Below are 53,606 nucleotides of genomic sequence, written 5' to 3'. Positions count from 1 at the left end.
GCGAGCCGGGCGAGCGCGGCGTGGCGATCGTCGACATCTTCCGGTTGGAGGACGGCAAGATCGTCGAGCACTGGGACGCCGTGCAGCCGATCCCGGAGAAGCCGGCGAACAACAACGGGATGTTCTGAGCTCCGCGACGTCAGGCGGCGTCGCGCTGCAGCTCGACCAATTCGGCGCGTTGCTTGGGCAAGGCCGCCGGATAGGTTTCCTGCAGGAAGACGATCAGCTTCTCGCGCACCTCGCAACGCAGGTCCCATGCCTGCTCCGACGTACGGGCGCTGACCAGGGCGCGCAGCTGCACGGCCTGCTCACTCGTCTCGACGACCTGGAGGTTGACCACCTCGCCGCTCCATAGCTTGGTCGTGCGCACGATCTCCTCGAGCTTGGACCGGACGTGGGCGACCGGCACCGTGTAGTCGACCCACAGGAATACCGATCCGATCAGGTCGGTGCCCTGGAACGTCCAGTTCTGGAAGGGTTTCTCCAGGAAGTACGACAGCGGCACGACCAGCCTCCGCCAGTCCCACACCTTGATGACGACGTAGGTGCCCGTGATCTCCTCGACCCAACCCCACTCGTTCTCCACGATCACAGCGTCGCCGATGCGGATCGGCTGCGTGATCGCAAGCTGGATGCCGGCGATCAGGTTGGTGAGCAGCGGCCGCGCCGCCAGGCCCACGATGATGCCGGCGGCGCCAGCCGAAGCGATCAGGCTCACACCATACTGCTTCACCGACTCGAAGGTCATGAGCGCAGCAGCGACGGTGACGATGATCACCATCGTTTCGATCACGCGGCGCAGGACGCGTACCTGTGTGACGTGCTTGCGCGCCAGCGGATTGTCGGCGCCAGCGACATCGGCGCGACGAAGATAGAAGTCGGATGCCAGAACGATGGCCGCGGTCGCGCTCCAGCCGATCAACAAGATGAAGGCCACCATCAGCGCATGGCCGATGGCGGACCGGGCGTCCCGGTCCAACGGCGCGACCGGCAGTACGATGCCGACGGCGAAGATGACCAACGCCATGCGGATGGGGCCATCCGTCGCCGAGATCAGCGACTGCAGGAAGGCATTTTTTGGCGAGATCAGCCGGCGCATCAGGCGCACTGCGGCGCGATGCAGCAGCAGCGCCAGGGCGGCCGCCATGACGAGCATCAACGCCGACCACAGCCAGTTCGGTATCCACGGCAAGTATTCGTCGGCCTTGGCCAGGAGGTCGCGAAAAAACATGGCGACGCAACGCGACCTGTCCGCCGAAAGTTGCCGCCGTCATGGCCTTGTAACGATATCTCAGCCTAGCTTTCCCACGGCAGCTTGATGCGCCGGGGCGGATGCGTACCGGGCACGATCAGCTTGCGCCACTTCGCTGACGGCGCATTTTCGTCGAGCGCGATGCGGCTGCCGACCAACGAGATGCCGAGGTCCCTCCACAGCGCGGCGAGGTCGACGGGCTCGGCGTTGTTGAAATGGCGCTCGACCAGGCCGCTCATGACGGTGGTGCCGGTGACACGGTCGCAGGCGGCGGCGTATTCCGCGATGATGGCGCGCCGCGCGCCGTCGAGGCCGCTCCACAGCACGCCGGCCAGGCAATCCTCCAGACCCTTGGCGCCGTTGGTGGCGCGCCGCAGGCCGACGTCGGCCAGCAGCATGAAGGTGGCGCCACCCCAGTAGTTCTCCTGACCACGGGCATTGGCCATGCTGCTCGAGAAGGCCTGCACGCCCTTGGGCATGTTGTCGACCCACTCGCGCCACACCTCCTCCTCTGTCTTCCAGCCGGCGCGGGCACGGATGATCGGCTCGACGTAGGTGGCGGCGCCCTCCATGAACCATGTGCCGCCACGGCGGATGAACGGCATGCCGGTGTGGATCAGTTCATGCGTCAACACCCAGTCGTCGAACAGGCGGCGGCGGTCGACGTCGGTGCCGACCTCGACCATCACCGTGACGCCGCCGCCGGGCACGCTGCGACCGTAGCCGACGCCGCGGCGATGCGTGACCGGCACCAGGCCGAGCAACGCCTGCTTGGCCGTAAAACCCTGCCAGTAGTTGGACTGCGCCTGCGCCGTGCGCTCGACCCAGTCGAACAGGTCGTCGCGAGCGCCCTCGCCGACGCCGTCGAGGATCGCCACGCGCAGCACGCCATCCGTCCTTGGCTGGCCGGGCCGCAGCGATCCGGGAGCGGGAACGGCAAGCTCACGATAGGCCAGTCGTCCCAGCGCCGTGTAGCCTGCGGTGACCACAGGCGCGCCGCTGAGCCGCCAGGCATCGCCTACCTTGGGCAGGCCGGCCGCGAACACCAGGCCCGGGCCCGTCGCCATGCGGATGTCGATCGTCGGGGCACGATCGTAGCCCTGTGGCTCGAGCAGCCAGCTTCCCAGGATCGCGAGCACGCCATTGCCGCGCTGCACGGCGAGCGACGTCGAATCGACGGCACGGGCGAAGCCGGACAGATCGAACCGGTAGCGCGCCTCGGCGATGCCGTCACGCTGCTCGAGCTTGAGGTCCTGGACGTAGGACGAGGTGCGATCCTCGACCGATCGGAAGGACAAAGGCTGGGTCGCGCGACAACGATAGGTGATATCGAGCTTGAGCCCGTTGTTGTCCGCCAGCCGGCCATCGACGGTGCAGTCCGGCACAGCGACCGGCTGGGCCAACGGCTGGGCCAGGGAGGGAGTCGCCGCCAGCAATGCAGCAATGAAAGCCCGCCGGAACATGCCGCAGGCTAGCACGTGTAAGCTCGGCTCCGATGAATCCGGTCGTTCACGTTTTGCGGCGCATGGGCGGTCGCGCCACCACGCTTCTGCCCCTGTCGCTGGCGATCGGACTCGCCTTCCAGAACGTCGCCTCGGCCGCGCGCGTCCTGCTATGGCCACTGGCCGTCCTGCTCCTGATGCTGGCCCTGGCGCGCATGGACTGGATTCGGGTGCGCGCGCTCCTGCGCCGGCCCGGCCCCGCCGTTCTGCTGGCGCTGGCGAACCTGATCGTCGTTCCGCTGATCGTCTGGCCGATCTGGCAGGGGCTCGGCCTGTGGCCCGGCCTGGTCGCAGCGCTTTGCCTCAGCGCCATGGCGCCCGGCATCATCTCGGCCGCCACCACTGCCGCCTTCCTGCGGCTCGACTCCTCGCTCGCCCTCCTGCTGACGCTCTTCACCAACTTCCTGGTGCCCTTCACCTTGCCGCCGCTGGCGTTGTGGCTGCTCGATCTCGACCTGCATGTCAGCGCCGTCGATCTCAGCCTGCGCCTGGCGCTGATCGTGGTGGTGGCGTCGGCCGGCGCGTTCGCCATCCGCCGTTGGCTCGGCACGCGGATCATGGACGAAGCGCCGACGCTCGATGGGCTGTCGGTCATCGTGCTGATGGTCTTCGCCATCCCGCTGATGGACGGCGTGGTCGCCCAGGCCACGGCGCAGCCCCTGAAGCTCGCAGGCTTCGTCGTCGGCGCCTTCGCCGGCATGATCCTGTGCAATCTCGTGGTCGTCGCGTGCGCGCTGCCGTTCGTCGACCGGCGCGTGGCGCTGACGGCGGGCTACTGCTCGGGAGGCCGCCACAATGCGCTGCTGATGGCCGTGCTGCCCGCCTCGGTCGACGCCGACATCTTCCTGTTCATCGCCGCCGTGCAGTTCCCGATCTACCTGATCCCTACCCTGCTACAGCCCGTCTACCGCCACCTGCCGCGCCCGTAAGCTCGTCATGGAAGCCCTTCAACAGGTCGAGCACGTCGAACACAGGCAGGCCTACCGCGTCCTGGACCGCGTTTTTGTACGGCGGCAGGTTGGTGCATTCGAAGACGATCGTGTCGATGCCGGCATGGCGTGCCACCAGATCGCACGCAGCGGTCACCACTTCGCGTTCGACCTGATCGCGATCGAGTATCGTGCCGTTGCCGATGAAGGTTTTGGCGAACGAGCTTTCTTCGGGCAGACCGACGAAGGGCGTGTCGGTCGGTGCGCCGACGGCAGCGAAGTGCGCCGGCGTCAGGTTCCGGGCCGACGCCGTGAGCACACCGACGCGCTTGCCGGCTAGCTGCTTGATATGCAGAAGCGCCGACGTCGCTACTGGCACTGGCGAGACGGCGGAAAGATCGTCCTGATAGAGCGCGAGGAAGCCGCAGCTCGTCGACAGGCCGATCGCGCCTTCGGCGGCGAGCGCCCGGGCGTTGGCCTCGAGCGCCGCCAGCACGCGCGGCCGGTCGGGATGGGCGGTCACGGCGTCAGCCGAGCCGATGCCTTCCATGCGGCGGAAGATCACCGGGAAGTCGAAGGACTGGGCGTTGCCAATGTCGCCCTTGATGCGCGGAAAGCGCGTGTCGAGCATCAGGATGCCGAGAGGACCGTTGCTCATCGGTTTCATCGCGGTTGCGGCCACGCCTTCTGCGGCCCCCTCGCCTGCTCGAACCAGCGCGACAGACGCATCACGCCGAGATCGTCGAAGCGATGGCCGGCGATCTGCAGGCCGATCGGCTTGCCCTCTTTGGTGTAGCCGCAGTTGATCGAGGCAGCCGGCTGCTCGCTCATATTGTAGGGCATGGTGAAGGAGATGTGCTCGAGTGGCCGGTGGACGTCATTGGTCGGCGTCTCCCATTCGGCGCGATAGGTCGGCACCGGCGAGACCGGCGACAGCACGTAGTCGAACGGCTGCGTGGCGCGCGTCGTCGCAGCGCGGATCGCCATGTAGTTGGCGACGCCCTTGATGACCGTGGCGCCCGAGACGTCGGCGCCGCCGCGGCACCAGTCGGCGATGAAGGGCAGCACGCTCGCCTGCTTGGCATGGCTCAGCGCCGAGAAATCGACCCAGCTGCGCACGCGCCAGAACAGGTCCTGAAGATGCAGCATGTCGGGCGACAGGAACGGCGCCACCGGCTCGACCTTGGCGCCGGCATCGGCGAACATCCTGGCGGCGGCTTCGACGGCGGCCTTCACTTCGGCATCGACCGGCAGGCCGGAGCCGGCATCGAGATGCAGGCCGATCTTCAGGCCCTTGGGCTCGAGCGGACCCGCGTTCCAGTCGATCGCGGCCGGCGGCAGGCTCATGTGATCGCGCGCATCGGGCCTGGAGAGCTCCACCATCAGCAGCGCCGAGTCGGCGACCGTGCGCGTCATCGGGCCGATGGCGCGGCCGAAGTACGGCGGGTCGACCGGCACGCGGCCGAGGCTGGGCTTCAGGGTGAAGATGCCGTTCCAGCATGCCGGCAGGCGCACAGAGCCGCCGATGTCGGTGCCGAGATGCAGGGGGCCGTAGCCCGCCGCCGCGGCCGCGCCGGCGCCAGCGCTCGAGCCACCCGGGTTCCAGGCGAGGTTCCAGGGATTGCGCGTAAGTGGGTGGAACGAGCTCCTGCCCGACGACAGCATGCCGTAATCGGGCATGGTGGTCTTGGCGAGGATGACAGCGCCCGCCTCGCGCACCCGCGCCGCAGCCGGCGCATCGTCGGTGGCCGGCACGAGGTCGGTCGCCGCGGTGCCGAGCGGCACCGGCACGCCCTTGGTGGCGATGTTCTCCTTGATGGTGATCGGTACGCCGTCGAGCGAGCCCTGCGGCTTGCCGGCCTGCCAGCGCTGCTCCGACGCCTTGGCCGCCTTGCGCGCACCTTCGAAGTCGGGGGCATAGAGGGCCTTGAGCCTGGGTTCCCACTTCTCGATGTGGGCGATGACGGCGTCGACGGCTTCGACGGGCGACAGTTTCTTGGCTTTGTAGTTGGCGAGCAGTTCGCCGGCGGTCATGTCATGGAGGGCGGTCATTCGGATACCTTAGACGTTCGGCGATGAATTTGGTCAAGACCGGCGCGAGGAACAGCACGGCGATCATGCGCACCGTCTGCATGGCCATGACGAATGACACGTCGACATTGGTCGAGGCGGCGATGATGGCGATCGAATCGGAGCCGCCCGGGCTGGTCGCCAGGTAGGCGGTCAGCGGATCGACGCCGGCGCCCCAGACCATGAGGACGGCGACGCCGCCGCACAGGGCGATCAGGGTCAAGGTTGCGCCGAAGATGACGGGCAACGCCTTCAGGGCGTGGATCAGCAGCGGCCGCGTGAAGCGCAGGCCGACATTCCAGCCGACGAAGGCATAGCTCGCCGCCAGCAGCCAGGTCGGCAGCTCGATCCTGACGAGGCCGAAATGGGTGAGCACGATGCCCAACACCAGCGGCACCAGGAAGGCTCCGGCCGGAATGCGCAGCCAGCGGGCAATGATGGGCCCTGCGATCGCCAGCGCCAGCGTCTCGCCGAGCGGCACCCAGGCGACGATGGGGAACCAGACGATGTCGTGTGCCGCATGGCTGGGCGCCACGCCGAACAGGCGCGCCACCAAGGCGGCGATGGCGGCCACCAGCACGACCCGCAGGTACTGCATGAAGGCGACCAGGCGCGGATCGGCGCCGTAGTGCTCGGCCATGATGGTCATCACCGAGGCCGCACCCGCGCTGGTGCCCCACAACGCCGTCGTGCCGGGCATCATCTGCCAGCGCGTCATCAGCCAGCCGAGCAGGCTCGAGGCCACGACGACCAGCAGGACGCCAGCGCCGAACAGCACCCAGTGGCGCAGCACGTCGTCGACGATCGACAGCGGCACCATGCTGGCGATCAGGCAGCCGACGACGCCCTGGGCCAGCACGAAGGGCGGCAGCGGGAAGCGCACCTTGCCGCCCGACGAGGCAACGATGATCCCGGCGATCAAGGGTCCCAGCATCAGCGCCGCCGGCGCGTGGATCCACAGCAGGAAGGCTGCAATGCCCGCCGACAGGGCGATCAGCACGCCCCACTGAAGGGCCGCTGCCAGCTTGCTTGAAAATCTACTGGGCAAACTCCTCCGCCTCGCCGTTCATGCCGCGGATGGTGGCCAAAAGCTCGACCGCCGCGGCGGCGAGCCGTGCATCATCCGTGCCGCGCAGCACCAGCGAGACGCTGGGCTTGCCGTTGCGGAAGGCGGGGTAGCTGCCGATGTCGAGATCCTCGAAGCGCTTCTGCAGGGCGCCCAGCGGCTCGGCGATGATGCCCTCGGGCAGGTTGGTGCGCACGGTGCGCGACAGAACCGGCGTGCCGCCGACCAGCTTGTGCTTCATCGACTGGAACATCGCCTCGGCGACCTTGGGGATGCCGGCGAAGGTGAAGACGTTCTCCATCTGGAAGCCCGGCGCCACTGACACCGGGTTGTCGACCAGCAGCCCGCCATGCGGCACGCGCGCCATGCGCCGCCGGGCCGGCGTGAACAAGGCCGGATCGCCGTAGTGCCGGGTCATGCGGGCGACCGCCTCGGGATGCTCGGAGATGCCGACGCTGAAGGCCTTGGCGATCGAATCGGCGGTGATGTCGTCGTGCGTCGGGCCGATGCCGCCGGTGGTGAAGACATAGTCGAACTTCCGGCGAACCTCGTTGATGGTGGCGACGATCGTGGCCTCGACGTCGGGGATGACCCGGCATTCGCGCACCTGCACGCCCAGCGCCCCCAGCTCGGTCGCGAGATACTGGATGTTGGAATCGCGAGTCCGGCCGCTCAGGATCTCGTTGCCGATGACAACGATGCAGGCGGTGACGGTTTTTACCGGCTCGGACATGCGCTCATTTTCCTTGTCTTTCAGGACACTAGCGGAGGTATGCCGGGGGGCCAAGCGCCGCACGGCCTTGTTACCGCCGGTATCGCATGCCAAATATAATGCATGAGCAGCCCCCGCGATTTCATCGACGACAGCGACGACTATTGGCGGCGCGATGAGCGCACGATCAAGGTCCATGGCCCCGAGGGTTTCGAGGGCATGCGCCGCGCCGGTCGCCTGGCGGCCGAGACGCTCGACTTCATCACGCCGCACGTCCAGCCCGGCATCAGCACCGCCGAACTCGACAAGCTCTGTCACGACTACATCCTCGACCACAAGGCGATACCTGCCCCGCTCGGCTATCGCGGCTATCCGAAGTCGATCTGCACCTCGATCAACCACGTGGTCTGCCACGGCATTCCGTCTGACAAGCGGCTGCAGTCGGGCGACATCGTCAACCTCGACGTCACGGTGATCCTCGACGGCTGGTACGGCGACACCAGCCGCATGTTCTTCTGTGGCGACGTCGGCGTGAAGGCGCGGCGCCTCTGCGACATCACCTACGAGGCGATGATGCGCGGCATCGCCGCCGCCAAGCCGGGCGGCCGCGTCGGCGACATCGGGCACGCCATCCAGACCTTCGTCGAGGCGCAGCGCTTCTCGGTCGTGCGCGACTTCTCGGGCCACGGCCTCGGCCGCATCTTCCACGACGCGCCCAACATCCTGCACTACGGCAAGGCCGGCACCGGCCCGGTGCTGAAGCCTGGCATGTTCTTCACCGTCGAGCCGATGGTGAATGCCGGCACCTGGCAGGTGAAGATCCTGAGCGACGGCTGGACGGCGGTGACGCGCGACAAGCAGTTGTCGGCCCAGTTCGAGCATTCGGTCGGCATCACCGAAACGGGCGTGGAGTTCTTCACCCTGTCACCGAAGGGCCTGGCCAAGCCGCCCTACGATCTCGCCGCCATCGGCGAAGAGCCGCGCAAGACCGTCTCGGCCTAGCGCGAGGGGTTAGCGCCCTTTCCGCCCTTTCCGCCGGTACCTGCCCAGCGTTTCCTTGGAAGCCGACCCACTAGCGATGGGCTTGCCGCGCATTCGGACAGTTACGCTAGTTGCGCTATTGGCTTTTGGTCGACCGGGGAGAGAGGCCCGGCGGCGGCCGGGCGCGATGGTAGCGGATGAACGATGCAAAGAGCAGAGTCGCCGGGAAGGCGGCACGCGATCAATATAACTTAGGTTCTCCATAGAATCAACTGCGGTTCTATTTTTGCGTACCATAGGGCGCCAAAATCGCAGAAATTCGATCATCGATGCCAGCAGTGCTGGCAATCTCGTCGGAAGGAACGAAGTTTCCTGTAACGCCTTGTCTAGTCGCCTCGTCCTCAGGGTGTGGACCGACGTTCTGAAGCCAAGGACAAGCGAACTGCAAAGGCCGTTGCGGCGAGCGACGACGCGCTGTGCACGCTTCTCTCGGCAGGACTGCGCGTCCAGGCCGGGGAGGATCGCTGGCGTGTCATCGGCAATACCCTTTCGTACCGCCTGCTTCTGCGCGAGGCGGGCGGCAGCTGGAACCGGCTCGACCAGTGCTGGGAATTCTCCGGCGACGATCCGACCAACCGGCTCGCCTCGGCGCTCGAGGCCCAGCCAGCCGGCATCGGACACAATGCCGGCGCAGCCGAGCCGCAGCCCCACTATCACGGCCATCGCCGCCGCGTGCGGGAGCGTGTCATGAGAGCGGGCGCCGAGGTGCTGGAAGACTACGAATTGCTGGAATTGCTGCTCTTCTATTCGATCGAGCGCATCGACACCAAGCCGCTCGCCAAGCGGCTGCTCGACCGCTTCGGTACCTTGGGCGACGTCTTCGCCGCCGAGTCCGTGCAGCTACGCGAATTCGACATCGATCAGCGTACGCTCGTGCTGTTCAAGGCATCCCGCGAGGCCGGCCGGCGGCTGGCCGAGCGCAAGGTCAAGGACATGCCGGTGCTGACCAACTGGCAGCAGCTCATCGACTACTGCCATGCGGCATTGGCACACGAGAAGACCGAGCAGTTCCGCATCCTCTTCCTCGACCGCAAGAACGTCCTCATCGCCGACGAGGTGCAGCAGCGCGGCACGATCGATCACACACCGGTCTATCCGCGCGAAGTGGTGAAGCGCGCGCTGACGCTGAACGCCGCCGCGCTGATCCTGGTGCACAACCATCCCTCGGGCGATCCCAAGCCGTCGCGCGAGGACATCGAGATGACGAAAGAGATCCGCAAGGCCGCCGAAGCGCTGGGCATCTCGATCCACGATCATCTCGTGATCGGCCGCAAAGGCCACGCGAGTTTCAGGAGCCTCGGGCTGCTATCGTAGCGCCCACGATGCAGACTTCCGACGAACGTCCGCTATCGATGTATTGCAGAGCTCCACCGAAGCAGCCGCGAATCACTAGTCAGGGGCGAGATGACAAGTGATGGGTGTGCCTGTCGTGGAAGATTCTCTGGATGGCCTTGCGAAAGACCTGCGTACCACGGTCGTGTCGGAGACTTTGCAGCTCATCGGCTCGGGCCGGCAGAGCGCGCCTGGATAGACTCAGAGCCAGGTCTTCCGCCACAGTCGGACGATCCACAAGCAGTGGGGCGAAAGCGTGCTGGTCAATCTCGTAGACGATCACACGGGTCAGCGCCTGCAGCGTACAAGCTTCACCCATACCCGCAAGCAGCCCGGTCTCTCCGAAAAAGTCGCCGGGTGCGAGTCGGCCGGTCTCCTTGCCGTCGCAGCGCATGACGATGACGCCGGCCCTGATCATCATCAGTGCGGACAGTATGTCTCCCTGTCGGACAATTTCGTCCCCCTTGCGAAATTCGCGAGTAGTGGTCGCTTTCGCGAGCGACAGCTTTTCGTCGCGCGTCAGAGTTGCGAAGATCGGTATGGCTTCGATGAGCTCGATCGGTTCGACGCGTTGCGGCCGAGCTGTTTCTTCGGTGGGTAAATCGGTCATAGCCACAACGGATTCCGCCGGCATCGCCAGAAGCAGGCCGGCAGATTTGCAGTGGCGGTAGACGAGGTCGAGCACTTCGCTTCGCGCGCGTGACCGTTCGGCAGGGCTCGTGACCCTGAATTGCAGTTCGACCGTCAAGGCCACCGCATCCAGGCTCTTGAGCGCCACGGTCGGCGGCGGCTCGGCCACGATGGAGCTGCAGCTCAGCATGACGGATCGCATCACGTCCATTACGACGGAAGGCATGCGTGTGGGTGCAATGCGCACCGTCAGCGTCAGCAGGTGCGTCTCATCGGGGCGGCTGACGTTGGTCAGCCCGAGCCGGGCCAGAAAGCTGTTCGGCAGCACCACCACGTTGTTGGAGCCGGTCAGGACATGGGTCGAGCGCCAAGTGCTCTCGACAACCCGTCCCTCGGTCCCGTCGCTGAGAACGATCCAGTCGCCGAGGACATAGGGCCGGCCCAGCGTCAGCGCGATGCCGGAGAAGACGTCACTTAATGTGTTCTGGAGCGCCAAGCCAAGAATGATAGCGACCAAGCCTGACGTCGCGACCAGCGTCCCGATGGGAATGCCGAAGACAAAGGTTAGGATGGACAAACCCACGCCGAGATAGACCACGCCGACGACGATTTCCTGCAGCAGGCGCGCCTCATGCGGATAGCGCTCGAGCACGAGGTAGATGCGCACGAAACCGATGATCGCCCACGCCAGATGGATCCACCACAGCAACCTGGCCAAGATGACGAGCAGCGAATTGGCGTCCAGGGCTTCAGGCGCTTCTGGCTCGAACGACATCAGGTTGTTGCCGATAAGAACGGCAGTCATGCCCGCAAAGAATGCGATCTGGACCACCAGTCGGGTGTTCGAGCGCCTGCTCGGTATCAGGTGCCAGACGATGATCCCGGCAAGGCCGATCAAGTTCATTTGCCAAAGGGGAGACACAACGAGTGCCTCAAGGGGCATTTGACCCATCATGCTGCATCTCCTGCTCGCGCAAAGATCGGGCCGACCTAGGGCATGAGCTCATCAACGCTATGAGTGCGCGCCCTAGGTCGGCCCTAACCGACAAGCGGTCAGAAGTCCCAGACAGCCGGTACCCAACGAAAGGCGTTGCCGGTGACCGCCACCCGGCCGACGGACGGGAACGGTAGGTGAGTGGCCACCAACGTCTCGCCGGTCGCCGCCACCTCCCGCAAAAGACGGACCCGAACGCGGGCCGCCTCCTCGGGGTCGTGTTCGAAGCCGTTGTGCCAGTCGGGGTGGTCGAACCCGACCGGGAATATGGCGTCGCCGGCGAACGTCAGCCGGTCGCCGCCGGACGCCAGGCGAACCACGCTGTGCCCGGGGGTGTGGCCGCCGGTGCGCCGGACGACCACCCCCGGCGCCACCTCGTACTCCTCCTCGAACGTCCGCAGCTGGCTGCGGTACTCGCTCAAGAACCGCTTCGCGGTCGACCGAAGCACGTCCGGTACCGGCGACGGCATGGTGGTGTGGGAGAAGTCGGGCGACGCCCAGAATTTGACCTCGGCGTCCGCTGCGTGGACCCGCAGGTCAGGACGTAGCCGCTCCTTCATCCCGTCGACGAGCAGCCCGCCAACATGGTCCATGTGCATGTGGGTAAGCACCACATCGGTCACGGATGCGAGATCGATGCCGGCGGCCTCCAGTCGCCTGGGGAAGTGCCCGGCCCGCGGGAAGCCCGGATACTCACCCCCTAGCCCTGAGTCGACGAGTATGGTCCGGTCGCCGCTACGCACCACGAGCACGTTCAGCGGCCAATCGAACTTGTCCGGCGGCAGGAACATGTCCTCCATCCAGGCCGCCCGGACAGCCGGGTCGACATTGGTGGCCAGCGTCGTGGTTGGCAGCAATAGCACCCCGTCGCTGACCACCAGTACGTCAATCTCGCCGACGCGCAGCGCGTAACGCGACGGAACCAACTCTTCGGACCCCGATGTACTGGGGTGTACGGTGTTGTCTAAGCTCATGTTTGTCTCCTGCTAACGGCCGCCTTACACGCGGCATTGACGACGCTACGATGATCGTTGAGGAACATCTGATGGGTGAAACCGGCTGCGCGCTTGCACACAGCGCAGCCCGCGCCACGTGAGGCATCTACAGGGCGGTGACGCGTTCGGGGTCAGCCGACGCCAGTACAGCGGCCCGCTCTGGGCGCGGCGGATAGATCCACTCCGTGTTGATCTCGTGCTTGGTCTTCTTTGCCTTCGCGCCGACCATCTCGACCTTGCGGTCCCAGCCTCGCGTGAAGATCGCGCCGGCCGGCCCGAGGTCGAGACAGGTGACGTACGCCTCCTGATGATATGGCTTGGTCGGCGCTCCCAGCAGTTCGGCCGCCGCATTGTGGCCCGCGAAGGCGCCCATCCGCGTGGCGTGCTGGCACGACATCAGTGCGTAGTTGCCCATATCGTCGCATGCCGCCCGGGCCGCGTCGCCGGTGGCGAAAACCCCAGGCACAGACGGCACGCGCAACTCGCGGTCGACAAGCAGCCGGCCGAAATTGTCGCGCTCGCCCGGAATCTGTGCGGTCAACGGCGCCGCGCGCATGCCTGCCGCCCAGATCACGGTCGCGCTCTCGATTCGCGCGCCGTCGGTCAGCGTGACGCCCGAGCCGTCCAGCGCCGCGACGGCGGCACCGAGCCGGGTCTGCACACCCATTTCACGCAAGGCGTCCTCGATGATCGGCCGGGGTTCGGCCCCCATGTCAGGAGCGATCGCGTCGCCGCGCTCGACTATAACGACGCGCGGCTCGGCATTCTTGCCGAAGATCGCGCACAGACGCGCGGGCATTTCCGTCGCCACCTCGATGCCCGTGAAGCCGCCGCCCGCGACGACGACCGTATCGCGCGTCCGCGACGCCGGCCGATCCGCCAGGCTGTGCAGGTGTCGGTCGAGCGCGATCGCATCGTCGAGCTGGTCGACGCTGAACGCGTACTCGGCGAGTCCGGGAATGAGGGGGCGGAACAACCGGCTGCCCGCGGCCACGACCAGCCGGTCGTAGTTCAGCGTCTTCCACGGGCCGTCGGCGGTGACGATTTCCACCGCGCGGGCCTTGGTGTCGATCGTCTCGGCGCGGCCTTGCACGAAGACGACATCGATAGCCTTGAGGACGTCTTGGAGAGGGGCCGTCAGTGTCTCGGGCTTCGTCTCGTAGAGCCTCGGGCGAACCACAAGGGTGGGCTCCGGGGCAAGCAGCGCGATCTCGAGATCCTTGGGTGAGACGCCCCTGATATCGCGAAGGCGGGCAGAGGAAAGTGCGGCATACATGCCGGCGAAGCCGGCGCCTATGATGATGAGTCGCATGTGAACTACTTGCCTCCGGCGGTCGTTGGTGTGGACAGAGCAATGATCTAGTGAACCGGGTGTGCAGCTGTCCCAGAGCGATTGACGTGCTTGTAGAGCGATTGCTGCTAACGCGCGTGTCGTCGCCAATTGCTCGGGGTTTCCCCGGTCATCCGTCTGAACGCTGCAGCGAAGGCCGTCTGCGAGGCATAGCCGAGCGCCGCCGCGACCGATGCGATCGACTCGCTGGGGTCACGCAGCATTGTCATGGCCTGTTCGAGCCGGTATTGACGCAGCCAGGCATGAGGTGAAAGCCCGGTGCTTTCCTTGAAAGCGCGACAGAAGTGGAAGCGTGACAAGCTGGCGTCCGAAGCCAGGGCAGCGAGCGACAAGTCCGGATCGCCATCGGAGCGCAGGCGTTCGACGGCGCGACGTAGCGCCGTCGGCGAGAGGCCGCCCAAGGCTGCCTGGTGGGTGGCGGGCATGCCGGTGTGCGCAGCCAGGAGGCGTGTGGCGAGGAGATCCGTCAGTTGCTGCCTGAACAAGGCGTCCAGCGCCTTATTGCTGTCCAGCACGTCCGCCGCGCTCGTGAGCAGCCGCGAGGTCGTCGGGTCGGGATGTCCCGTTCGCTCCAGGAGATTGGACGGTCCCGCCATGTCGGCTTCGGCGGCAACGCGCTCCAGTGTTGCGTGCGGAAGATAGAGCTGGAGGACATTGATGGACCCGGCAATGTCCCATCGGGCGCTCGAGCCAGCCGGAATGATCGTGACGGCACCGGAGCGCGCCATTCCAATCGCAACTGACCGTTCCGAGCGCCGCTCCAGGCGCTGCATGGTGCCGATGTAGGTCATGACGACGTGCTCAGTCATGGGCTCGACGAAGTCGTGCAGCGCTCCGTGATTCCAGTGGGCGATAGCGCCACCGGACGGATCCAGAGCAATGCTTAGCGGTACAGTCCTGAGGACGCGTGCCATCTCGACATTCGCAGAACGCCGGTGGGCAACCGGCAGGTCGCTCTGCTCCGCATCGGGCGCGACCGGCAGATCGCGCAGGCTCAGCTTACTCATGGATCTGTACCCAATGAGGCGCTAAGCCAATCATGAAAGCGGATCGTCCCCAGACTGGGCTGAGCGCTCGGGGTCAGCGACTTGTCGTCCAGCCGGGCGCCGAAATACCGGGCGTGGATGTCCGCAATTACCTGACGCTGATCCGCTCTTGCGGCGAGATACTGCCGAGCAAGGGCATCGAGAGGCATCTGATCGGGCCCCGCGATCTCAATGGTACCATTCAACGGCTTGTCGACCGCGAGATCGGCCAGTGCAGCCGCGACGTCATCGGATGCGATCGGTTGCACGAGCGCCGGCGACAGATGGGTCATGTCTCCATCCGTGCCCGCTTGAACTATTGCATCGACGGATTCGAAGAATTGCGTCGATTGCAGAATCGTGAAGGGAATCGCAGAAGCCTTGACGAGGTCTTCCTGCGCTGCCTTGGCGCGAAGATAGCCGCTCTGAGGCAGGCGCTTGGCTCCGACGACCGACAGCACAACATGATGCCTTACGCCGGCGGCAATTTCGGCGGCCAACAGATTCCGGCTGGATCTCTCAAAGAACTCCAGGGCCGCCTGGTCCTCGAACGACGGCGAGTTGGCCACGTCGATGACGAGACGCGCGCCCGAAAGAGCCTCGGCAAGCCCTTGGCGCGTAATGGTGTTCACGCCTGAACTGGGTGACGCAGCCACGACGTCATTGGCTTCTTGACGAAGCCTGGCGACGACCTTTTTGCCGATGAGGCCATTGCCTCCAATGATGACGATCTTCATCGCTGCTCCTTGGTCATCGGCCCAGCCGGCAGATGGCTTAGGAGCAGAGATTGGCTACGGAAAGGGCTCATGGCTTTGTGGCGGGCTTGGACTATTCTTGGGTTTAGCTTGCTTTTTCGTCCAAGGTGCCGACGGCGTGCGATTTCAATTCAAGGATTGTATGCTCGATCTCGAGCGACGGGAGCTGACGCGCGGCTCCGAGGAAGTTCCTATCGCCCCGCGAGTCTTCGACCTATTGGCCTACCTCGTGCAGAATCGTGAGCGTGTTGTCAGCAAAGACGATCTTCTGGACGCCGTGTGGGGCGGACGCATCGTCTCCGAATCGACCCTGACCAGCCACATCAACGCAGTACGCAAGGCGATAGGCGACAGTGGTGAGGCGCAACACCTCATTCGCACGGTTCCTCGCAAAGGCTTCCGGTTCGTTGGCGCCGTCACGGAAGCTCAATCCCAAAGTGATCCTTCGAAGATCGGTTCGCGCATGTTGGACGAATCTCCTCGCCCGGCGCTCTCCCTTCCCAACAAGCCATCCATCGCGGTCTTGCCATTTCAGAACCTGAGTGGAGATCCCGAGCAGGCCTATTTTGCCGAAGGCGTGGTAGAGGACATCATCACCGCGTTGTCGCGCCTTCGCTGGTTATTCGTCATCGCCCGCAACTCGAGCTTCACGTACCAGAGCCGCTCTGTGGATGTGAGGCAGATCGGGAGGGAGCTTGGCGTTGGCTATCTGCTGGAAGGCAGCGTACGCAAGGCCGCAGGCCGCATCCGCATCACGGGACAGCTGATTGATGCGAGGACCGGTGCTCACCTTTGGGCGGACCGCTTCGAAGGCACCCTGGACGACATCTTCGAGCTGCAGGATCAGATCGCCACGAACGTCGTCGGCGCCATTGCGCCGCAGGTGGAGTTGGCCGAGATCGAACGTGCCAAGCGCAAGCCGACGGGAAGCCTCGATGCTTACGACTGCTATTTGCGCGGACTCGCGCATGTGCACCAAGGCAGCAGGGAGTCTCTCGATGAGGCGTTGCCGCTATTCCATAGAAGCATCGACCTCGACCCCGCGTTTGCTGCCGCTCACGCAATGGCCGCGTGGTGCTATTTCTGGCGCAGAGTCAACGGCTGGTCGATCGACCGCCAGCAGGAAACGGCCGATGGCGCACGACTGGCGCGCCTTGCGGTCGAGTTGGGCAGGGACGATGCCGTAGCGCTCACTCGAGCCGGTCACGCTCTTGCCCATCTCGCAGGCGAGCTCGACATCGGCATCGCGCTGCTCGACAGGGCTATTTTTCTCAATCCCAATCTGGCGTCTGCCTGGTTTCTTGGCGGCTTCCTGAGGACCTGGCGCGGCGAGCCCGAAAACGCTATCGAGTATTTCGAACGCGCCATGCGTTTGAGTCCCGTTGATCCGGAATTGTACCGAATGCAGGCTGGTATCGCGATGGCACACCTCTTCGCGGGCCGCTTCGACGCTGCGTCGGCGTGGGCGGAGGAGGCATACACAAAGCTGCCGAGTTTCCTGATGACGATTGCCATAGTGGCCGCGAGTCGGGCATTGACTGGTCGACTGCAAGAAGCACAGCGGGCCGCGGATCAGCTGCAGGCGTTCGACCCTGCTCTTCGCATTTCCAACATCAGAGATTGGCTGCCGATCAGCCGGCCGCAGGACCATTCGGTATTCGCGGAAGGACTTCGCAAAGCGGGGCTACCAGAACGGTAATCAGAGAGGCGCCCTCAGTCGCTGAACTTGATGCCCGGGATGAATGAAGGGATGGAGTGACATGCCGTGGCCCAAAGTGCCTGATCGAGTGCACAGATGAACGAGCGTGATGATCACGATGGTGCACGACAAACATACCCCAATTGCCGGCACCAAATCCGTTTGGACCGAACGTTTTCCTAGCTATTCCAATCGATTGGAATCTCGAAGAGTAAGGTGCACAACCACCCCTCGGGCGATCCCAAGCCGTCGCGCGACGACATCGAGATGACGCGCGAGGTCAGGGCCGCTGCCGAAGCGCTCGGCATTTCGATCCACGATCATCTCGTGATCGGTCGCAAGGGCCACGCGAGCTTCCGGAGTCTTGGGCTGCTCTAGTTGTGGCGTCCCAACAGGGCGTCCGACTTCGCCGGAAGCAGAACGGAGGCTGCGACCACGCCAAGCAATGCCACAAGTGCGGCGAGGGCGAAGGGTTGCGCGAACGTCGCTGAGGCATCCACGGCGCCAAGCGTCAGTCCCAACACCGCGATGCTAAGGGCGAAGCCGACTTGGCGCACGACGAACGTCACGGCCGAGGCCATGCCCGCTTGAGTTGGCGGGGCAAGAGCCAGGGCGACACCCGACAATTGCGGGTTCGCCAGTGCAGCGCCAACGCCGATGATGGCCATGCCGGCGATCGCCGCGGCAAGTCGGAAACCGGGACCGTCAGAAAGGGCCGCAATCACAAGCGAAACGTCGCCAATGGCGACGAGCCCAAAGGCAGTTATGAACAGGCGCCGCCATCCCCAGCGCGTCGCGAGGCGCCCGCCGACCAGCGGTACCAGCAGCATCGGCAGTGTCGCGACAAGCAGGGCGACGCCGGCCATGTCCATGCTGAGGTGCAAGGCCGCACTCAGGAAGAATGGAAGATAGACCAGCACGGCCCAATATCCGAACTGGATGGCGGTCAGCAGCGTGGCGACCCCGGCCATGGCCAACGTCGCGAACACGCGGGGATCAAGCACCGGGCGCGGACTGCGCCATTGTTGCCACAGGAATACGAACGCCAATGCCATGCCGGCAATAAGGCACGAGGCTCGGAGGGCAAAGGACCCGTCACGCCTCAAGAGGGCATCGATCGCCAGGCCCAACGACATCGTCAGCAACGCGATACCAATGGGATCCAGCCGTCGCCCTTCCCGATCGTTCGCCTCGGCGACCAATCGCGGCACCACAAGCGCCAGCGCCAAGCAAAAGGGGACGTTTGCGAAGAAGATCCAGCGCCAACCGAGCCACGAAGCCAGGAAGCCCCCGAGCGTCGGCCCCAACGCCATGGCGACGCCGGCAATCACGCCCAGGACGCCGAACGCACGGCTCCGCTCAGCGACGTTGGGAAAGGCGATAGCGACGAGGGCCGTTCCGCCCGTGGCCATGAAGGCCGCGCCGATACCCTGTACCACGCGCGCGGCCAGGAGCATCTGTTCGCTCAAGGCCATCCCGCACGCAACGGAAGCAACGAGAAACACCGCATTGCCGGCCAACATGCACCGTCGGCGGCCGAAGCGATCGGCGAGCGCGCCGGACGCCAGGAGGGCAGCGGCGAACGCAAGGCTGTAGGCGTCAATGACCCATGCCAGGCCCGCGATATCCAGCCCGACGTCCTTGGCGATGGCGGGCATGGCGACGACGACCGCCGTCACATCGAACAGGATCAGGAAGGTGCTTAAGCCAAGAGCAAGCGTCGTCAGGACTGAACGCCGCTCAGCCAACTTTGGCCATCCTGAGATGTTGTGCGGCATAGGCGTGCCACGGCCGCCAGGCCGGCGGGACATTTGCCTGCGCGATGCTCATCGCCTCGCTCTCCCAGTCGCCGGGCGCGCGCAGGCCGGGCCGCTTCCTGATCAACGGCGCGAGCCTGGGATCGCGAGCGAGATGGCGGTCGATGGTGGCGATGTCGGCGCCGAGATCGAACACGCGGCGGACCCGCGCTACGATGGTCGGCAGCGCCTTTACCGAGGGGAAGCGGGCTGAGGGGAAGCGGCCCGAGGAGAACCGGATCGTGACGAGCACCGAGTTGCGCTCGGGCAAATGAGCCACTGCGACGCTGCTGCGCTTGCCGTCGACGTCGACGCTGCGATGCCAGACGTCCTTGTCGATCCACTCGATGCCAGGCATCGCGCGCAACGAGAGCGCCGATAGCATTCCCGACCAGTCGTAGGGCGGCCGATAGGCCAGTCGCAGCGTTACGCCATCGCGCGCCCCATTGCGCGCCGACGTGCCCGCGCCCTTTCGCCTGAGGGCGCTGGGCGGTCGGCGAAAGAGGTTGTGGAAGGCGTCGTTGAAACGGCGCACGCTGCCGAAGCCCGAGGCCAGCGCCACTTCCGTCATCGGCAGGCGCGTGTCGTGCAGAAGCTGCTTGGCGAACAGTACGCGGCGCGTCTGGGCGACGGCGATCGGCGAGGCGCCGAGATGGCGCTGGAACAGTCGCCGCAACTGCCGGCCGCCGATGCCAAGCCGCCCGGCAAGGGTCTCGACGTCGGAGTGCTCGCCGTCGAGTGCGCCGTCGGCGATAAGCGCCAGTGCCCGGCTCACCGTGTTGGCGGTGCCGCGCCAGAAGGCGAGGTCGGGCGCGATCTCGGGCCGGCAGCGCAAGCAGGGCCGAAAGCCCGCCTCCTGGGCAGCGGCGGCCGAGGCGAAGAAGCGGCAGTTCTTGAACATCGGCGTGCGCGCGGGGCAGATCGGCCGGCAATAGATGCCGGTCGAGGTGCAGGCCACGAAGACATGCCCGTCGAAGCGAGCGTCGCGGCTCTGGAGCGCGCGGTAGCAGGTCCTGTGGTCGAGCAATTCCATAGGGGCACTTTGCTACACACTTGCGCGTAACGCTGGCCGTTTTCGGACCTGAGCAACGGCGCCCACTGCCTAAGCGTTCCCTGAGCATCGTCGCCGTGATCAGACGTTGCCGAGCGTGAGGATCACGTTGGATCATCGAGTGACCGATCCCAATTCCATACCCCAGCGATTCCGATCCGCAACAAAACTCGTTTCAGGTCAACGCGATGCGTTCCGAGCAATGTTGGTCCACAATCACCCCAGTGGCGATCCCAAGCCATCACGCGACGACATCGAGATGACGTGCAGGTGAAGGCCGCCGCCGAGGCGCTGGGCATCGCCATCCACGACCACCTGGTGATCGGCCGCAAGGGGCATGCGAGCTTCAGGAGCTTGGGCTTGCTGTAAGATGCCGATGCCCTCGGCCAAGAACGCCGACGTCTCCGTCAATCTCATCGCCTGGATGTGTCGTCATGATCGAAGCGATTAGTGCAATCACACTCGGTACGCACGACATGCGGCGGGCCGTTCAATTTTACCGCTCACTGGGGTTCGACATCGCGCATGGCGACGAAGCGTCCTCATTTACCAGCTTTCGGGCGGGAACGGGCTATCTCAACCTGATTGCCCAGCCAGCGCAAAATCGCTGGTCCTGGTGGGGGCGCGTCATCTTCTACGTCGTCGACGTGGACGCACTATACGACCGTGCGTTGGCGGCCGGATGGCAGCCCACGACTGTGCCCCGCGATGCCGAGTGGGGGGAACGCTACTTTCATCTGACCGACCTCGATGGCCACGAGCTCAGTTTCGCGCGGCCTTTGCGGTCCTCGGCATAGCTTGGATCTACCGACATAGAGATCATTTTGCGGAAAGGGGGAGAATCAGCGGCTTCAGTCCGCCCCACACGATCTCGACCCCGATTGCCAGCAGGATGAATGCCGTGAGGCGCGTGACCACATTCGTTCCTGCCCCGCCAATGCGTTCCACCGAAGCGAGGCAGCGCTCGATGAAGCGCTACGCCGGCAGCTTGTCCCCATCCGGTGGCGCCGCCACCTCGAATGCGTTGACCACGCCGCACAGCATTGCGTAGTAGTGCACGCCTGCGGTCAGCTCGACGAGCCACTTCGTACCGTGCTTCTTGTGGAGGGCATCGAACGCGGCCTGCTCCGCGCGATTCGTGCGCATGAGCTGACGGACGTACGTCACGATCGCGGCCTCTTCAGCCGGAAACTTCGACTCCTCCGCTTTCGCGCGCAGCAGATCGATCGCCTCTTCACGTAGGCCGTTGCGGCGCGCGGCCGCCACCTGCGCCGCCCACACGTACGCGGCTTCACGCTCCCGCACGGCGGCGAGGATGCCAACGGAGCGCAACTTGCTTTCGACGACGCTTTCGTCGCGGAAGAAGGGCACGAGCGGCAACATGCGCTTCGTCATCTCCGGGCTGTGCAGCATCATGCTGAACGGGCCACGGACGGCGCCGAACACTTTCAGCACGTCGTCGACGACGGCCTGATGTTCGGGAGCGACGTCGGCTTTGCTGGCAACGGGCGTCACGCGTGGCATGAGTCACCTCCTTTCCTCGACGGGCTCCTACTCCGCTGCCAGCGCGCCCTTCTCATCGGCCAGCAGGCGCTCGATGAAGCGGCGCATGACCACGCGGTTGGCGTCGGACACGATATTGACCAGGCCCTGCTCGCCGAGCTCGTCGAGCCTCGCCTGCTGAGCCTCGACCATATCCTTGTCCTCGACGAAGGTGGGCGCAATCTCGCGATAGAGTTGCTCGGTCGCCTCGGGCTCGTTCTGGCGATAGCCGTTGGCGCAGGACCAGAAGTAGAAGCACGAGGTCTCGGTCTCCGGCGTGAGCCCGTGGAAGAGGCGGAACTGGAAGCCGCCCTCGCGCTTGCCTTCATACGCCCCAGTGCCGACATCGGCCGCGCCGGTCCATTGCAGGACCGAGCTCGGCGCCACCCATTCGAACTCCTGCCAGCGATCGACGCGGCCCTTGAAGCCCGCGGCCTTGACGTAGCTCGGTGGCGGTACCGAATCGCGCATCCAGCGCGTGAACTTGATGCCGGTCGCGGTGCGTGTCGTCTGCATCTCGGCGTTGACGTGCGCCGCCGGATTGCCGCCCACCGTCTTGGCGTGCAGGTAGCCGAGATGCGTCAGGTCCATCAGATTGTCGACCATCAGCATGTAGTTGGCCCTGATCGGATAGCAGTCGTGCTTGTTGGGCCATCGGGCCTTGTCGTCGTGATAGGGGAAATCGACGATCCTGCTGGCGTCGGCCGCGGCCGCATCGCCCATCCAGATCCACACGAACTGGTTCTTTTCCACCAACGGGTAGCTTCGCACGCGCACGCTGTCGGAGATGTGGGCCTGCCCCGGCACCGCAACGCAGCGGCCGCTGCCGTCGAAGACGAGACCGTGATAACCGCACTGGATGCCGGCCGGCACCAGCTCGCCCTTCGAGAGCGGCGCCGAGCGATGGCAGCAGCGATCGACCAGCGCCGCAGCCCGCCCTGCCTGATCGCGGAAGAGAACGACCGGCTCGTCACAAATCCGCCGCGCCAGCGGCTTCTGCCCGAGCTCATCCGCCCAGGCCGCGATGTACCAAGCGTTGCGAATGAACATCGTGAACTCCCTTGGCCAACCAACGGGACGTCGCGATAGGAGACACAATCGGGGCGGGGTTGGCAACTGGCCGGCGGAGCGCCTGGTGGGTACCTGACACAAGGGCTTCGCCGGGCGGCGTTCGGACCAGAGCGACAATACTGTCCAGCGCAAAGCGTGAGGATCACGCGCTAGGCATCGCCATCCACGACAGCGCAAGTCATATGCAGTTTTTGACTCGGAACATTGTTGCCAAGGCAGGAATGCACGATCACATTCTCGGCGGGGCCATCCGGAATAGTCGCGCCGCACGCACATGCCCAAATTCCTTCGCATTGGAGTCCATCAATCGAACGTGTCCGGATACACCTCAAAGGCATGGTGGATTCGCCGGGTTGGCTCGACGGTTTTCCTGAAGTGGGGCGCTGTCGAGGTCCATGGCGTGGGAGATGGACGAAAGATTTACTGGACGGTTCCACCGCGTGAGAAAGCAATTCGTTGCGGCGCGGTGCAGCCTGCCAAAGACTATGTGAGAAACGCAGTCGCACGGCGACGCAGCCATAGCTATGAACCGCTGGCTGAAAATATCGCGATCCGGCGTCGACCCGCCAATCGTGGCGCCGAACTCGAACAAGTGCTCGCCACGATCCTGATCGTCGATATCGTCCGGTCCACGGAAAAGGTCGCGCGGCTCGGCGATTCGCGTTGGACACAAGTGATGAATCACTATTACGCCGCCGTCCGTAAAGAGCTGAAGACGTTGCGCGGAAAGGAAGTCGTGACGACGGGGGACGGACTGCTCGCGACATTCGACGCGCCGGCGGCGGCGGTCGGCTGCGCAACCGCAATCCGCGAGGCAGTGCGCACGCTGGGGCTGGAGATCAGGGTAGGGCTACACGTGGGCGAATACAAGGTGAGCGGGCCTGACGTGTTCGGTCTCGCGCTTCACATCGGCGCCCGAGTCGCCGCGAAAGCGCGGGCAGGCGAAATCCTGGTCTCGAGCGCAGTCAAGGATCTGATGTCGCAGTCTGAAATCCGCTTCAAGGATCGCGGTGTTCACCAACTCAAAGGTGTGCCGAAGCGGTGGCGCCTTTACCGAGTCGATCGATAAGCGACTTCCGCGGCCGAGTTCTTCACCCTCGCGGCCAAATCCGGCCGAGGTCTGATAAGATCGGCACAGTGCCCCCACTGACGTGAAACAGCCAACAGGTCGTCGGAGGACTAAAATGCACTCGTTGACCCGCTTGTTCCTCGGCGTGGCCGCGTCGGCCACGATGTTCACCAGCGCGATCGCTGCCGATCTCAATCCCGCGGCCGTCGCCTTCACGCTGCCGGACAAGATCGAGTGGAAGCAGGGATCCGGTCGCAACCAACAGGCAATCCTGGCAGGCGATCCGTCGAAGCCCGGCCTCTACGTCGTGATGGTCAAGTGGCTGCCCGGCGGAATGAGCCGTCCGCATTTCCATCCCAATGACCGTTTCATCACGGTGCTCAAAGGGACGTGGTGGGTGGGCACGGGCACCAAGTTCGATCCCGACAGCACGGTCCCGATGCCGGCCGGCACCTTCGTCACCCATTTCGGCAAGCAGGTGCACTACGACGGCGCCAAGGATGAAGAGGCGGTGCTGTTGATCACCGGCGAAGGGCCCGCCACCTCCACACCAGCGGAACAGAAATAGCGTCGCCTCTGGACAGGAGCGGGCCGCGATACTCAAACTCGCCCGCCCGACAGGAGCTTGCGCCATGCCGATCATCGATTCCCAGGTCCATGCCTACGAGGCAAACACCCCGAAGCGGCCGTGGGCCACCGTGCCGAACTGGCCGCCGCACGTCACGGGCGACGAGATGGTGGCGGCGATGGACAAGGTCGGTGTCGACGGAGCGATCTTCATCTCGTCTTTTTCCATGTACCGCTACGACGCCAGCTACGCCGTCGAGGTGGCGCGGGCCCATCCGGACCGGATGGCCATCGTCAAGCCGGTCGATCCGGACGATCCGGCGGTGGCCGACGTCATCGCCGAGTGGAAGAAGATTCCGGGCACCGTCGGAATCCGCATCATGCTACGCGAGGAAGAGAAGCGCTCACCGACCGATCCCGGCTTCGAGCGCATCCTGCGCGCCGCCGTGCAGCATGATTTCCCGGTCAACTTGCTGTGCTGGGGCAATCTGGACGCCGGCATGGCCCTGATCGACCGACATCCGCAGACGCGCTTCATCATCGATCATCTCGGCATCCTGCAGCCGCGCGTTCCGCCCGCGCCGCCGCAACCGTGGGCCGACCTGCCGAAGGTGCTGGACCTCGCCAAGCGCCCGAACGCCGTCATCAAGGTCAGCGGCGCCTGCACCCTGTCGCGCGAGCCCTACCCCTTCCCCGACATCTGGGACCCGCTGGCGCGCGTGTTCGATGCCTGGGGCTTCGAGCGCTGCCTGTGGGGCACCGATTGGACGCGCGCGTTCGCCGTCGTCAATTACCAGCAGGCCGTCGACCCCTTCCTGCAGACCGACCGCCTGAGCGCCTCCGAACGCGCCATGTTGATGGGCGGCGCCTGCGCCAAGGCGTATGGCTGGTCGCCGAAGAAGAAGAAGTAGCGGTTCTGTCTTCAGCTCGCCGGCAGCATGAAGCGATCGAAGAACGCGGCGAGCTGCCCATGGGCATCGAGCGGCAGGACCTGCGCGACGAATTGATCCGGCCGCACGATGACCAGGCATCCCATTGCCCGATCGATGCCGCGCATCGTGAAGATGTCGTGACCAGCCTTGAGATCTGGGCAGAACATCTTCTCGTAGTCGCGCAGTCCATACCGCCCCTTCCGCGGCATCAGTAGCAACGGCATGGCCTCGAGAGCCAGGTCGCGGTGCGCTTGCTGGAATACGGCGCGGACATCGATCACCGAATCGATATCTGCGTCCTTTGCGGTGTACTTCCTGATTGGGGAATCGCCCGCCTCGGCGAGAAAGTCGCACAGGGCGCGGAGGCGCGAGTTGGCGGCCGCGGGATCCTCGGCGCCGGCGAAGGCAAAGAGCCGAAAGCGGCCATCCGCCTTGACGACGTGGCCGAGGTGAACGGGCTTGGCATCTCCCAGGCGGATCACCGGCGCCGACGGGAAGCGCTTGCCGATCACGAACCCTTCGGCGAGATGCTGGTGGCTCGGCTCCGCCGTCAGGATTGACGGCGGATAATGCGTGGCCGTGCCCGCGGTATAGCGCCCGTGCCGGACGAAATAGTCCTGCGTCTTGGCCGGATCGAGGGCCTCGCCATGCCGGTTGCCCGACGCAATGATTGCCGCCCATTCGCGATCGAACTCGATCAGCTCCTTCGCGACCGCGTGGCGCTCCGCCGAATAGGTATGCAGGAGATGCGGCGCCGCGCGTTTGCGCAAAACGGCGGCGAGCTTCCAGCCGAGATTGAAGGTGTCCTGCATGGAGACATTCATGCCCTGGCCCGCCTTCGGGCTGTGCGTGTGACACGCATCGCCGGCGATGAACACGCGCGGCAGGCGCGTCTCGGTCCCCGCTACCGGCGCGTCGTCGAACTTGTCGGCAAGCCGCTGGCCGATCTCGTAGACCGACCACCAGGCGATCTCCTTCACGTCGAGCGTATAGGGCTTGAGGATACGCTGGGCCTTGGCGACGACGTCGTCCGCCGTGATCTTGCGGCTTGCGACCCGCTCGCCAGCCTCGAGCGCGGTGAGCTCGACATAGATCCGGACCAGATAGCCGCCCTCGCGAGGGATGATGAGGCCACTGCCGTCGGAGGCGGACTGGATCAATGACTTGAAACGAATATCGGGGAAGTCGGTGACGGCCAGCACATCCATGACGCCCCACGCGTGATTGGCCGAATCGCCGTGCAGTTCCTGGCCGATCGCCTTGCGTACCGTGCTGCGCGCCCCATCGCAGCCCACCACGTAGCGCGCCTTGACGGTTTCGAACCTCCCCTCGTGCGACGGATCGAGCCGCTCGAGGCGGACGCTCACGGCATGGTCTTCAAAGCGCGCCGCGGGGTCGATGCGCAGATCGAGCACACGCCGCGCATAGTACGGCTCGAGCTTGGCCGCCGATCGTCGCATGACATCGAGGAAATGATCATGCACGCGCGCCTGATTGAGGACGACATGCGGAAATTCCGACAGCCCGTCTTCGACATCCTGGACCCTGCCGCTGCGCACGATGGTCTTGGGCTTGTGCGGGTCCGGCTTCCAGAACGTGGTCTCGTTGATCCAGCAGGCTTCCTTCATCACGCGTTCGGCGAAGTCGTAGGCGTGAAACATCTCCATCGTACGGCAGGCGATGCCGTCGGCCTGCCCGAGCAGCAGCCGGCCGGGCTTCTGCTCGACGATGCAGGTCTTGATGTCGGGAAACGCCGAAAGCTGGGCGGCGAGATTGAGGCCGGCCGGGCCACAACCGATGATCAAGACATCGACTTCAGCCGGAACAGGCCCGAACGCCCCAGAGGCTCGAACGCGCTCCGCGGGATCGGCGACTTCCGGATCGCCCGCCTCAAATCCGTTCAAATGGAATTGCATCGACGCCTGTCCCTGAGATGACCGAAGAGTATCGCGTTCCTGTCGCCCGTTGTTGTGGCATCAGGTCAACGGCAGGCGCAATGCCCTCTGAGACATCTGTCGCCGACGAGCAGCAACTTACCCGTCAGGTAATCGACCGCCTGATGTCGCCGCCATAGGTTCGGCGCCATGGAAAGACGAGACCTGATCCGAGCAATCGTCGCGGTCGGCGTCGCAGCGTCGCCGGCGCTGCCCAGCCCCGCTGGAGCCCAATCCCCATCTCAAAGGAGCAAGGCGATGAGCAACGCCAACGAAGTCGTGGTGCGATACCTCGCGGCATGGAACGAACCCGAGCCCAAGCGGCGGCGCGAGCTGGTGGCCAAGGCCTGGACCGACGACGGCACGTACGTCGACGCCGCGCGCGACGGCAAAGGCCATGACAGCCTGGAGGCCATGATCGCGACGGCGCAAGGCCACTTCCCCGGCTACCGGCTGCGCCTGGCCAGCGGCATCGAGGCGCATCACGACTACGTGCGGTTCAGCTGGGTGGCCGGCGGCACTGCGGATGCGCCGCTCTACATCAAGGGCACCGACTTCGTCGTCGTGGCCGGCGACGGCCGTATCAAGTCGGTCGTCGGCTTCGTCGACGCCGCACCCGCGCGCAGCTGATCGGGAGGTCGCGATGGACCGGAGAAGTGCGACAACCTCGATCGCTGCTGGCGCCGTCGCGACCCTCGTCGCCGCCGGCAGCCGGCCGGCCGCGGCCAGGGTGCCGGTCGCAGCGCGGCCTTCCTTCATCGAGACCGACGATGGCGCGAGCCTGTTCCACCTCGATTGGGGAACCGGCAAGCCCGTGGTGTTCACCCATGCCTGGAGCCTCAATGCCGACATCTGGGAGTACCAGCTCGTCGAGCTGGCCGACCAGGGCTTGCGCTGCGTCGCCTATGACCGGCGCGGCCACGGACGGTCGAGCGATCCGGGGCGCGGCTACGACTACGATCGCCTGGCCGACGACCTGGCCGCGGTCATCGACCAGCTCGACCTCAGCGACGTCACGCTGGTCGCCCACTCGATGGGCAACGGCGAAGCGGTGCGATACCTGCGCCGACACGGCAGCGCACGCATCGCCCGCCTGGTGATGCTGAGCACGGTCCCGCCTCAGTCGACCAGCGACTTCAGCCCGCTCATCGCCGGCCTGAAGCAGGACCGGCCGGCCTTCCTTGCCAAGGGCGTCACCGCTTTCACCGGCGGCCATCCCGCCGTTTCACCCACCTTGACCGAGTGGATCGTCGCCCAGTTCATGCGGGCCTCGCCGAAAGCCACCATCGACTGCATGCGCGCCATCGCCGGCGGCGACTTCCGCGCGGACATGCAGGCCGTCACCGTGCCGACCTTGATCGCCCATGGCGACAAGGACGTGGTCAACCCGCTGGACACGACCGCCAGGAAGGTCGCTGAGCTCATACCGGGCTCGACGCTCAAGGTATATGAGGGCGCGCCGCACGGGCTCGTCATCACTCATCGGGATCGTCTGGCGCGGGATATCCTGTCCTTTGCCCACGGATGACCTGACGCCGCTTCTTCTTGGCAGGCCGCTCCCATACAACGCCGGGATAGCCCTTTAACGGAACGAGCGGCTCGCCGAGATACGTCCAGTCCTGCAGCTCGGCGATGGCGATGTGATAGCGCGGCTCGCGCCCTGTGCGGCTGCTGAACAGCGCACGCGGTATGTTGATCATCTGCGGCGAGTGCGCCCGTTCGTAGAGGATGGGCGTTCCGCAGTGGGAGCAGAAGCCTCTCGTCGTCCTGGTCGCCTTGTCCTCAAAGCGTGTGATCTTCGCCTGGCCCTTGGTCACGCGAAAGCGACTGCGCCAACTGCCGACATAGGTCGCGTAGGCGGCACCGTGCGCCCGCCTCGTCGCGCCGGAATGATCGTGCCAGGCCCACCGCGCCGGAACGCCGATCTCGAACTGAACCGCGCCACAAAGGCACTGGCCTGTCGCCGCTGCTGTGTTCTCTGTCGTCGCTTTGGCCACGTTCGCCTCTCCCGCGGCAACCCGGAGCCGCGTGCGGAGTTGATCCTTGAGCTGAAATTCGCGCGGGGGCATTCCATGATCAAGAAGTTCGCAGCTGTCCTGCTGGTCGTGGCGCTGACCGCGTTCGCCGCGGCGGGCCAGACCGAAGGCGGCGCGCAAGGACAGGCACCTGCCCCGGTACCGGCACCTGCCCCGACACCGGCACCTGCCCCGGCACAGCCACCGCCACCTGTCCCGGCACAGGCGCCCGGCCAGCCCTCGGTCACCGTGCTCGACACACTGGAAGTGCAGGGCATCCTCGGTCGCGAGGTCCGCAGCCTCGCCGACGAGAACATGGGCCGCATCGTCGACGTCCTTGTCGACGGACAAGGTGCGACTCGCGCCGCCATCATCGACTTCGGCGGCTTCCTGGGCGTCGGCAGCCGCAAGATCGCCGTCGCCTGGCAGGCGCTGCACTTCGTGCCGGCGGCGGAAAAACGCTATGGCATCGTCCTCGAACTGACGCGCGACCAGGTAAAGCCGGCACCGGAGTACAAGGAAGGCCGCCCGATCATCGTGATCGTGGCTTCGGGCAAGCTCGAGCCCCTGCCGTAGCGCCATGCCGGTGACGGAGCTTCCCTCTCCTTCGCCGCCGCATCCATCCAGTCGCAGCCTCAAACGGCTCGACTGGTTCATCTTTCTTGTCGCCGACGTGCAGACCGGTTTCGGGCCGTTCGTCGCCGTCTATCTCACATCGCAGCAATGGACGCAGATCGAGATCGGCCTGGTGCTGACCGTGGCCGGCCTGGTCTCGCTGCTGGGCCAGATCCCAGGCGGTGCGCTGGTCGATGCCGTGCGCTCCGAGCGCGTGGTCGCGGCGGTGGCCGTGACCCTGATCGCCATCAGCGCGATGGTCTATGCGACCTTCCCGATCTTTCCGGCAGTGTTGCTCGCCGCGACCCTGCACGCCGCTGCAAGCTGCGTCCTGGGGCCGGCTATCGCCGCGATCAGCCTGGGTCTCGTCGGCCACGCCGCGATCGGCGAGCGCTTTGGCCGCAACGCGCGCTTCGCCTCGATCGGCGCGGGGCTGTCGGCGGCGGTGATGGGCGGCTTCGGCTACTTCTTCTCGCCCCAGGCCGTGTTCTTCGTGACCGCGGCGCTGCTCGTGCCGACACTGCTGGTGCTGCGCGGCGTCGCGGCAGCGGAAATCGACCCGGAGCGCGCGCACGGCAACCTGCCGGAGATGCGTACCGGCAAGCCGCCGGTCGATCTGCGCAGCCTGCTCAGCAAGCGCGCCCTGCTGGTGTTCGGCTGCTGCATCCTGCTGTTCCATCTCGCCAATGCCGCCATGCTGCCGCTGATGGGCAGCGTGCTCACCACGCGCTCGGGCCAGTGGGCCACCGTGCTGATCGGCGCCTGCATCGTCGGCCCGCAGATCGTGGTCGCCCTGTTCTCGCCCTGGGTCGGCCGGCAGGCGCAGCGCATCGGCCGCAAGCCACTGCTGATCGCGGGCTTCGCGGCACTGCCGATTCGCGGCCTGCTGCTCGCCACGGTGAGCGACCCCTACCTGCTGGTCGCCGTGCAGCTTCTCGATGGCCTGACCGCCGCTGTGATGAGCGTCATGGTGCCGCTCACCATCGCCGATCTGACGCGCGGCTCGGGTCGCTTCAACCTCACCCAAGGCGTGGTCGGCACCATGATGGGCGTGGGCGCCTCGATCAGCCCCACCTTCGCCGGCTACATGAGTGACACGTTCAGCAGCTCGGTAGCCTTCATGGGCCTGGCGGCCGTCGCGCTATGCGCCCTGGCCACCGTGTGGTTCCTGATGCCCGAGACGCGCCCTGCCGCTGACGACCTTCGAACGCACCCTTCAGGCGATGGCTGCCGATCTTCCTCGTCGTCGCCCTAAGGTTTGAGCGTGAACGAGACCTTCCCGCTCGCCATGTCGAACGGCAGGGAGCTGTGCTCGTGGACGATCTGCCACTTGTCGCCGACCAGGCGCAGTCCCTGCGTGGCGCGCCACCACATGTCGACCTGCTGGCCCGTCTTGAGTCGACCAGCGACATGGTGCAGGCCGTGGCAGAACGCCACGCCGTGGCCCGGGACGACGACGAGCTCGCGGATTTCATACGCCATCGGTCCGTCATAGCCATCGAACCATTGCTGGGCACGACGCCGCAGGTCGGCCGCTCCCTTGTATTGCAGAGGCTCGAGCAGATCGTAGGCCACGACGTCCGCCGCATGATGAGACACCAGGCGTGCCGCGTCCTTTGCCTGCACGGCCTCGATCCGGTCGTTCATGATGGCGTGGATTTCGGCCTCGACCGCCGCTGGTGTTGCCATGGTCATTGCGTGACAACGCCCGCACTGCAGTCCTGTTCCCGGGGGTGTCAAAGCTGTGTCCGGCCGCCACGGCCGTTGTCCTGCCCGGGTTCGGGATGAGACATCGGTGCATGCAAATCAGTTCTTCGATCGATGCGCCGGCGGCGCCCCCCGCTTATCGCCGACGCACGATCGCCACGAACTTCATCGCCATGACCGCCGTCAGCGGCATCGTCCTGCTGGTCGGCATCTTCGCCACCGCCTACAGCCGCCGCGTCCTCGGTCCGGCCGCGATCGGCCAGGTGAACTGGAACGCGGCCCTGCTCGCCTTCCTCGCCCTTCTCGCCAGCCCGGGCCTGGCGATGGTGGGACAGCGTGACATCGCCGCCAACCCCAAGCAGACCGCGTCGATCACCTCGCTGGTGATCGGCCTCCAGATGCTGTTCGGCCTCGCGGCCTATGCCGTCGTCGCGGCGATCGCGCTCCTCGATCCGCGTGGCGGGCAAGCCAGCACCCTGCTGCTGATCCAGGGCGTCATCATCCTGATCAATGCCGGCAGCACCATCTGGGTCCTGCAGGCGCATCAACGCATGGCCGGGCCCGCCATCGCCTCGCTGGTCATCAACCTGCTGCAGATCCCCGCGCTGCTCCTGCTGATCCGCGAGCCGGGCGACATCTACCTGTTCGCCGCCTACACGTTGCCCTTCTCGCTCGCCCTGGTGGGCTATTACTTCTGGTACCTGCAGCACCACGGCATCCTGCGCCTGGCCGACGTGCGCCCGCGCCTCGCTGCCGGCGGCAAGCTCCTGTCCGAAGCGTGGCCGCTCGCGCTGTCGTTGCTGGCGGTGCTGGTGGTCTACAACGGCGGCGCGATCCTGCTGGGCTTCAGCCACAGCGATACCGAGGTCGGCCTCTACACCACGGCCTACAAGCTGATGTTCATCTCGACCGTGGTGAGCGGCGCCATGATGAACGCCTACTTCCCGGTGCTGTCCCAAGTCGCGGGCGACACCCAGCAGGCCAAGCGCGTGGCACACGACTTCGCCACCCTGATGGTCTGGATGGGCCTGCCGATCGCCGCTCTCGGCTGGGCCTGCGGCCGGCATGTCAACGATCTGCTGTTCGGCGCCCAGTTCGCCGCGGCGGGACCGTATTTCGAATGGCTGTGCCTGGTCGTGGCGCTCACCTTCACCAACATCGGCCTGGGCACGCCGTTGCTGGCCTGGGGGCATCAGAAGCTGCATCTGAAGATCATCGCCATGTCGGCCGTGGCCAGCCTGGCGCTGAACATCGTGTTGATCCCGCGCTACGGCAGCTGGGGCGCGATCGCGGCCCTGCTGGCGGCCGAGACGATGAGCGTCACGATGCTCGCGATCGCCCGCCGGCGCCTGGAGCTCGGGCGCTTTGCGCTATTGCCGCTGCTGATCCCGCCGCTTCTGTGCTCGCTCGCGGTCGCCCTCGGCATCGCCTTCCTGCCCGCCCCGGCTCACCAATTCTGGTGGCTCGAGGTCGCGATTGGCGCGGCGCTGCTGGGCGGTTGTCTGCTGCTCTTCGAGCGACGCATCGCCAAGGCGGCCTGGTCTCTGGCGAGACGAGCACGCTAGACCCGATGGTGGGCGGCCTGCCATTCTACCGCCAAAGCCCATCGCGGAGCATCCAATGGCAGGCAAGATCTATGTCGGTATCGGCGGCTGGACCTTCGAGCCGTGGCGCGGCGTCTTCTATCCCGACGACCTCAGCCAGAAGCGCGAGCTGGAATATGCCAGCCGCAAGCTGAGCTCGATCGAGATCAACGGTACCTACTATTCCAGCTTCAAGCCGACGAGCTGGGCGAAGTGGCACGACGAGACGCCGGACGGCTTCGTCTTCGCCGTGAAGGCCTCGCGCTTCTGCACCAACCGCCGGGTGCTCGCCGAAGCCGGCGAATCGGTGCAGCGCTTCTTCGCCCAGGGCATCGTCGAGCTCAAGGACCGGCTGGGCCCGGTGAACTGGCAGTTCATGGGCACCAAGAAGTTCGACCCGGAGGACTTCGAGGCGTTCCTGAAGCTGTTGCCCAAGGAGGTCGGCAAGCTGCCGGTCCGCCACGCGCTGGAGGTCCGGCACGACAGCTTCAAGGACAAGCGTTTCTACGACCTCGCCCGCAAGTACAACGCCGCCATCGTCTTCGCCCACGACGAGGACTTCCCGGAGATCGACGAGCCGACCGCCGACTTCACCTACGCCCGCCTGATGGGCTCGCAGGAGAAGGTCAAGACGGGCTACAAGCCCGCCGAGCTCGACCAGTGGGCCAAGCGCGCCAAGGGCTGGGCCAAGAAGGGCGACGCCTTCGTCTACTTCATCTCGGGCGCCAAGGTGCGCAATCCGGCGGCCGCGCAGGCGCTGATGGAGAAGGTCTGATCGTTCTTCGCACAGCTTTTGACGGGCTGAACGGCAACGGGATCGCGTTCCTCGGCGCGGCGAGATGATTTTCCGGCATTATCGGCATTTCCGACGGAGGTCGTAGCGGCGCGTCGGACGCCGACCCACTACCCATGGGGCGTGCCGGCGAACTCGGACATTTTACGCAAATATCGCAACGGGGTTTTTCACTCGACCGGAGGGGACCGGGTCCGGCGGCGGCGTCCGGACGCGATGGTATCGGATGAACGATGCATAGAGCAGAGCCGCCGGGAGGCAGGCACAAGGATAATATAACTGAAGTGATTTAACGGGTCAACTACGGTTTTAGTTTTTGCGCTCCATAGGCGGTCGATCGACGCAATTACTCCGGGGTCGGGGACCGGTGCCAGCAGTGCTGGCAATCTCATCGGCCCCGCGCCCGTCATGATCACTGTGCAGAGCTACTAGCTGCCCGGCGGTCGGCGCAGGCTGATTGCCAGGCGATTGAACAGGTTGATCAGGCCGATCGCGATCGTCAGGTCGGACACTTCCTTGGGTTGGAACTCGGCCGACACGGCGGCGAAGGCCTCGTCGGAAGCGTGGGTCTCGGAGACCCGAGTCACTTCCTCGGCCCATTGCAGGGCAGCCTTCTCCTTTGTCGAAAAAAAATCGCCTGCCTCGCGCCACGCCTGAAGCAGCATGATCTTTTCGACCGGCACGCCCTCCTCCTGGAGATCGCGCGAGTGCGAGTCGATGCAGTAGGCGCAGCCGTTGATCTGCGAAGCCCGCAGGAAGACCAGATCGAGCAGGATTTTGGGCAGGCCTGAATTCAAGACGTATGTGTAGACGCCGCCGACGGCGCGCACGCCCGGGGTTCGAGAGCTTCTGGTAGTCGAGACGCTGGGTCATAGTCAGCTCCTGGAAGGCGGGCAGCCTCCCACGGGACCGCCTCTTTCCACCAGATAGACCGATGGTCATCTTGACTCGGGGCGGCCGACCTCCTTACACTTAACTTTATGGTTAACTATCAAACCGCCGTGCTCGACCGCACCTTCGCCGCCCTGGCCGATCCGACCCGGCGCGCCCTGCTGGCACGGCTCGACGAGGAGGAAGGGCTCACCGTCAGCGAGCTGGCGCGGCCTTTCCCGGTCTCCCTGCCCGCCATCATGAAGCATCTCGACGTGCTGTCGGACGCCGGCCTGATCGAGCGCACCAAGACGGGCCGCACGGTGACCTGCCAGCTCAAGGCCGCGCCCATGGAGCAAGCGATGAACTGGCTGGCCCGCTACGAGCGCTACTGGACCGAGCAGCTCGACCGTCTCGCTGCATTCCTGGAGGAAGATTCATGGCAAGCAAACCCAGCCTCGCCCTCAAGCGGCGCTTCAAAGCGTCGCCGGCGCAGCTCTTCGAGGCCTGGACGCAGCCGCAAAAAATGATCCGCTGGTGGGGCGTCACCGGCCATCCCAAGACGCCCATCGCCGAGGCCGACGTCAAGGTCGGCGGCCGCTTTCGCGTTCAGTTCCACACGCCGGACGGCGAGCACCAAAGCGTGAGCGGCGTCTATCGCGAGATCGTGCCGGAGCGAAAGCTGGTCTTCTCCTGGGCCTGGCAGAGCACGCCCGAACGCGAATCGCAGGTCACGGTCGATTTCAAGCCCGACGGCGAGTCCACCATCCTCACCCTGACGCACGAGCAGTTCTTCGATGAGAAGGCGCGCGACGATCATCGCCGCGGCTGGACGCTGGCCCTCGACAATCTGGAGAAGGTCTTTCCATGAACACTGACGCCTTTCGCGCCCCGATCTCGATGAGCGACGCCGGAGCCAAGGCTGCCTTGCTGGACGGACTGCCGCGGGACGTCGGCAGGCTGGCCGAGGTCGTACAGGGCGTGCTGATCCACGAGCATATCGCGCCCGCCTACGGCGTTACCCTGTCAGCCGAGCAGCATAAGCAGGCTCACGTGCGCGGCGTCGAGAAGATGCTCGACTGCATCACCCGCCAGGACAGTCGGCCGTTGCCGCAGGCACGTCCGCCGGCTGCTCGCGTGGTCGGCGTCTGCCGGCACTTCACGCTCCTGCATGTCGCCATGTTGCGGCGGCAGGGAATGGCGGCGCGGGCGCGTTGCGGCTTCGGCGCCTACTTCGAGAAGGGCAAGTTCGTCGACCATTGGGTCACGGAATACTGGAACGAACGCGCGCAGCGCTGGCTGCTGGTCGATGCCCAGCTCGACCAGCGCCAGCGTGAGCTGTTCGGCATCGCCTTCGATCCGCTCGACGTGCCGCGCGATCAGTTCGTGGTGGCAGGCGACGCCTGGCGGCTGTGCCGGAGCGGCAAGGCCGATCCCGGCGCATTCGGCATCCTCGACATGCACGGATTGTGGTTCATCGCGGGCAACGTCGTGCGCGACGTCGCCGCGCTCAACAATCGCGAGATGCTGCCGTGGGATGTGTGGGGCGCCATGGCTCAAACCGACTCCGAGCTCGACCTGCCCTTCATCGACCGCCTGGCCGAATTCTCGCACGCGCCCGATCGCCACTTCGGCGACCTGCGTGCGATCTACAAGGACAAGCGCGTCGCCGTGCCCAGCACGGTGTTCAACGCCGTCCTCAACCGTCCCGATCCCGTCCACTGAAGGAGGCCATCATGCAGGCGCACAAGACCGTCTCTCGCGACGAATGGCTGGAAGCGCGGCGCGCGCTGCTCGCCAAGGAGAAGGCGCATCTGCGCGCGCACGACGAGCTCGCGCGACAGCGCCGCGAGCTGCCCTGGGTCAAGGTCGACAAGAGCTACGTGTTCGACGGCCCCGACGGCCGCGAGACGCTCTCCGACCTGTTCGCCGGTCGCAGCCAGCTCATCGTCAAGCATTTCATGTTCGGGCCGGACTGGCAGGAAGGCTGTGTCGGCTGCTCATTCGGCGCCGACCAGATGGAAGGCTCGCTCATCCATCTCGCCCATCATGACGTGATGGTGGTCGCCGTCTCGCGCGCGCCGTACGCCAAGATCGCGGCCTTCCATAAGCGCATGGGCTGGCCCTTCAAATGGGTGTCGTCGGCCGGCTGCGATTTCAATTTCGACTACAATGTGTCGTTCACGGAGGAGCAGAAGACCAAGGGCAAGGTCTTCTACAATTTCGAGGAACGGGATTGGATGAGCGACGAGCTACCCGGCTTCAGCGTCTTCACAAAGGATGAGACGGGCCAGATTTTCCATACCTATTCGGTATTTGCCCGCGGCACCGAGGATGTCGGCACGGTCTACGGCTTCCTCGACATCACGCCCAAGGGGCGCAACGAGCCGCCTGGCGGGAACCTCTCCCACTGGGTCCGCCACCACGACAAATATGAGGAAAAGGCCGGAAATTCCTGCTGCCACGGCTGAGCCGGACTGGGTAGACTGCCGGCCAACGTAGGAGGGATGGATGCCCGCACTTTCGTTGGACCACTGGAATATCTACTGCAAGGACCTCGACGCCACGGTGCGCTTCTATGAGCGCTACGTGGGTCTCAAGAACGGCGACCGCCCGCCGTTCATGTTCCCCGGCGCGTGGATGTATGCCGGCGACAAGGCGATCCTGCACATCGTCTCGGAGACCGACCGCAAGGATCATGGCAGCGGCGCCATCGACCATGTCGCCATCAACTGCTCCGACATCCGCGGCACGATCGACCAGATCAAGAAGGACGGCCTGCCGTACGAGGTCCGCAAGGTGCCGGCGCGGCCCCTGCAGCAGGTCTTCGTGCACGATCCCGATGGCGTCATGATCGAGCTGAACTTCTGGCACGAAGCCGACGTGCCCGAGCTCCAGGAGACCGGCAAGGCGCCGGTCGCCCGCGACGAGCTCGCCAAGAAGGCGAAGGCCAAGGGCAAGAAGCAGCTCGCCGGCGCGAAGTAATCTTGCCGGACCGCGGGCCTCCAGGCCCGCGGTCCGACAAGAGGCTCAATCCACTGTCGGCGTCTCGCCCAGCTGGCGGAAATAGTCCTCCGGCAGCAGGTCGCGGCCGGCCAGGAGATGGCTGAGATACTCGCGGGTCGGACACAGGTTCTCGCCCGTCAACAGCGCCACATAGGTGATCGCTTCGACCGCGACTCCGGTGTCGCCGCGCCAAACCGGCACGGTCCGCCGCTCATAATGACCGCCGACCACGCCCTCGTAGCGGTCGAGCACCTCGAACCCCTTCGCCGGCAGCAGGTTCAACGTACCGTGCACCACCTCGCCCGGCGCCAGCATGATGTTGCCCGCGCCGGTGCCCGGCACGCGCCCCTGCTTGTTGAAGGCGAGCCGCCAGCCATCGAGCCGACCTGCAATCCGCTCGCCCAGGCCGATGCCTTCCGGCTTCAGCCGTTCCTCGAACAGCCTGAGCGCGCTCATGTTGGAGCCGTAGGCGAAGTACCAGCTCAGACCACTTTCCATACCCGCACTTCCTCGTCGTAGCCGCGGATGGGCAAGGGCCCGAGATCGGTCGCGCCGTCGGCGCCAGTCGTCGCGAGATGGACGGCGCTCGAGACCAGGAGCTGCGAGCCCGTCTCCTTGGTGAGCTGCTCCAGGCGCGCCGCCAGGTTCACGGTATCGCCGATCACCGTGTACTCCTTGCGTTGCGGCGAGCCGACCGTGCCGGTTACCGCCTTGCCGAGATGGATTCCGATGCCCACCCGCAACGTCTTGTCAGGCCGCGTCTTGTTCCAGCGCTCGACCGCCTCCAGCATGCCGTGCGCCGCAGCCAGGGCGTTGACCGCCGCCTTGGGATCGTCGAGCGGCGCGCCGAAGATCGCCAGGAAGCCGTCGCCCAGGAACTTGTTGATGATGCCGTTGCTGCGATCGACGATCTCGATCATCTCGGCGAAGAAGTCGTTCAGCAGCGCCACGGTCTCATCGGCCGGCCGCTTGCGGGTCATGGCGGTGAAGCCCCTGATGTCGAGAAACAGCACGCAGACCTCGCGCAGCTCGCTCGGCGGGTCGCTGTGGGAAGCAAGCAGCCGATCGACCACGGCGGGCGACACGTGCTGGCCGAACATGTTGGTGACGCGGTCGCGCGCAACCGCGGCAGCCACCGACTTCTCGAACTGCCGGCGCAAGCTGCCAGCCACGATGCCGGCGATCACGCCGCAGCCCAGCAGTACGATGCTGCGGCTGAGATTGTAGAGCAGCGAGTGCTCAGGCACATCGGAGAAGAGTTCCAGCGGCACGAACAGCAAGACCAGCAGGAACTGCTGCACAGCCGCAACGGCGCCCGTCCATAGCGACAGCCAGAAGTCGAGCCGGAGCGTCGAAAGCAGCACGAACACGAAATAGAGCAGCGGCGGCCAATAACCGAACACCGCCTCTGGCGCCATGTGATGCGCCAACGCGAAGATCAAGACGCTCGGCATGCTGGTCTCGATGAAGGCGTTGCCAAAGCGGGCGTAGCGCGGAAAGTCCCTGTCGTGGGACGCCCGCCAGCGCAGCGCGAACAACACGACGACTTCATAGAGGGCGAAGGGACCGATGCCCGCGAGCGGCAGCCACCAGGCCAATCCCTGGTGGAACATGCTGTGGATCAGGCCGGGGAGAAAGTTCACGGCGCACAGCGTCACCCCGAGCAGCGCCACCAGGATGACGGCGAGCACCCGCACTCGCTGGATCTCGCTGCGCAGGATCTCGCGGCGCAGCTCGTTGGCATAGCCGTCTGGGGTCGCTTCAGCCATCGGACGCACCAACCTAACCGGCAGCCCGAGGCTCCACAACGGCGGGGCGGGATGGTAGGAACAGGTCATGCCGCTCAAGGAGATCGCGCGCGAACTGCAGGGCAAGGCCGCCAACCTCGCCGTGCGCATGCCGATTGCCTGGGTGAATATCCTGGCCGGCCCGTCGGTGGCGGTCGACGGCCGCACACTCGACGGCCGCACCCAGTGGCTGCTGCAGCTGCTGGCGCGCAGCGGCCAGCCGCCGATCGAGCAGACCACCGTCCTCGAGGCGCGCGCCGGATACGACGCCTTCATGCTCGAGATGGGCGGCCGCGCCGCGCCGATCGGCGAGATGGTCGATCGGACCATCGCCGGGCCGGCGGGCCGCCTGCGCATTCGCCTCTACCGCCCCGCCGGCGCGGTGGCGCGCCTGCTGCCGGCGATCCTCTATTTCCATGGCGGCGGCTGGGTGATGGGCAGCCTCGAAGGCTACGATCTGGTGTCCCGCTACTTCTGCGCCCGTGCCGGGTGCGCGCTGGTCGCGGTCGACTACCGGCTCGCCCCCGAGCACAAGTTTCCCGCCGCCATCGACGATGCCGTCGCCGCCCACCGGTGGCTGCAGGCCGAGGCCATGGGCCTAGGCATCGATCCGGCGCGTATCGTCGTCGCAGGCGATTCGGCGGGGGGCAATATCGCCGCCGTGGCCGCGCAGCTTCTGCGCGGCGAGGAACGTCCGCCCTGCCTGCAATGGCTGATCTTTCCGGCCACGGACTTCAGCTTCGACACCCCCTCCTTCAGGAGCTGTGGCGAGGGCTTCATGGTGACCCGCGCGGCCATGGAATGGTTCCGCGGTCACTATCTCAACGGCCAGGCCGACATCGGCGACCCGCGCGCCTCGCCGCTCAAGGCCAACGATCTTTCGGGCCTGCCGCCGGCGCTGGTCTATACGGCGGGCTTCGATCCGGTGCGCGATGAGGGACAGGCCTATGCCGATCGCCTGACGGCGGCCGGCGTGAAGACCATCCACCACGAATTCGATTCGCTGATCCATGGTTTCGTCGGCCTGCGCGGCACAGTATCCGCCGCGGCGCGGGCAATGGACGACATGGTGGCGGGCCTGCGGCACGAACTGGCGCAACTCGGAAGATGAGCATGGGCGACGACGGCCAAATCACGGTAGAACAGCGCGAGCGCTCGGGGCGGCGCGAGCAGAACAAGGCGGAGAACCGCACGGCGCTGCTCAAGGCAGCGCGCGCGGTGTTCGCCGAAATGGGGTATGGCGCGGCGAGCGTGCGCGACATCGTGCGCCGCACCGACCTCGCCTCCGGCACCTTCTACAACTACTTCAAGGACAAGGACGAGATCTTCGAGGCGGTGGTCGGCGAGCTGACCGGCGAGATCCTGAAGCGCCATCACAACGGCCGAGCCAAGGCCACGACCGCCGAGGCGTTCTTCCGCGCCCACTACGCGGTCTATTTCGAGTTCATCGTCGAGGACGCCGAGCTGCTGGCGCTGGCCCGCAAGAACTTCACCGCCATCCGCACCCTGCTCGACAAGCCCGACGTGCGCGCCCTGGCGCTTGCCCTGAACGACGACATCCGCGCCGCCATCGCCTCGGGCGTGCTGCCGAATGTCGACGTCAGCTACCTCGCCGCCGCCATGGCCGGCGTCGCCTTCGAGATCTCGATCGTCATGGTAGCGCGCGACCCGGTCGATCCCGCCGGCGCCGCCGAATTCGCCACGCGCCTGATGATGGGCGGCCTCGACCACGTGCCGCGGCGGTAGTTCTCTCGCCGGAGCGCGGACCTCCAGGTCCGCTCATGGTCTTCCGGACCGCGAGCCTCCGGCTCGCTCATGACTCATGAGCGGACCTGGAGGTCCGCGCTCCGGCAAAAACTACGCCCCCTGCACGATCGGATTGCGCAGCACGCCGATCTTCTCGATCTCGACCTCGCAGACGTCGCCCGGCTTCAGCCAGTTCGGCGGCGTGCGCCCCGAAGCGACACCCGAGGGCGTACCAGTGATGATGATGTCGCCGGGATCGAGCGTCATGACCTTGGAGATTTCGTGCACCAGGGTCGGCACATCGAAGATCAGGTCGTCGGTATTGCTGTCCTGCATGACCTCGCCGTTGACGCGGGTCATGATGCGCAGGGGCGCCCCGCCCGGCGGCAATTCGTCGGAGGTCACGATGTCGGGGCCGAAGCCGCCGGTGCCGTCGAAGTTCTTGCCCAGCGTCCACTGGCTGCCCTTGAACTGCCAGTCGCGCACCGAACCATCGTTGAAGCAGGCATAGCCCGCAATCACGCCGAGCGCCTTCTCCTTCGGCACGTTGCGGCACTTCTTGCCGATCACGATGGTGAGTTCGGCCTCCCAGTCGAGCTGGGTGCTGTGGCTCGGCATCGGCATCTTGCCGTTGTGCGGCGCCAGCGTGTTGTTGAAGCGGCAGAACACGATGGGATACGGCGGGATGGGGTTTCCGGTCTCCTCGGCGTGCTTGCGGTAGTTGAGCCCGATGCACAGGATCTTGCCCGGGTTCGGGATCGGGCAGAGGTATTTGGCCGACTTCGCCGACACCGTGGCGCCTGCCTTGAGCTTGGTGCAGGCCTTGGCGACCTCCGCCTGGACCTTCTTGCCGCCGGCCAGGATCTCGACGACCGACTTCGGCCCGCGCGGCATCTGCTTGCTGAGGTCGATGATCTTGCCATCATCCGTCTTGACGCCGACAACGGCCTTGCCGCCGTTCATGATGGTGCAAAGTCGCATTGATTCCCCCCTAAAAATTCCGCGTACTCGGTCGCGGCGTAAACTCCTCCGTCCCGCATCGACGGTCAAGCGCGACGCGTTTTTCCAGGTTCACATCATGCGATTTCTGCTCATCCTGGCGGCCCTCTTCCTCTCCTTCCCCGCTGCCGCCCAGCTCGTCGTGCCGCTCACCACACCTGACGGCCGGGTCGCCTGCACGCAGGGCATGACCGGCGTCGGCCGTCCGCCGGACTGGCAGCCGGTCCCCGATCCCGACGCGCCCGACGGCTGGGCGCTTACGGAAGCGGCGAAAGATCCCGCCGACCTTCGCTTCCCGCTGTGTATCTCGGCGCAGGCCGTGACCCGCGACCTCGACGCCACCCTGCGCTTCAAGCCAATCAGTGGCACCCGCGCCCAGGTCGCCGGCCTGATGTTCCGCGCCCAGAGCGCCAGCGATTATTATGTCGTGCGGGCCAATTCCCTGGACAATTCGGTGCGCCTCTATCGCGTCGAGAAGGGCAAGCGCAGCCAGCTCGCGGCCAAGGATGCCCCGCTCGAGGCCGGGAAATGGCATTCATTGCGCGTAATCGCCGCCAACGACCGCTTCGAGGTGGCGCTCGACAGCAAGCCCCTGTTCGACGTCACCGATCGCAGCCTGCCGCAACCGGGGGCCATGGGTGTATGGAGCCAGGCCGACAGCGTGACCCGATATGGCTCGCTGCTGGTCTCGCCGGTGCGCTGAGCTGCTACGAACGCTCCGACCTGAACAGGCGACGGACATCGTGCAGGTTGCCCACAATGTGCAGGCAGAGCGTCTGCATCTCGTCGGTCACCGGCAGGAGATCGGGAACCATCACCGTCATCATGCCCGCCGCCGATGCCGCGCGGACGCCGTTGTGCGAATCCTCAAGGGCCAGGCAATGCTGGGGCTGCACCCCCAACCGGGCGGCAGCCCTCAGGAAAGGATCGGGGTCGGGCTTGTGACGCTCGCAGTCGTCATGGGCGACGATGTGATGAAACCGGTGGGCGAGGCCATGCGCCCCCAGATGATGGTCGACGGTCGCGCGCGACGACGTGGTGGCGATGGCCCTCGGCAAGTCGAGCTCGTCGAGAAGGCCGAGCAGCTCGGCGACACCGGGCTTCAGCGGCAGATCCCTGTCGACCATCTCCTGAAAGATGCGTCGCGCGACGGTCCTCAACTCGTCGACCGCAAAGGTCGGCCCGTAGAGCTCGATCAACCGGTTGCGCGTGACCAGCCAGGGGAAGCCGACCGTGCTGCGAAAGAACCCTGAGTCCATCTCATGGCCGAGCTCGGCCGCCGCAGCCAGCGCGGCTTCTTCATAGAGCCGCTCAGTGTCGAACAGCAGGCCGTCCATGTCGAACACGACGGCAGCAGGGGGCTGCGGAAGCTTCATCGCCGTTGCTCCACGAGGCGGCAGACGGCGTGCAGGTCGTCCACCACCAGAGTGCACAGGCCGTGGATTTCCTCGGTTGGCGCAATCAGGTCGGGAATCATGACCGCCATCATGCCCGCCGCCGAGGCCGATCGGATGCCATTATGCGAGTCCTCCAACGCCAGGCAGAGCGCCGGTGCAACGCCCAGCCGTTCGGCCGCCTTCAGGAAGGGATCGGGTGAGGGCTTGCCGCTGGTGTAGTCGCCGTGCCCGACGATCGCATGGAAACGATCGGCCAGTCCGAGCGCCGTCAGGTTGCGGTGGACCGAAGCATGCGTGTTCGACGTCGCGATCGCCCGCGGCAGCCCGAGCTCATCCAGCAGATCGAGCAGTTCGACGACGCCGGGCTTCAGCGGCAAACCCGCCGCGGCCAGCGCGTGGAAGTGCCGCCCCCACGTCGCGATCAGGGCCTGGAGCGGATAATCGGCGCCATAGTGGTCGAGCAGGAAGCGATGGTTCACCTCCCGCGATCTGCCGACCAGCTGGAGGAAGACGTCGTGGCTCATCGCGCATCCGACCTCGCGCGCGGCCGTCAGGATCGACTGGGCGTAGAGCCGTTCGCTGTCGAACAGCAGGCCGTCCATGTCGAAGACGACGGCGGCGGGCTGTCTGGGAAGCGTCATCGACGGGCCGCCAGCAGCGCTTCGGCCAGCTCGACGAACCCGGCGCCCGACCGGCCCGTCGTGATCCAGCGCGGCAGGTGATCCATGTCGGCGGCGAAGTCGTTCACGTTGGCCACGCCCACGGCATTGGGAAAGAAGCCGAACATCGGCGCATCGTTGGGCGAATCGCCGGAGAAGACGTAGCGGTCGCGCCTGCTGTCGACATCGACGCCGAACAGCTCGGCCATCATCTGTCGGCTGGTGGTGAGCTTGTCGTAGTCGCCGAACCACCCGTTGACGTGGATCGAGCTCACCTTGGCGTGCGCGCCGTGTTTCTCGAAGATCCGCACGATGCGCAGGATATCGTCGTGCGGCAGCGGCGGCACGTCCTCGCAGAAATCGACGGCGAGATCGGCGACGCGGTAGGGCTGGTCGGAGGCGATGCCCGCTCCCGGCACCTCGCGCAGCACCTCGGCGCGCACCGTCTCCAGCCGGTGGCGGCCATCGGCGCGCTCGGCCTCGCTCTGCACGAAGCGTGTCCGAAGCTTTTTCGCCTTGTCGTCGTGCCACATCCAGAAGGCGCCGTTCTCGCCCACCACGGCGTCGACCGGCCAGAAGCGGGCGATGAGGTCGCACCACCCGGCTGGCCGCCCGGTCACCGGGATCACGCGGAAACCGGCCTTTTTCAGCGCCTCCATGGCGCCATAGGCCTCGGCGGTGAGCTGGGAATGGGTCGAGACGGTCTCGTCGATGTCGGTCAGCACGCCCTCGATGGCGGCCAGGGTTTCGCGTGGGCATGCCGCCAGAGGGGTCATCGTCTTCTCGGTATTTCTGCTCATGGGCGACACTTCTTAACATGGCGCCGCCGACCCTTCGGGGCTAAAAGCCCGGCCATGCTTCCCCGCTACACCCGGCCGCAGATGGCCGCCATCTGGGCGCCCGAGAACCGCTTCCGCATCTGGTTCGAGATCGAGGCGCATGCCTGCGACGCCATGGCCGAGCTCGGGATCATCCCCAAGGACGCCGCCAAGGCGATCTGGGAAGGCGGCAAGAAGGCGATGGCAGCCTTGAAGGACGACCCCAAGGGCAACGTCGAGAAGGTCGACACCATCGAACGGGTGACCAAGCACGACGTGATCGCCTTCCTGACCTGGCTGGGCGAGTTCATCGGGCCGTCCTCGCGCTTCGTGCACCAGGGCATGACCTCGTCGGACGTGCTCGACACCAGCTTCTCCGTGCAGCTCACCGAGGCCGCCGACATCCTGATCGGCGACGTCGACCGCCTGCTCGCCGCACTCAAGAAGCGGGCGCTACAGCACAAGGACACGCTGACCATCGGCCGCAGCCACGGCATCCATGCCGAGCCCACGACTTTCGGCGTCAAGCTGGCCGGCCACTATGCGGCCTTCACCCGCAATCGAGCCCGGCTGGTCGCCGCGCGCGTCGAGATCGCGACCTGCGCTATTTCGGGGCCGGTCGGTACCTTCGCCAACGTCGATCCGCGGGTCGAGGAGCACGTCGCCAAGAAGCTAGGCCTCAGCGTCGAGCCGGTCTCCACGCAGGTGATCCCGCGCGATCGCCATGCCGCGTTCTTCGCGGCGCTGGCGGTCATCGCATCCTCCGTCGAGAATCTCGCCACCGAGATCCGCCACTTGCAGCGCACCGAGGTGCGGGAAGCCGAGGAGTTCTTCTCCGAGGGGCAGAAGGGTAGCTCCTCCATGCCGCACAAGCGCAATCCGGTGCTGACCGAGAACTTGACGGGGCTGGCCCGCGTGGTGCGCAGCGCCGTGATCCCGGCGCTGGAGAACGTGACGCTGTGGCACGAGCGCGACATCTCGCACTCCTCGGCCGAGCGCTATATCGCGCCCGACGCCACGGTGACGTTGGACTTCGCGCTCAATCGGCTGACCTCGGTGGTCGACCAGCTCGTGGTCTATGGCGACCGCATGAAGGGCAACCTCGATTCGCTGGGCGGGCTGGTGTTCTCCCAGCGCGTGATGCTGGCGCTGACCCAGAAGGGCATGAGCCGCGACGACTCCTATGCGGCCGTGCAGCGCAATGCGATGGAAGCCTGGCGCGGCAACGCCTCGTTCCTGGCGCTGTGCCGCGCCGACACGGACATCCGGCAATTCCTGTCGGATGACGAGTTGGTTGCGCTGTTCGACATGGGCTACCACACCAAGCACGTCGACACGATCTTCAAACGCGTGTTCGGATAGATCTTCGTCTTCCGGACCGCCGGCCTCCGGCCGGCTCATGATCATGATGCCGGCTGGAGCCGGCGGTCCGAAAGAGCATGAAGCGCCGCGTTGACCTCCGCTAGCCCGCCTTGGCCTTTTCGTAGCGCTCGATCTCGGTCATCACGGCCTGTGCCGACTCCGCTCCTGCGGTCTCGTGCTTGGCCTTGGCGTCGTCGTAGCTGGCCACGCGAAGCGTGTTCGACTGGCGCTGGAAGTGCGGATGGACATAGCGTGCCATCAGCTCGTAGCTCCGTTTCGTCGCTTCCCAATCGGCCCAGTTGTGTGCGAGCAGCAGGACCGCGCCGAAACCGCCATTGGAACCGAGCCAAAGCCGCTCGAAATGACGGATGCAGTCGTCCGGCGTGCCGATGCAGGCAAGCCCGCTGCTGGTCAGGAACTCGACGGGATCGCTGACGTCGGGTGGAATGATCGGGAAAGTGGCGACGTCGGTGAAGTACCGCGCGAAGTCCTTCAGCCCGTAGGCCATGTCGGCCCGTGCCTTCTCGCGAGTCTCCGCGACATGAGCAAAGGTGACGATGCGCCACTTCGCCCGATCGGACTTCTTGCCGGCCTTCGCCGCCGCCTCTTCGTGGATGGACCAGTTCTTGGCGTGACCCTGCAGCGCCTCGTCCGACGTGCCGCCGATCGACAGCATGCCGATGCCGTGCTTGCCTGAGGCCACGGCGCCGACGGGCGAGCGCGAGCAGGCGACAGCCATTTCCATCGCTGGCTGCGAATAGGGCATCAACTGCAGGCGAGCTTTGTTGAGGGTGAACCAGTCGCTCTGGCGGGTGATGGTTCCGCCCTGCATCAGCTCCATGATGCAATCGAGCGATTCGTTCATGCGCCGGCGCTGGTCTGCCGCCTTCAGGCCGATCTTGTCGGCATCGTAGATCAGCGCCCCCGGGCCGACGCCGAACATGGCGCGGCCGCGGGCCATGTGGTCGAGCTGCATCATGCGCGACGCCAGCGTGAAGGGGTGATGGTAAGGCAGCGACACCACGCCGGTGCCCAGCCGGATGTTGCGCGTGCGCTGGGCGGCGGCGGCCAGGAACATCTCCGGACAGGCGATGATCTCGAAGCCGCCCGAGTGATGCTCGCCGATCCAGGCCTCGTGGTAGTTGAGACGGTCGAGATGCTCGACCAGCTCCATGTCGCGTTCGATGGCGAGCGTCGGGTTCTCGCCCAGCGCGTGGAACGGCGCGAGAAAGATGCCGGTTCGGAGATAACGGTCCTGCATGTCGGTGCCTCGGGGTTAAGGGAGGGAGTTTAGACCGTCCGGAAGCCGCCGTCGGCCATGATGATGCTGCCGGTCACGTAGGCCGACATGTCCGACGCCAGGAAGACCGCGGGTCCTGCGATGTCCTCGGGCTTGCCGGCGCGGTTCAGCGGCGTGTGCCGCATGACCATGGCGACCATGTCGGGATTCTTGGCCCGCGCCTCGGCATTGATCCTGGTTTCGATCAGGCCGGGTCCGATGGCATTGACGCGCACGCCGTCCTTGCCGAGCTCCGCCGCGAGTGCCCGCGTGAAGCCCAGCACGCCGTGCTTGGAGGTCGTGTAGGCGGCCGAGTTCGGCCAGCTCACATGCACGAACGACTGGATCGAGCCGATATTGACGATCCGCCCCTTGGTCGCGCGCAGCTGGTCGAGGAAGGCACGCGTCACATTGAACACGCCGTCGAGATTGATCGACAGGATGTCGTCCCAGTCCTTGGCCACCGCAGCGGGATCGCCGGTCATCGGATTGCGGCGGTTGATGCCGGCGTTGTTGACCAGGATGGAGATGTTGCCGCCCTTGGCGACCTCGGCAGCGGCGGCCACGCAAGCCTGGCGGTCCGTGACATCGACCTTCAGCGCCGACGCCTTGCCGCCCGCGCCCGTGACGAGGTCGACGGTCTCGTTGGCGCCCTCGAGATTGGCATCGAGCACGACGACACGCGCACCTTCGCGCGCATAGGCCTGGCAGATCCCCTGCCCGATGCCCGATCCGCCGCCTGTGACGGCAGCGATGTGTCCTTGAAGAAGGCCGGCCACCAATTTCCTCCCGATCTGTCCAGAGAGGAAGAATGGCCTCTTGGCACCCGGAAGCGAAAGCCCGTCCGCTCGCCAAGCGATCTTGCCGGAGCGCTCATATTCTGTCGTCCTGAGCGCAGCGAAGGACCTCATCGCCGCTCGCAATTGGCATGAGATCCTTCGCTTCGCTCGGGATGACATGAAGCGGACCTGGACCTGCCTGCGCGAAGCCGAAGCGGCTTCGCTTCGGCGAAGGCAGGGGTCCGCGCTCCGGCGAGACGGCTAGCGCGTCTCGTTCATGATCTGCGCCTTGGCATCGACCAACAGGCGCTCGCTTTGCTTGCGGATGGTGTGGTCTTCGGTTGGCTTGCCGGCGGCGGCGAGATCCTTCACCAGCTTTTCCACGACATCATGATGGCCGGGCTTCTCCATGTCGGCCACGACCAGTTCCTTGGCATAGGCCTCGGCATCTGCGCCGGTCTTGCCCATCAGGCCTGCGGCCCACAGGCCCAGCATCTTGTTCCGGCGCGCGTTCGCCTTGAACTGCAGTTCCTGGTCGTGCTCGAACTTCTTCTCGAAGGCTCTTTCGCGCTCGTCGAACGTGGTCATGGCCGCTCCGGTTTGGCTCTTGCGCGGTATATAGCGACGTGGGCGACGTCTTTCCACCACTGGCTGGCGGTGGCAAAGTCGCAGGCGCCCGGAGGAAACGCCCCGATGTCATTGGAAAAGCTGCGCGAATGGGTCGGCCGCACGCAGGCCGTCGAGGATTTTGCCGCGCCCTTTCCGGTGCGTGCGCTGATCGCCACTTTCGACGAAAAGGACCCCGATCCAAGGCCCGGCGACGCCCTGCCGCCGCTTTGGCATTGGCTCTATTTCCTCGAGGCGGCACCCTTGTCGAAGGTCGCCGCTGACGGCCATGCCGAGCGCGGCGACTTCCTGCCGCCGGTGCCCTTGCCGCGCCGCATGTGGGCGGGCAGCCGCTTCGCCTTCACCGGTCCGCCAATCAAGGTCGGCCAGACGATCCGCCGCTCCTCGCGCATCAAGTCGGTCGAGCCCAAGAGCGGCACGACCGGCGACATGGTGTTCGTCACCGTGGAGCACACCGTGTCCGGGCCGGACGGCGTTTCCTTCGTCGAGGACCATGACATCGTCTATCGCGAGGCGGCCAAGCCCGGCGAAAAGCAGCGCGATCCCAAGCCCGCGCCGACCGACGCCACGTGGTCGAAGAAGATCATGGCCGATTCGGTCCTGCTGTTCCGGTTTTCCGCACTCACTTTCAACGGACACCGCATCCACTACGACCAACCTTATGTCACAGGCACCGAAGGTTATCCCGGGCTGATCGTTCACGGCCCGTTGATGGGCATGGTGCAAATCGAGTTGGCCCGTCGCGCCAATCCCGATAAGGTTGCGAAGAGTTTCGAGTTTCGCGCGCTGGCGCCGGTCTATGCTGGTGCCGCGTTTACGGTGCAGGCGCGTCGCGAGGGCGATGGGGGCGTCGCCACATGGATTGCCGACCGCACTGGCGGTTTGGTGCAACAGGGGAGAGTAGCATTCCAATGACCAAACACGTTCATCACGCAGGATGCGGCTGCATGGCGGCCCTGTCGCGCCGCTCGTTGTTCGGCATGGGCGTCGCGGCGGGCGCCGTGGCGCTGACCGCACCGCGTCTCGCCTTCGCCCAGAAGCCGACGCCCAGCCTCGAGTACGAGGCGATGCTGATGAACTGCATCGACCCACGCTTCTCCACCTGGACGTGGGCGTACATGGGCACCCAGGGCTGGCAGAACCTCTACAGCCAGTTCACCATCGCGGGCGGCCCGGTCGCAGCCGTCGTTGACAGTGACCCTTTCAAGACGTGGCAGAAGGCCTGGTGGGACAATCTCGCGATCTCGATCCAGCTGCACCAGGTCAAGCGTGTCGTCGGCCTCTGCCATCGCGACTGCGGCGCTGCCGTCCTGGCCTATGGCGACAAGATCAAGACGGACCCGGCCTTCGAGACCGCCAAGCTCAGCGAGGCGCTGCGGACCTTCCGTGCCGAGGTCAAGAAGCGCCACGGCCTCGACGCCGATCTCGGAATCATGGCCTTGAACGGTGCCGTCCAGGTCGTGACCTGATAGAATGGTGGGGTCCGACCGGTAACCTTCGTTCGTGCCCGAATCTGTCGTTCCCCACCCCCGATTGAGCGGCAACGCGCTGGAGCGGCAACTGGCCGGCCAGCGCGAACGCCGGCCGGCGAGTCCGCTGCTGTCGCTGGTCGTCCCGGTGTTCAACGAGGAGGAGTCGATCGACCTCTTCCTCGACACCGTCGTGCCGCTGATGGAGCGCGACGGCTTTCGCTTCGAGATCGTGTTCGTCAACGACGGCTCGCGCGACAACACGCTGGCACACCTGCTCGATCGCGGGGCGCTCGACCGACGCCTCAGGATCGTCAACCTGTCGCGTAATTTCGGCAAGGAAGCGGCGCTGACCGCCGGCATCGACCATGCGCGCGGCGACGTCATCGTGCCCATGGACATCGACCTGCAGGATCCGCCGGAACTGATCGAGCCCTTCATGGCGCGCTGGCGCGAGGGCTACGACATCGTCTACGGCGTGCGCACCCAGCGTGCCTCGGACACCGCGGCCAAGCGGCTGTCGGCCAACTGGTTCTATCGGGTGTTCAACACCATGTCGCCGGTGCGCATCCCGGAGAATGTCGGCGACTTCCGCCTGGTCGACCGCCGCGCCGTGCAGGTGCTGCGCCAGTTGCCCGAGCGCAATCGCTTCATGAAGGGGCTATTCGCCTGGGTCGGCTTCAACGCCGTCGGCGTGCCCTACGAACGGCCGCCGCGCGCCGCGGGCTCGAGCAAGTTCAACTTGTGGCGCCTGTGGAACTTCGCGCTGGACGGCGTGGTGAGCTTCTCGACCGCGCCCTTGCGTGCCTGGTTCTATGTCGGCGTGGTGATTGCGGCCATCGCCGTGCTCTATGCCCTGTTCATCGTTACCCGCGTACTGATCTTCGGCATCGACACGCCAGGCTATGCCTCGCTCTTGATCGCGGTGCTGTTGATGGGCGCGATCCAGCTTCTGTCGCTCGGCATCATCGGCGAATATCTCGGCCGCCTCTTCCTCGAGGTCAAAGGCCGGCCGATCTACGTGGTCGAAGGTGTGTACGAGAACGGGGACGTCCAGGCGCCGAAGTCCTGATCGCCCCAGACCAAGAAATGGACCTCAAGGAAGAAGACATCCTGGGCGCCGAGATCGGCCGGCACTGGTACTACCGGTCGAAGGCGGCGGCGCTCAGGCGCATGGTCGATGGCCTCAATGCCAGGCGCATTCTCGATATCGGCGCCGGATCGGGCTTCTTCTCCCGTCATCTGCTGGCCGAAGCCGGCGCGCAATCGGCATTGTGCGTCGACATCGGCTATCCCAGCGACCGCGACGACAGCGAAGGCGGCAAGCCCGTCCTCTATCGCCGCGACACCGGCCCGACCGACTGCGACCTGGTGCTGATGATGGACGTGCTGGAGCATGTCGACGACGATCGCGGCCTGGTCCGCCACTACGCCGCCAGGGTGCCCTCCGGCGCGCATTTCCTGGCGACGGTACCGGCCTTCCGCTTCCTGTGGAGCGGCCACGACGTCTTCCTCGAGCACAAGCGGCGCTATCGCCTTGGCGAGATCGAGACGACGATGCGCGATGCCGGCCTGCAGGTCGTCCACGGCGCCTACTATTTCGGCTTCGTCTTTCCCTTGGCAGCCGCAGTACGCCTCGCCACGCGCGGCGCGACGGAACCCAGGAGCAGCCTGAAGAAGCACGGCGCCCTCACCAACGGCATCCTGGCCACCGTGTGCGCTGCGGAACTGCCGCTCCTTACGGTCAACCGCTTGGCCGGATTGTCGGCCTTCGTGCTGGCGCGCAAGCCCTAGACGCTAATACCGTCATCCCGACCGGAGCCGAGCATAGCGAGGTGAAGCGGAGGGACCTTTTTTCCTTCTGCCGACAAGAACAGGCCCCTCGACTACGCTGCCCTTCGGGCAGCTTCGCTCGGGATGACGAAATATAGGAGGAACCCCCATGCCCGTTCTCTATCGCAAACAGGGCCACACAGGCATCCTGACGCTGAGCCGCCCCGAAGCGCGCAACTGTTGGGGGCAGGACTACAATGACGGCCTGCTACGCCATCTCGACGAGGCGACCGACGACGACGAGGTCCGCTCCATCATCCTGACGGGCGACGAGGCGGGCAGCGCCTTCTCTGCCGGCGCCAATCTGCGCGATCCCAACACCCACAACACGCGCTCGGCCGCCGCCTTCGTCAAGCGCGTGGGGCGGGCGCGCAACTTCCCGTCGAATCTGCTGGCCGACTTCCCCAAGCCCGTGATCGCGGCGGTCAACGGCTATGCCATCGGCATCGGCTGCATCATCACCTTCTGCTGCGACCTGGTGGTGGCCTCCGACCGGGCGGAGTGGCGCCTGCCGCAGGTGGCGCTCGGCATCCTGCCCAACTACGGCGGCGCAACGCGGCTCGCGCGCATCGTCGGCAAGGGCCTGGCGATGCGGGTCGCGATGGGCTTCCCGCTCAAGGCCGACGAGGCCCATCGCATCGGGCTGGCCCAATGGCTGGCGCCGCATGCCGAGCTGATGGCTCAGGCGCTGGCCGTCGCCGACCATATCGCCGGCCTGCCGCCGCTTGCCGTGCGCATGGTCAAGGAATCCATGAACCGCGGCCAGGACATTCCCAGCATCGCCGACGCCTCGCTGGTCGACGCCTACCGCTTCATGGTGCTGGAGATGAGCGAGGACAAGGCCGAGGCGCACGAGGCCTGGCGCGAGCGCCGCAAGCCACGGTTTCGCGGGCAGTAAGGATCATGCTCTTCCGGACCGCGAGCCTCCGGCTCGCTCAAGAATCATG

The 53,606-nt window shown here is 65.7% G+C and carries 56 protein-coding genes and 3 pseudogenes (1 of these 59 running past the window's edge); 31 read left to right on the top strand and 28 right to left on the bottom strand.

From position 1 onward, the window contains the following. Positions 1-128, top strand: partial view of a nuclear transport factor 2 family protein gene (locus RSO01_RS00900; RefSeq protein WP_218037204.1) — the 3' portion only. 307 nt of this gene lie to the left of the window's left edge; the window shows 128 of its 435 coding nt (coding positions 308-435); its start codon lies beyond the left edge, outside the window; it ends in the stop codon at positions 126-128. 11 nt (positions 129-139) lie between these two features. On the opposite strand, the gene RSO01_RS00895 is transcribed toward RSO01_RS00900, so the two are convergent. Together RSO01_RS00895 and RSO01_RS00890 are read right to left on the bottom strand one after the other, a co-directional pair. Beyond that, a complete protein-coding gene (locus RSO01_RS00895; protein ID WP_147145219.1) occupies positions 140-1,231 on the bottom strand; it encodes a mechanosensitive ion channel family protein in 1,092 nt (363 codons plus the stop codon). A 65-nt stretch (positions 1,232-1,296) separates the two neighbouring features. Beyond that, positions 1,297-2,715: a M61 metallopeptidase family protein gene (locus RSO01_RS00890; protein ID WP_147145217.1), complete on the bottom strand. Its 1,419-nt coding sequence runs from the start codon at positions 2,713-2,715 to the stop codon at positions 1,297-1,299. A gap of 32 nt (positions 2,716-2,747) precedes the next feature. Here RSO01_RS00890 and RSO01_RS00885 point away from each other — a divergent pair, with 32 nt between their 5' ends. Beyond that, entirely contained in the window at positions 2,748-3,683 is a 936-nt protein-coding gene (locus RSO01_RS00885; RefSeq protein WP_147145215.1) for a hypothetical protein, read from the top strand. Here RSO01_RS00885 and RSO01_RS00880 read toward each other — a convergent pair. The 4 genes from RSO01_RS00880 to RSO01_RS00865 are packed head-to-tail and all read right to left on the bottom strand — an operon-like array spanning position 3,640 to position 7,552. Beyond that, positions 3,640-4,341, bottom strand: coding sequence for an aspartate/glutamate racemase family protein (locus RSO01_RS00880; RefSeq protein WP_170302774.1), 702 nt, complete (start codon positions 4,339-4,341; stop codon positions 3,640-3,642). The genes RSO01_RS00885 and RSO01_RS00880 overlap by 44 nt on opposite strands. A 5-nt stretch (positions 4,342-4,346) precedes the next feature. Beyond that, positions 4,347-5,735 (bottom strand): amidase, encoded by a 1,389-nt coding sequence (locus RSO01_RS00875; RefSeq protein ID WP_147145211.1) that lies wholly within the window; start codon positions 5,733-5,735, stop codon positions 4,347-4,349. Next, on the bottom strand, positions 5,719-6,801 hold the full coding sequence (locus RSO01_RS00870; protein WP_147145209.1) for an AbrB family transcriptional regulator: 1,083 nt from the start codon (positions 6,799-6,801) through the stop codon (positions 5,719-5,721). Before RSO01_RS00870 ends, RSO01_RS00875 begins: the two co-directional genes overlap by 17 nt. Next, the gene (locus RSO01_RS00865) at positions 6,791-7,552 is read right to left on the bottom strand and encodes a competence/damage-inducible protein A (RefSeq protein WP_147145207.1); all 762 of its coding nucleotides are present in this window, start codon (positions 7,550-7,552) and stop codon (positions 6,791-6,793) included. The genes RSO01_RS00870 and RSO01_RS00865 overlap by 11 nt, the downstream gene beginning before the upstream one ends. A 102-nt stretch (positions 7,553-7,654) precedes the next feature. Between RSO01_RS00865 and map the strand changes: the two genes are divergently transcribed. Both map and radC read left to right on the top strand, forming a co-directional pair. Next, a complete protein-coding gene (gene map / locus RSO01_RS00860; protein WP_147145205.1) occupies positions 7,655-8,533 on the top strand; it encodes a type I methionyl aminopeptidase in 879 nt (292 codons plus the stop codon). Positions 8,534-9,184: 651 nt separating this feature from the next. Further along, positions 9,185-9,886, top strand: a complete 702-nt coding sequence (gene radC / locus RSO01_RS48825; protein WP_373867862.1) for a RadC family protein — start codon at positions 9,185-9,187, stop codon at positions 9,884-9,886. Positions 9,887-9,965: 79 nt separating this feature from the next. Here the strand turns inward: radC and RSO01_RS00850 are convergent, their stop codons facing one another. From RSO01_RS00850 to RSO01_RS00830, 5 genes are all read right to left on the bottom strand, one after another. Then, positions 9,966-11,477, bottom strand: a complete 1,512-nt coding sequence (locus RSO01_RS00850; protein ID WP_147145683.1) for a mechanosensitive ion channel family protein — start codon at positions 11,475-11,477, stop codon at positions 9,966-9,968. Positions 11,478-11,587: 110 nt separating this feature from the next. Continuing rightward, entirely contained in the window at positions 11,588-12,502 is a 915-nt protein-coding gene (locus RSO01_RS00845; protein WP_147145203.1) for an MBL fold metallo-hydrolase, read from the bottom strand. A gap of 127 nt (positions 12,503-12,629) precedes the next feature. Beyond that, complete coding sequence (locus RSO01_RS00840) at positions 12,630-13,835, bottom strand: NAD(P)/FAD-dependent oxidoreductase (protein ID WP_147145201.1); 1,206 nt, start codon at positions 13,833-13,835, stop codon at positions 12,630-12,632. 107 nt (positions 13,836-13,942) lie between these two features. Next, positions 13,943-14,881: a helix-turn-helix transcriptional regulator gene (locus RSO01_RS00835; protein WP_147145199.1), complete on the bottom strand. Its 939-nt coding sequence runs from the start codon at positions 14,879-14,881 to the stop codon at positions 13,943-13,945. Beyond that, positions 14,878-15,636: an SDR family oxidoreductase gene (locus RSO01_RS00830; RefSeq protein ID WP_147145197.1), complete on the bottom strand. Its 759-nt coding sequence runs from the start codon at positions 15,634-15,636 to the stop codon at positions 14,878-14,880. Before RSO01_RS00830 ends, RSO01_RS00835 begins: the two co-directional genes overlap by 4 nt. 136 nt (positions 15,637-15,772) lie before the next feature. Between RSO01_RS00830 and RSO01_RS00825 the strand changes: the two genes are divergently transcribed. Both RSO01_RS00825 and RSO01_RS00820 read left to right on the top strand, forming a co-directional pair. Next, the gene (locus RSO01_RS00825; protein ID WP_147145681.1) at positions 15,773-17,353 is read left to right on the top strand and encodes a winged helix-turn-helix domain-containing protein; all 1,581 of its coding nucleotides are present in this window, start codon (positions 15,773-15,775) and stop codon (positions 17,351-17,353) included. Between the two features lie 216 nt (positions 17,354-17,569). Then, positions 17,570-17,731 (top strand): annotated as a pseudogene (locus RSO01_RS00820) (JAB domain-containing protein); the annotation flags it as partial. Here RSO01_RS00820 and RSO01_RS00815 read toward each other — a convergent pair. Beyond that, positions 17,728-19,101: an MFS transporter gene (locus RSO01_RS00815; RefSeq protein ID WP_170302773.1), complete on the bottom strand. Its 1,374-nt coding sequence runs from the start codon at positions 19,099-19,101 to the stop codon at positions 17,728-17,730. The pseudogene RSO01_RS00820 and the gene RSO01_RS00815 overlap by 4 nt on opposite strands. Continuing rightward, the gene (locus RSO01_RS49735; RefSeq protein WP_147145191.1) at positions 19,094-20,182 is read right to left on the bottom strand and encodes a bifunctional transcriptional activator/DNA repair enzyme AdaA; all 1,089 of its coding nucleotides are present in this window, start codon (positions 20,180-20,182) and stop codon (positions 19,094-19,096) included. Before RSO01_RS49735 ends, RSO01_RS00815 begins: the two co-directional genes overlap by 8 nt. A 220-nt stretch (positions 20,183-20,402) precedes the next feature. Between RSO01_RS49735 and RSO01_RS00805 the strand changes: the two are divergent. Further along, positions 20,403-20,569 (top strand): annotated as a pseudogene (locus RSO01_RS00805) (JAB domain-containing protein). A 65-nt stretch (positions 20,570-20,634) separates the two neighbouring features. Further along, a complete protein-coding gene (locus tag RSO01_RS00800; RefSeq protein WP_147145189.1) occupies positions 20,635-20,997 on the top strand; it encodes a VOC family protein in 363 nt (120 codons plus the stop codon). 178 nt (positions 20,998-21,175) lie between these two features. On the opposite strand, the gene RSO01_RS00795 is transcribed toward RSO01_RS00800, so the two are convergent. Then, complete coding sequence (locus RSO01_RS00795) at positions 21,176-21,724, bottom strand: carboxymuconolactone decarboxylase family protein (RefSeq protein ID WP_147145187.1); 549 nt, start codon at positions 21,722-21,724, stop codon at positions 21,176-21,178. A gap of 27 nt (positions 21,725-21,751) precedes the next feature. Beyond that, positions 21,752-22,792 carry an aromatic ring-hydroxylating dioxygenase subunit alpha gene (locus RSO01_RS00790; RefSeq protein ID WP_147145185.1) on the bottom strand — a complete coding sequence of 347 codons (1,041 nt, stop codon included), beginning with the start codon at positions 22,790-22,792 and terminating at the stop codon, positions 21,752-21,754. A gap of 295 nt (positions 22,793-23,087) precedes the next feature. On the opposite strand from RSO01_RS00790, the gene RSO01_RS00785 reads away from it, so the two are divergent. The 3 genes from RSO01_RS00785 (at position 23,088) to RSO01_RS00775 (ending at position 25,360) form a co-directional block, all read left to right on the top strand. After that, entirely contained in the window at positions 23,088-23,882 is a 795-nt protein-coding gene (locus RSO01_RS00785; protein ID WP_147145183.1) for an adenylate/guanylate cyclase domain-containing protein, read from the top strand. Positions 23,883-23,997: 115 nt separating this feature from the next. After that, complete coding sequence (locus RSO01_RS00780) at positions 23,998-24,450, top strand: cupin domain-containing protein (protein WP_147145181.1); 453 nt, start codon at positions 23,998-24,000, stop codon at positions 24,448-24,450. A 64-nt stretch (positions 24,451-24,514) separates the two neighbouring features. Further along, positions 24,515-25,360: an amidohydrolase family protein gene (locus RSO01_RS00775; RefSeq protein WP_147145179.1), complete on the top strand. Its 846-nt coding sequence runs from the start codon at positions 24,515-24,517 to the stop codon at positions 25,358-25,360. Positions 25,361-25,371: 11 nt separating this feature from the next. Here the strand turns inward: RSO01_RS00775 and RSO01_RS00770 are convergent, their stop codons facing one another. Then, positions 25,372-27,297 carry an FAD-binding monooxygenase gene (locus RSO01_RS00770; RefSeq protein WP_147145177.1) on the bottom strand — a complete coding sequence of 642 codons (1,926 nt, stop codon included), beginning with the start codon at positions 27,295-27,297 and terminating at the stop codon, positions 25,372-25,374. A gap of 276 nt (positions 27,298-27,573) precedes the next feature. Between RSO01_RS00770 and RSO01_RS00765 the strand changes: the two genes are divergently transcribed. Beyond that, entirely contained in the window at positions 27,574-27,945 is a 372-nt protein-coding gene (locus tag RSO01_RS00765; protein ID WP_147145175.1) for a nuclear transport factor 2 family protein, read from the top strand. Between the two features lie 13 nt (positions 27,946-27,958). Next, on the top strand, positions 27,959-28,843 hold the full coding sequence (locus tag RSO01_RS00760; RefSeq protein ID WP_147145173.1) for an alpha/beta fold hydrolase: 885 nt from the start codon (positions 27,959-27,961) through the stop codon (positions 28,841-28,843). Here the strand turns inward: RSO01_RS00760 and RSO01_RS00755 are convergent. Then, a complete protein-coding gene (locus RSO01_RS00755) occupies positions 28,791-29,312 on the bottom strand; it encodes a GFA family protein (RefSeq protein WP_246157923.1) in 522 nt (173 codons plus the stop codon). The genes RSO01_RS00760 and RSO01_RS00755 overlap by 53 nt on opposite strands. Before the next feature lie 75 nt (positions 29,313-29,387). Between RSO01_RS00755 and RSO01_RS00750 the strand changes: the two genes are divergently transcribed. Together RSO01_RS00750 and RSO01_RS00745 are read left to right on the top strand one after the other, a co-directional pair. Then, entirely contained in the window at positions 29,388-29,906 is a 519-nt protein-coding gene (locus tag RSO01_RS00750) for a PRC-barrel domain-containing protein (RefSeq protein WP_147145169.1), read from the top strand. A 4-nt stretch (positions 29,907-29,910) separates the two neighbouring features. After that, on the top strand, positions 29,911-31,200 hold the full coding sequence (locus RSO01_RS00745; RefSeq protein WP_147145167.1) for an MFS transporter: 1,290 nt from the start codon (positions 29,911-29,913) through the stop codon (positions 31,198-31,200). Here the strand turns inward: RSO01_RS00745 and RSO01_RS00740 are convergent. Continuing rightward, positions 31,197-31,634, bottom strand: a complete 438-nt coding sequence (locus RSO01_RS00740) for a YybH family protein (protein ID WP_170302772.1) — start codon at positions 31,632-31,634, stop codon at positions 31,197-31,199. The two genes, RSO01_RS00745 and RSO01_RS00740, sit on opposite strands and share 4 nt — an antisense overlap. Positions 31,635-31,744: 110 nt before the next feature. Here RSO01_RS00740 and RSO01_RS00735 point away from each other — a divergent pair, with 110 nt between their 5' ends. Both RSO01_RS00735 and RSO01_RS00730 read left to right on the top strand, forming a co-directional pair. Beyond that, the gene (locus tag RSO01_RS00735; protein WP_170302771.1) at positions 31,745-33,217 is read left to right on the top strand and encodes an oligosaccharide flippase family protein; all 1,473 of its coding nucleotides are present in this window, start codon (positions 31,745-31,747) and stop codon (positions 33,215-33,217) included. Positions 33,218-33,272: 55 nt separating this feature from the next. Beyond that, entirely contained in the window at positions 33,273-34,010 is a 738-nt protein-coding gene (locus tag RSO01_RS00730; RefSeq protein WP_147145161.1) for a DUF72 domain-containing protein, read from the top strand. 446 nt (positions 34,011-34,456) lie between these two features. Here RSO01_RS00730 and RSO01_RS00725 read toward each other — a convergent pair. Beyond that, positions 34,457-34,901: pseudogene (locus tag RSO01_RS00725) on the bottom strand (carboxymuconolactone decarboxylase family protein). Positions 34,902-35,008: 107 nt separating this feature from the next. On the opposite strand from RSO01_RS00725, the gene RSO01_RS00720 reads away from it, so the two are divergent. Genes RSO01_RS00720 through RSO01_RS00700 form a run of 5 tightly spaced genes read left to right on the top strand, consistent with a single transcriptional unit; the run spans position 35,009 to position 37,883 of the window. Further along, positions 35,009-35,428 carry an ArsR/SmtB family transcription factor gene (locus RSO01_RS00720; protein WP_147145159.1) on the top strand — a complete coding sequence of 140 codons (420 nt, stop codon included), beginning with the start codon at positions 35,009-35,011 and terminating at the stop codon, positions 35,426-35,428. Beyond that, entirely contained in the window at positions 35,338-35,769 is a 432-nt protein-coding gene (locus RSO01_RS00715; protein ID WP_147145157.1) for an SRPBCC family protein, read from the top strand. The genes RSO01_RS00720 and RSO01_RS00715 overlap by 91 nt, the downstream gene beginning before the upstream one ends. Further along, a complete protein-coding gene (locus RSO01_RS00710; RefSeq protein ID WP_147145155.1) occupies positions 35,766-36,623 on the top strand; it encodes a transglutaminase domain-containing protein in 858 nt (285 codons plus the stop codon). Before RSO01_RS00715 ends, RSO01_RS00710 begins: the two co-directional genes overlap by 4 nt. A gap of 11 nt (positions 36,624-36,634) precedes the next feature. Further along, the gene (locus RSO01_RS00705) at positions 36,635-37,369 is read left to right on the top strand and encodes a DUF899 domain-containing protein (RefSeq protein WP_147145153.1); all 735 of its coding nucleotides are present in this window, start codon (positions 36,635-36,637) and stop codon (positions 37,367-37,369) included. A 40-nt stretch (positions 37,370-37,409) separates the two neighbouring features. Further along, positions 37,410-37,883 (top strand): VOC family protein, encoded by a 474-nt coding sequence (locus RSO01_RS00700; protein WP_147145151.1) that lies wholly within the window; start codon positions 37,410-37,412, stop codon positions 37,881-37,883. Positions 37,884-37,928: 45 nt separating this feature from the next. Here RSO01_RS00700 and RSO01_RS00695 read toward each other — a convergent pair whose 3' ends face one another. Beyond that, entirely contained in the window at positions 37,929-38,402 is a 474-nt protein-coding gene (locus tag RSO01_RS00695; RefSeq protein ID WP_147145149.1) for a gamma-glutamylcyclotransferase family protein, read from the bottom strand. Continuing rightward, positions 38,387-39,673 carry an adenylate/guanylate cyclase domain-containing protein gene (locus RSO01_RS00690; protein ID WP_170302770.1) on the bottom strand — a complete coding sequence of 429 codons (1,287 nt, stop codon included), beginning with the start codon at positions 39,671-39,673 and terminating at the stop codon, positions 38,387-38,389. The genes RSO01_RS00695 and RSO01_RS00690 overlap by 16 nt, the downstream gene beginning before the upstream one ends. Positions 39,674-39,740: 67 nt before the next feature. On the opposite strand from RSO01_RS00690, the gene lipP1 reads away from it, so the two are divergent. Further along, positions 39,741-40,802: a LipP1 family hormone-sensitive lipase gene (gene lipP1, locus RSO01_RS00685; protein WP_147145145.1), complete on the top strand. Its 1,062-nt coding sequence runs from the start codon at positions 39,741-39,743 to the stop codon at positions 40,800-40,802. 2 nt (positions 40,803-40,804) lie between these two features. Next, complete coding sequence (locus RSO01_RS00680; RefSeq protein ID WP_170302769.1) at positions 40,805-41,437, top strand: TetR/AcrR family transcriptional regulator; 633 nt, start codon at positions 40,805-40,807, stop codon at positions 41,435-41,437. 111 nt (positions 41,438-41,548) lie between these two features. Here RSO01_RS00680 and RSO01_RS00675 read toward each other — a convergent pair whose 3' ends face one another. Further along, a complete protein-coding gene (locus tag RSO01_RS00675; protein WP_147145141.1) occupies positions 41,549-42,418 on the bottom strand; it encodes a fumarylacetoacetate hydrolase family protein in 870 nt (289 codons plus the stop codon). Positions 42,419-42,515: 97 nt separating this feature from the next. On the opposite strand from RSO01_RS00675, the gene RSO01_RS00670 reads away from it, so the two are divergent. Further along, on the top strand, positions 42,516-43,139 hold the full coding sequence (locus RSO01_RS00670) for a hypothetical protein (RefSeq protein WP_147145139.1): 624 nt from the start codon (positions 42,516-42,518) through the stop codon (positions 43,137-43,139). Between the two features lie 4 nt (positions 43,140-43,143). Here RSO01_RS00670 and RSO01_RS00665 read toward each other — a convergent pair whose 3' ends face one another. Genes RSO01_RS00665 through RSO01_RS00655 form a run of 3 tightly spaced genes read right to left on the bottom strand, consistent with a single transcriptional unit; the run spans position 43,144 to position 45,292 of the window. Further along, the gene (locus RSO01_RS00665) at positions 43,144-43,812 is read right to left on the bottom strand and encodes an HAD family hydrolase (RefSeq protein ID WP_147145137.1); all 669 of its coding nucleotides are present in this window, start codon (positions 43,810-43,812) and stop codon (positions 43,144-43,146) included. Further along, complete coding sequence (locus RSO01_RS00660) at positions 43,809-44,474, bottom strand: HAD family hydrolase (protein ID WP_147145135.1); 666 nt, start codon at positions 44,472-44,474, stop codon at positions 43,809-43,811. The genes RSO01_RS00665 and RSO01_RS00660 overlap by 4 nt, the downstream gene beginning before the upstream one ends. Then, positions 44,471-45,292 carry an HAD-IIB family hydrolase gene (locus RSO01_RS00655; protein WP_308933078.1) on the bottom strand — a complete coding sequence of 274 codons (822 nt, stop codon included), beginning with the start codon at positions 45,290-45,292 and terminating at the stop codon, positions 44,471-44,473. Before RSO01_RS00655 ends, RSO01_RS00660 begins: the two co-directional genes overlap by 4 nt. Before the next feature lie 54 nt (positions 45,293-45,346). On the opposite strand from RSO01_RS00655, the gene purB reads away from it, so the two are divergent. Further along, complete coding sequence (gene purB / locus RSO01_RS00650; RefSeq protein WP_147145133.1) at positions 45,347-46,672, top strand: adenylosuccinate lyase; 1,326 nt, start codon at positions 45,347-45,349, stop codon at positions 46,670-46,672. Between the two features lie 100 nt (positions 46,673-46,772). Here the strand turns inward: purB and RSO01_RS00645 are convergent, their stop codons facing one another. The 3 genes from RSO01_RS00645 to RSO01_RS00635 form a co-directional block, all read right to left on the bottom strand. Next, a complete protein-coding gene (locus tag RSO01_RS00645) occupies positions 46,773-47,933 on the bottom strand; it encodes an LLM class flavin-dependent oxidoreductase (protein ID WP_147145131.1) in 1,161 nt (386 codons plus the stop codon). Between the two features lie 29 nt (positions 47,934-47,962). Continuing rightward, on the bottom strand, positions 47,963-48,730 hold the full coding sequence (locus RSO01_RS00640; RefSeq protein ID WP_246157917.1) for an SDR family NAD(P)-dependent oxidoreductase: 768 nt from the start codon (positions 48,728-48,730) through the stop codon (positions 47,963-47,965). Positions 48,731-48,991: 261 nt separating this feature from the next. After that, positions 48,992-49,318 (bottom strand): DUF1476 domain-containing protein, encoded by a 327-nt coding sequence (locus tag RSO01_RS00635; RefSeq protein WP_147145127.1) that lies wholly within the window; start codon positions 49,316-49,318, stop codon positions 48,992-48,994. Positions 49,319-49,423: 105 nt separating this feature from the next. Here RSO01_RS00635 and RSO01_RS00630 point away from each other — a divergent pair, with 105 nt between their 5' ends. The 5 genes from RSO01_RS00630 (at position 49,424) to RSO01_RS00610 (ending at position 53,557) form a co-directional block, all read left to right on the top strand. Next, a complete protein-coding gene (locus RSO01_RS00630; protein WP_147145125.1) occupies positions 49,424-50,272 on the top strand; it encodes an HTD2 family dehydratase in 849 nt (282 codons plus the stop codon). A gap of 32 nt (positions 50,273-50,304) precedes the next feature. Continuing rightward, positions 50,305-50,826 carry a hypothetical protein gene (locus tag RSO01_RS00625; RefSeq protein ID WP_218037203.1) on the top strand — a complete coding sequence of 174 codons (522 nt, stop codon included), beginning with the start codon at positions 50,305-50,307 and terminating at the stop codon, positions 50,824-50,826. A gap of 34 nt (positions 50,827-50,860) precedes the next feature. Further along, positions 50,861-51,898: a glycosyltransferase family 2 protein gene (locus tag RSO01_RS00620; protein WP_246157916.1), complete on the top strand. Its 1,038-nt coding sequence runs from the start codon at positions 50,861-50,863 to the stop codon at positions 51,896-51,898. A 17-nt stretch (positions 51,899-51,915) separates the two neighbouring features. Beyond that, complete coding sequence (locus tag RSO01_RS00615) at positions 51,916-52,620, top strand: class I SAM-dependent methyltransferase (RefSeq protein WP_147145121.1); 705 nt, start codon at positions 51,916-51,918, stop codon at positions 52,618-52,620. A gap of 148 nt (positions 52,621-52,768) precedes the next feature. Then, positions 52,769-53,557: an enoyl-CoA hydratase/isomerase family protein gene (locus RSO01_RS00610; protein WP_147145119.1), complete on the top strand. Its 789-nt coding sequence runs from the start codon at positions 52,769-52,771 to the stop codon at positions 53,555-53,557. The last annotated feature ends 49 nt before the right edge of the window (positions 53,558-53,606 follow it).

This window comes from Reyranella soli, from assembly GCF_007992495.1.
GTDB lineage: Bacteria > Pseudomonadota > Alphaproteobacteria > Reyranellales > Reyranellaceae > Reyranella > Reyranella soli.
The sequence above is the reverse complement of the archived record's forward strand: the minus strand, read 5'-3'. Positions and strand labels throughout refer to the sequence as shown.

Excerpts from the sequence above, each read along its gene's own strand:
- RSO01_RS00895 (WP_147145219.1), bottom strand. The coding sequence starts at position 1,231 with ATGTTTTTTCGCGACCTCCTGGCCAAGGCCGACGAATACTTGCCGTGG.
- RSO01_RS00890 (WP_147145217.1), bottom strand. The coding sequence starts at position 2,715 with ATGTTCCGGCGGGCTTTCATTGCTGCATTGCTGGCGGCGACTCCCTCC.
- RSO01_RS00885 (WP_147145215.1), top strand. The coding sequence starts at position 2,748 with ATGAATCCGGTCGTTCACGTTTTGCGGCGCATGGGCGGTCGCGCCACC.
- RSO01_RS00880 (WP_170302774.1), bottom strand. The coding sequence starts at position 4,341 with ATGAGCAACGGTCCTCTCGGCATCCTGATGCTCGACACGCGCTTTCCG.
- RSO01_RS00875 (WP_147145211.1), bottom strand. The coding sequence starts at position 5,735 with ATGACCGCCCTCCATGACATGACCGCCGGCGAACTGCTCGCCAACTAC.
- RSO01_RS00865 (WP_147145207.1), bottom strand. The coding sequence starts at position 7,552 with ATGTCCGAGCCGGTAAAAACCGTCACCGCCTGCATCGTTGTCATCGGC.
- map (WP_147145205.1), top strand. The coding sequence starts at position 7,655 with ATGAGCAGCCCCCGCGATTTCATCGACGACAGCGACGACTATTGGCGG.
- RSO01_RS00850 (WP_147145683.1), bottom strand. The coding sequence starts at position 11,477 with ATGCCCCTTGAGGCACTCGTTGTGTCTCCCCTTTGGCAAATGAACTTG.
- RSO01_RS00845 (WP_147145203.1), bottom strand. The coding sequence starts at position 12,502 with ATGAGCTTAGACAACACCGTACACCCCAGTACATCGGGGTCCGAAGAG.
- RSO01_RS00840 (WP_147145201.1), bottom strand. The coding sequence starts at position 13,835 with ATGCGACTCATCATCATAGGCGCCGGCTTCGCCGGCATGTATGCCGCA.
- RSO01_RS00835 (WP_147145199.1), bottom strand. The coding sequence starts at position 14,881 with ATGAGTAAGCTGAGCCTGCGCGATCTGCCGGTCGCGCCCGATGCGGAG.
- RSO01_RS00830 (WP_147145197.1), bottom strand. The coding sequence starts at position 15,636 with ATGAAGATCGTCATCATTGGAGGCAATGGCCTCATCGGCAAAAAGGTC.
- RSO01_RS49735 (WP_147145191.1), bottom strand. The coding sequence starts at position 20,182 with ATGGAATTGCTCGACCACAGGACCTGCTACCGCGCGCTCCAGAGCCGC.
- RSO01_RS00800 (WP_147145189.1), top strand. The coding sequence starts at position 20,635 with ATGATCGAAGCGATTAGTGCAATCACACTCGGTACGCACGACATGCGG.
- RSO01_RS00795 (WP_147145187.1), bottom strand. The coding sequence starts at position 21,724 with ATGCCACGCGTGACGCCCGTTGCCAGCAAAGCCGACGTCGCTCCCGAA.
- RSO01_RS00790 (WP_147145185.1), bottom strand. The coding sequence starts at position 22,792 with ATGTTCATTCGCAACGCTTGGTACATCGCGGCCTGGGCGGATGAGCTC.
- RSO01_RS00785 (WP_147145183.1), top strand. The coding sequence starts at position 23,088 with ATGCCCAAATTCCTTCGCATTGGAGTCCATCAATCGAACGTGTCCGGA.
- RSO01_RS00780 (WP_147145181.1), top strand. The coding sequence starts at position 23,998 with ATGCACTCGTTGACCCGCTTGTTCCTCGGCGTGGCCGCGTCGGCCACG.
- RSO01_RS00775 (WP_147145179.1), top strand. The coding sequence starts at position 24,515 with ATGCCGATCATCGATTCCCAGGTCCATGCCTACGAGGCAAACACCCCG.
- RSO01_RS00770 (WP_147145177.1), bottom strand. The coding sequence starts at position 27,297 with ATGCAATTCCATTTGAACGGATTTGAGGCGGGCGATCCGGAAGTCGCC.
- RSO01_RS00765 (WP_147145175.1), top strand. The coding sequence starts at position 27,574 with ATGAGCAACGCCAACGAAGTCGTGGTGCGATACCTCGCGGCATGGAAC.
- RSO01_RS00760 (WP_147145173.1), top strand. The coding sequence starts at position 27,959 with ATGGACCGGAGAAGTGCGACAACCTCGATCGCTGCTGGCGCCGTCGCG.
- RSO01_RS00750 (WP_147145169.1), top strand. The coding sequence starts at position 29,388 with ATGATCAAGAAGTTCGCAGCTGTCCTGCTGGTCGTGGCGCTGACCGCG.
- RSO01_RS00745 (WP_147145167.1), top strand. The coding sequence starts at position 29,911 with ATGCCGGTGACGGAGCTTCCCTCTCCTTCGCCGCCGCATCCATCCAGT.
- RSO01_RS00740 (WP_170302772.1), bottom strand. The coding sequence starts at position 31,634 with ATGGCAACACCAGCGGCGGTCGAGGCCGAAATCCACGCCATCATGAAC.
- RSO01_RS00735 (WP_170302771.1), top strand. The coding sequence starts at position 31,745 with ATGCAAATCAGTTCTTCGATCGATGCGCCGGCGGCGCCCCCCGCTTAT.
- RSO01_RS00730 (WP_147145161.1), top strand. The coding sequence starts at position 33,273 with ATGGCAGGCAAGATCTATGTCGGTATCGGCGGCTGGACCTTCGAGCCG.
- RSO01_RS00720 (WP_147145159.1), top strand. The coding sequence starts at position 35,009 with ATGGTTAACTATCAAACCGCCGTGCTCGACCGCACCTTCGCCGCCCTG.
- RSO01_RS00715 (WP_147145157.1), top strand. The coding sequence starts at position 35,338 with ATGGCAAGCAAACCCAGCCTCGCCCTCAAGCGGCGCTTCAAAGCGTCG.
- RSO01_RS00710 (WP_147145155.1), top strand. The coding sequence starts at position 35,766 with ATGAACACTGACGCCTTTCGCGCCCCGATCTCGATGAGCGACGCCGGA.
- RSO01_RS00705 (WP_147145153.1), top strand. The coding sequence starts at position 36,635 with ATGCAGGCGCACAAGACCGTCTCTCGCGACGAATGGCTGGAAGCGCGG.
- RSO01_RS00700 (WP_147145151.1), top strand. The coding sequence starts at position 37,410 with ATGCCCGCACTTTCGTTGGACCACTGGAATATCTACTGCAAGGACCTC.
- RSO01_RS00695 (WP_147145149.1), bottom strand. The coding sequence starts at position 38,402 with ATGGAAAGTGGTCTGAGCTGGTACTTCGCCTACGGCTCCAACATGAGC.
- RSO01_RS00690 (WP_170302770.1), bottom strand. The coding sequence starts at position 39,673 with ATGGCTGAAGCGACCCCAGACGGCTATGCCAACGAGCTGCGCCGCGAG.
- lipP1 (WP_147145145.1), top strand. The coding sequence starts at position 39,741 with ATGCCGCTCAAGGAGATCGCGCGCGAACTGCAGGGCAAGGCCGCCAAC.
- RSO01_RS00680 (WP_170302769.1), top strand. The coding sequence starts at position 40,805 with ATGGGCGACGACGGCCAAATCACGGTAGAACAGCGCGAGCGCTCGGGG.
- RSO01_RS00675 (WP_147145141.1), bottom strand. The coding sequence starts at position 42,418 with ATGCGACTTTGCACCATCATGAACGGCGGCAAGGCCGTTGTCGGCGTC.
- RSO01_RS00670 (WP_147145139.1), top strand. The coding sequence starts at position 42,516 with ATGCGATTTCTGCTCATCCTGGCGGCCCTCTTCCTCTCCTTCCCCGCT.
- RSO01_RS00665 (WP_147145137.1), bottom strand. The coding sequence starts at position 43,812 with ATGAAGCTTCCGCAGCCCCCTGCTGCCGTCGTGTTCGACATGGACGGC.
- RSO01_RS00660 (WP_147145135.1), bottom strand. The coding sequence starts at position 44,474 with ATGACGCTTCCCAGACAGCCCGCCGCCGTCGTCTTCGACATGGACGGC.
- RSO01_RS00655 (WP_308933078.1), bottom strand. The coding sequence starts at position 45,292 with ATGAGCAGAAATACCGAGAAGACGATGACCCCTCTGGCGGCATGCCCA.
- purB (WP_147145133.1), top strand. The coding sequence starts at position 45,347 with ATGCTTCCCCGCTACACCCGGCCGCAGATGGCCGCCATCTGGGCGCCC.
- RSO01_RS00645 (WP_147145131.1), bottom strand. The coding sequence starts at position 47,933 with ATGCAGGACCGTTATCTCCGAACCGGCATCTTTCTCGCGCCGTTCCAC.
- RSO01_RS00635 (WP_147145127.1), bottom strand. The coding sequence starts at position 49,318 with ATGACCACGTTCGACGAGCGCGAAAGAGCCTTCGAGAAGAAGTTCGAG.
- RSO01_RS00630 (WP_147145125.1), top strand. The coding sequence starts at position 49,424 with ATGTCATTGGAAAAGCTGCGCGAATGGGTCGGCCGCACGCAGGCCGTC.
- RSO01_RS00625 (WP_218037203.1), top strand. The coding sequence starts at position 50,305 with ATGGCGGCCCTGTCGCGCCGCTCGTTGTTCGGCATGGGCGTCGCGGCG.
- RSO01_RS00615 (WP_147145121.1), top strand. The coding sequence starts at position 51,916 with ATGGACCTCAAGGAAGAAGACATCCTGGGCGCCGAGATCGGCCGGCAC.
- RSO01_RS00610 (WP_147145119.1), top strand. The coding sequence starts at position 52,769 with ATGCCCGTTCTCTATCGCAAACAGGGCCACACAGGCATCCTGACGCTG.